This is a genomic window from Variovorax paradoxus (assembly GCA_016806145.1).
Lineage (GTDB): Bacteria > Pseudomonadota > Gammaproteobacteria > Burkholderiales > Burkholderiaceae_C > Variovorax.
Genome location: CP063166.1, coordinates 1,986,689 through 2,043,813 on the forward strand (window position 1 = coordinate 1,986,689; position 57,125 = coordinate 2,043,813).

General features: G+C 70.0%; 48 protein-coding genes, 4 tRNA genes and 1 pseudogene (2 of these 53 running past the window's edge). 36 read left to right on the top strand and 17 right to left on the bottom strand.

Annotation, left to right across the window (positions count from 1 at the left end; all coding sequences use genetic code 11):
- From INQ48_09050 to INQ48_09135, 18 genes and pseudogenes are all read left to right on the top strand, one after another.
- Positions 1-767, top strand: the 3' portion of a protein-coding gene (locus INQ48_09050) for a cyclase family protein (protein ID QRF59352.1). 46 nt of this gene lie to the left of the window's left edge; the window shows 767 of its 813 coding nt (coding positions 47-813); its start codon lies beyond the left edge, outside the window; it ends in the stop codon at positions 765-767.
- 54 nt (positions 768-821) lie between these two features.
- Positions 822-1,553 (top strand): SDR family oxidoreductase, encoded by a 732-nt coding sequence (locus tag INQ48_09055; GenBank protein ID QRF59353.1) that lies wholly within the window; start codon positions 822-824, stop codon positions 1,551-1,553.
- A gap of 53 nt (positions 1,554-1,606) precedes the next feature.
- On the top strand, positions 1,607-2,845 hold the full coding sequence (locus INQ48_09060) for an ABC transporter substrate-binding protein (GenBank protein QRF59354.1): 1,239 nt from the start codon (positions 1,607-1,609) through the stop codon (positions 2,843-2,845).
- Positions 2,846-2,900: 55 nt separating this feature from the next.
- Positions 2,901-4,040: an ABC transporter substrate-binding protein gene (locus INQ48_09065; protein ID QRF59355.1), complete on the top strand. Its 1,140-nt coding sequence runs from the start codon at positions 2,901-2,903 to the stop codon at positions 4,038-4,040.
- Between the two features lie 22 nt (positions 4,041-4,062).
- Positions 4,063-5,394, top strand: coding sequence for a Rieske 2Fe-2S domain-containing protein (locus INQ48_09070; protein ID QRF59356.1), 1,332 nt, complete (start codon positions 4,063-4,065; stop codon positions 5,392-5,394).
- Entirely contained in the window at positions 5,391-5,855 is a 465-nt protein-coding gene (locus INQ48_09075; protein ID QRF59357.1) for an aromatic-ring-hydroxylating dioxygenase subunit beta, read from the top strand. Before INQ48_09070 ends, INQ48_09075 begins: the two co-directional genes overlap by 4 nt.
- 59 nt (positions 5,856-5,914) lie before the next feature.
- Positions 5,915-7,063 (top strand): ABC transporter substrate-binding protein, encoded by a 1,149-nt coding sequence (locus tag INQ48_09080; GenBank protein QRF60668.1) that lies wholly within the window; start codon positions 5,915-5,917, stop codon positions 7,061-7,063.
- Positions 7,064-7,138: 75 nt separating this feature from the next.
- Positions 7,139-8,194: a branched-chain amino acid ABC transporter permease gene (locus INQ48_09085; protein QRF59358.1), complete on the top strand. Its 1,056-nt coding sequence runs from the start codon at positions 7,139-7,141 to the stop codon at positions 8,192-8,194.
- Positions 8,191-9,974: pseudogene (locus INQ48_09090) on the top strand (branched-chain amino acid ABC transporter ATP-binding protein/permease). Before INQ48_09085 ends, INQ48_09090 begins: the two are co-directional and overlap by 4 nt.
- 14 nt (positions 9,975-9,988) lie before the next feature.
- Positions 9,989-10,711, top strand: a complete 723-nt coding sequence (locus INQ48_09095; protein QRF60669.1) for an ABC transporter ATP-binding protein — start codon at positions 9,989-9,991, stop codon at positions 10,709-10,711.
- Positions 10,701-12,281, top strand: a complete 1,581-nt coding sequence (locus tag INQ48_09100; GenBank protein ID QRF59359.1) for an ATP-dependent acyl-CoA ligase — start codon at positions 10,701-10,703, stop codon at positions 12,279-12,281. Before INQ48_09095 ends, INQ48_09100 begins: the two co-directional genes overlap by 11 nt.
- A gap of 62 nt (positions 12,282-12,343) precedes the next feature.
- Positions 12,344-13,123 (top strand): SDR family oxidoreductase, encoded by a 780-nt coding sequence (locus INQ48_09105; protein QRF59360.1) that lies wholly within the window; start codon positions 12,344-12,346, stop codon positions 13,121-13,123.
- A complete protein-coding gene (locus INQ48_09110) occupies positions 13,120-13,650 on the top strand; it encodes a MarR family transcriptional regulator (protein ID QRF59361.1) in 531 nt (176 codons plus the stop codon). The genes INQ48_09105 and INQ48_09110 overlap by 4 nt, the downstream gene beginning before the upstream one ends.
- Before the next feature lie 3 nt (positions 13,651-13,653).
- Entirely contained in the window at positions 13,654-14,097 is a 444-nt protein-coding gene (locus INQ48_09115; protein QRF59362.1) for an acyl-CoA thioesterase, read from the top strand.
- A 116-nt stretch (positions 14,098-14,213) separates the two neighbouring features.
- Positions 14,214-14,858, top strand: coding sequence for a response regulator transcription factor (locus INQ48_09120; GenBank protein ID QRF59363.1), 645 nt, complete (start codon positions 14,214-14,216; stop codon positions 14,856-14,858).
- Entirely contained in the window at positions 14,855-16,612 is a 1,758-nt protein-coding gene (locus tag INQ48_09125; GenBank protein QRF59364.1) for a hybrid sensor histidine kinase/response regulator, read from the top strand. The genes INQ48_09120 and INQ48_09125 overlap by 4 nt, the downstream gene beginning before the upstream one ends.
- A 66-nt stretch (positions 16,613-16,678) precedes the next feature.
- Positions 16,679-22,765, top strand: coding sequence for an FAD-dependent oxidoreductase (locus INQ48_09130; protein QRF59365.1), 6,087 nt, complete (start codon positions 16,679-16,681; stop codon positions 22,763-22,765).
- A gap of 128 nt (positions 22,766-22,893) precedes the next feature.
- On the top strand, positions 22,894-23,631 hold the full coding sequence (locus tag INQ48_09135) for a hypothetical protein (protein QRF59366.1): 738 nt from the start codon (positions 22,894-22,896) through the stop codon (positions 23,629-23,631).
- Between the two features lie 13 nt (positions 23,632-23,644).
- Here INQ48_09135 and INQ48_09140 read toward each other — a convergent pair whose 3' ends face one another.
- On the bottom strand, positions 23,645-24,040 hold the full coding sequence (locus INQ48_09140; GenBank protein ID QRF59367.1) for a hypothetical protein: 396 nt from the start codon (positions 24,038-24,040) through the stop codon (positions 23,645-23,647).
- Between the two features lie 705 nt (positions 24,041-24,745).
- Here INQ48_09140 and INQ48_09145 point away from each other — a divergent pair.
- From INQ48_09145 to INQ48_09160, 4 genes are all read left to right on the top strand, one after another.
- Positions 24,746-24,821: transfer RNA gene (locus INQ48_09145), tRNA-Asp, on the top strand.
- Positions 24,822-24,866: 45 nt separating this feature from the next.
- Complete coding sequence (locus INQ48_09150) at positions 24,867-25,064, top strand: short-chain dehydrogenase (GenBank protein ID QRF59368.1); 198 nt, start codon at positions 24,867-24,869, stop codon at positions 25,062-25,064.
- A gap of 23 nt (positions 25,065-25,087) precedes the next feature.
- Positions 25,088-25,161: transfer RNA gene (locus INQ48_09155), tRNA-His, on the top strand.
- A 47-nt stretch (positions 25,162-25,208) separates the two neighbouring features.
- Entirely contained in the window at positions 25,209-25,772 is a 564-nt protein-coding gene (locus INQ48_09160) for an HNH endonuclease (protein QRF59369.1), read from the top strand.
- 62 nt (positions 25,773-25,834) lie between these two features.
- On the opposite strand, the gene INQ48_09165 is transcribed toward INQ48_09160, so the two are convergent.
- The gene (locus INQ48_09165; protein ID QRF59370.1) at positions 25,835-26,011 is read right to left on the bottom strand and encodes a hypothetical protein; all 177 of its coding nucleotides are present in this window, start codon (positions 26,009-26,011) and stop codon (positions 25,835-25,837) included.
- Between the two features lie 264 nt (positions 26,012-26,275).
- Between INQ48_09165 and INQ48_09170 the strand changes: the two genes are divergently transcribed.
- Entirely contained in the window at positions 26,276-26,686 is a 411-nt protein-coding gene (locus tag INQ48_09170; protein QRF59371.1) for a hypothetical protein, read from the top strand.
- A 90-nt stretch (positions 26,687-26,776) separates the two neighbouring features.
- Positions 26,777-27,694 (top strand): hypothetical protein, encoded by a 918-nt coding sequence (locus tag INQ48_09175; protein QRF59372.1) that lies wholly within the window; start codon positions 26,777-26,779, stop codon positions 27,692-27,694.
- 127 nt (positions 27,695-27,821) lie between these two features.
- Here the strand turns inward: INQ48_09175 and INQ48_09180 are convergent.
- Positions 27,822-27,897, bottom strand: a tRNA-Lys gene (locus INQ48_09180).
- Positions 27,898-28,053: 156 nt separating this feature from the next.
- Between INQ48_09180 and INQ48_09185 the strand changes: the two genes are divergently transcribed.
- Positions 28,054-28,758 (top strand): SDR family oxidoreductase, encoded by a 705-nt coding sequence (locus INQ48_09185; GenBank protein ID QRF59373.1) that lies wholly within the window; start codon positions 28,054-28,056, stop codon positions 28,756-28,758.
- 59 nt (positions 28,759-28,817) lie between these two features.
- On the opposite strand, the gene INQ48_09190 is transcribed toward INQ48_09185, so the two are convergent.
- Positions 28,818-28,893: transfer RNA gene (locus INQ48_09190), tRNA-Ala, on the bottom strand.
- 96 nt (positions 28,894-28,989) lie between these two features.
- On the opposite strand from INQ48_09190, the gene INQ48_09195 reads away from it, so the two are divergent.
- On the top strand, positions 28,990-29,859 hold the full coding sequence (locus INQ48_09195; GenBank protein ID QRF59374.1) for an alpha/beta hydrolase: 870 nt from the start codon (positions 28,990-28,992) through the stop codon (positions 29,857-29,859).
- 4 nt (positions 29,860-29,863) lie between these two features.
- On the opposite strand, the gene INQ48_09200 is transcribed toward INQ48_09195, so the two are convergent.
- On the bottom strand, positions 29,864-30,841 hold the full coding sequence (locus INQ48_09200) for a GMP reductase (GenBank protein QRF59375.1): 978 nt from the start codon (positions 30,839-30,841) through the stop codon (positions 29,864-29,866).
- Between the two features lie 219 nt (positions 30,842-31,060).
- Between INQ48_09200 and INQ48_09205 the strand changes: the two genes are divergently transcribed.
- Positions 31,061-33,490, top strand: coding sequence for a UvrD-helicase domain-containing protein (locus INQ48_09205; GenBank protein ID QRF59376.1), 2,430 nt, complete (start codon positions 31,061-31,063; stop codon positions 33,488-33,490).
- Between the two features lie 18 nt (positions 33,491-33,508).
- On the opposite strand, the gene INQ48_09210 is transcribed toward INQ48_09205, so the two are convergent.
- From INQ48_09210 to INQ48_09220, 3 genes are read right to left on the bottom strand one after another with little or no spacing between them, the layout of a single operon-like run.
- Positions 33,509-34,339 (bottom strand): hypothetical protein, encoded by an 831-nt coding sequence (locus INQ48_09210; protein ID QRF59377.1) that lies wholly within the window; start codon positions 34,337-34,339, stop codon positions 33,509-33,511.
- A 10-nt stretch (positions 34,340-34,349) separates the two neighbouring features.
- Positions 34,350-35,405 (bottom strand): homoserine kinase, encoded by a 1,056-nt coding sequence (locus tag INQ48_09215; protein ID QRF59378.1) that lies wholly within the window; start codon positions 35,403-35,405, stop codon positions 34,350-34,352.
- Between the two features lie 55 nt (positions 35,406-35,460).
- The gene (locus INQ48_09220; GenBank protein QRF59379.1) at positions 35,461-35,832 is read right to left on the bottom strand and encodes a hypothetical protein; all 372 of its coding nucleotides are present in this window, start codon (positions 35,830-35,832) and stop codon (positions 35,461-35,463) included.
- Positions 35,833-35,939: 107 nt separating this feature from the next.
- Between INQ48_09220 and polA the strand changes: the two genes are divergently transcribed.
- The 4 genes from polA (at position 35,940) to INQ48_09240 (ending at position 42,143) form a co-directional block, all read left to right on the top strand.
- Positions 35,940-38,765, top strand: a complete 2,826-nt coding sequence (polA, locus tag INQ48_09225) for a DNA polymerase I (protein QRF59380.1) — start codon at positions 35,940-35,942, stop codon at positions 38,763-38,765.
- Positions 38,762-39,862: a DUF1566 domain-containing protein gene (locus INQ48_09230; protein QRF59381.1), complete on the top strand. Its 1,101-nt coding sequence runs from the start codon at positions 38,762-38,764 to the stop codon at positions 39,860-39,862. The genes polA and INQ48_09230 overlap by 4 nt, the downstream gene beginning before the upstream one ends.
- 117 nt (positions 39,863-39,979) lie before the next feature.
- Entirely contained in the window at positions 39,980-41,230 is a 1,251-nt protein-coding gene (locus INQ48_09235) for a M20/M25/M40 family metallo-hydrolase (GenBank protein ID QRF60670.1), read from the top strand.
- 7 nt (positions 41,231-41,237) lie between these two features.
- Positions 41,238-42,143, top strand: a complete 906-nt coding sequence (locus tag INQ48_09240; GenBank protein QRF59382.1) for a LysR family transcriptional regulator — start codon at positions 41,238-41,240, stop codon at positions 42,141-42,143.
- A 3-nt stretch (positions 42,144-42,146) separates the two neighbouring features.
- Here the strand turns inward: INQ48_09240 and INQ48_09245 are convergent, their stop codons facing one another.
- On the bottom strand, positions 42,147-43,358 hold the full coding sequence (locus tag INQ48_09245; protein QRF59383.1) for a D-amino acid dehydrogenase: 1,212 nt from the start codon (positions 43,356-43,358) through the stop codon (positions 42,147-42,149).
- 247 nt (positions 43,359-43,605) lie between these two features.
- Between INQ48_09245 and INQ48_09250 the strand changes: the two genes are divergently transcribed.
- The 5 genes from INQ48_09250 (at position 43,606) to INQ48_09270 (ending at position 47,763) form a co-directional block, all read left to right on the top strand.
- Entirely contained in the window at positions 43,606-44,493 is an 888-nt protein-coding gene (locus tag INQ48_09250) for a transporter substrate-binding domain-containing protein (GenBank protein ID QRF59384.1), read from the top strand.
- A gap of 26 nt (positions 44,494-44,519) precedes the next feature.
- Positions 44,520-45,263, top strand: coding sequence for an aspartate/glutamate racemase family protein (locus INQ48_09255; protein QRF59385.1), 744 nt, complete (start codon positions 44,520-44,522; stop codon positions 45,261-45,263).
- A 141-nt stretch (positions 45,264-45,404) separates the two neighbouring features.
- The gene (locus tag INQ48_09260) at positions 45,405-46,316 is read left to right on the top strand and encodes a dienelactone hydrolase family protein (protein ID QRF59386.1); all 912 of its coding nucleotides are present in this window, start codon (positions 45,405-45,407) and stop codon (positions 46,314-46,316) included.
- Positions 46,317-46,440: 124 nt separating this feature from the next.
- Positions 46,441-47,412: a ZIP family metal transporter gene (locus INQ48_09265; protein ID QRF59387.1), complete on the top strand. Its 972-nt coding sequence runs from the start codon at positions 46,441-46,443 to the stop codon at positions 47,410-47,412.
- Between the two features lie 117 nt (positions 47,413-47,529).
- Positions 47,530-47,763, top strand: a complete 234-nt coding sequence (locus INQ48_09270) for a hypothetical protein (GenBank protein ID QRF59388.1) — start codon at positions 47,530-47,532, stop codon at positions 47,761-47,763.
- 12 nt (positions 47,764-47,775) lie between these two features.
- Here INQ48_09270 and INQ48_09275 read toward each other — a convergent pair whose 3' ends face one another.
- The 8 genes from INQ48_09275 to INQ48_09310 all read right to left on the bottom strand — a co-directional run.
- A complete protein-coding gene (locus tag INQ48_09275) occupies positions 47,776-49,161 on the bottom strand; it encodes an amidase (GenBank protein ID QRF59389.1) in 1,386 nt (461 codons plus the stop codon).
- A 57-nt stretch (positions 49,162-49,218) separates the two neighbouring features.
- A complete protein-coding gene (locus tag INQ48_09280) occupies positions 49,219-50,853 on the bottom strand; it encodes an ABC transporter ATP-binding protein (protein QRF59390.1) in 1,635 nt (544 codons plus the stop codon).
- Positions 50,850-51,797: an ABC transporter permease gene (locus INQ48_09285; GenBank protein ID QRF59391.1), complete on the bottom strand. Its 948-nt coding sequence runs from the start codon at positions 51,795-51,797 to the stop codon at positions 50,850-50,852. Before INQ48_09285 ends, INQ48_09280 begins: the two co-directional genes overlap by 4 nt.
- 29 nt (positions 51,798-51,826) lie before the next feature.
- The gene (locus INQ48_09290; protein ID QRF59392.1) at positions 51,827-52,768 is read right to left on the bottom strand and encodes an ABC transporter permease; all 942 of its coding nucleotides are present in this window, start codon (positions 52,766-52,768) and stop codon (positions 51,827-51,829) included.
- 112 nt (positions 52,769-52,880) lie between these two features.
- Entirely contained in the window at positions 52,881-54,476 is a 1,596-nt protein-coding gene (locus INQ48_09295) for an ABC transporter substrate-binding protein (protein ID QRF59393.1), read from the bottom strand.
- A gap of 6 nt (positions 54,477-54,482) precedes the next feature.
- On the bottom strand, positions 54,483-55,022 hold the full coding sequence (locus INQ48_09300) for a MarR family transcriptional regulator (GenBank protein QRF59394.1): 540 nt from the start codon (positions 55,020-55,022) through the stop codon (positions 54,483-54,485).
- A gap of 222 nt (positions 55,023-55,244) precedes the next feature.
- Entirely contained in the window at positions 55,245-56,699 is a 1,455-nt protein-coding gene (locus INQ48_09305; protein QRF59395.1) for a D-aminoacylase, read from the bottom strand.
- Positions 56,700-56,733: 34 nt separating this feature from the next.
- A protein-coding gene (locus INQ48_09310; protein QRF59396.1) for a dipeptide ABC transporter ATP-binding protein crosses the window boundary here: on the bottom strand, positions 56,734-57,125 show its end. The gene runs 604 nt beyond the window's last position; only the last 392 of its 996 coding nucleotides appear in the window; the start codon falls outside the window, past its right edge; its stop codon occupies positions 56,734-56,736.

Consider the following 57,125-nt stretch of genomic DNA (forward strand, 5'->3'; position numbering starts at 1 on the left):
GCCTGGCCGGCGCCCTGGCCGGCGGCGGCATCCGCGTGATCGACCTCACCCAGACCCTGACGCCCGAGTTCCCGCAGATCGCGCTGCCGCCCGAGATGGGCCAGTGCTGGCCGTTCCGCATCGAGGAGGTCTCGAAGTACGACGAGCGCGGGCCGGGCTGGTACTGGAACAACTTCTCCTGCGGCGAACACACCGGCACCCACTTCGATGCGCCGATCCACTGGATCTCGGGCCGCGACCTGCCGAACAACTCGGTCGACACCATCCCCGTGCAGCACTTCGTGGCGCCGGCCTGCGTCATCGACTGCTCGCCGCAGGTCAAGGACGATCCCGACTACCTGCTCACGCCCGCGGACATCGAGGACTACGAGGCGAAGCACGGCCGCATCCCGGCCGGCGCCTGGGTGCTGATGCGCACCGACTGGTCGAAGCGCCACGACCCCGAGGCCTACCAGAACTTCGACGAGACCGGCCAGCACACCCCGGGCCCGAGCACCGAGGCCGTGCGCTTTCTGGTCGAGCAGCGCGACGTGCTGGGCTTCGGCTCCGAGGCCATCGGCACCGATGCCGGCCAGGGCTACCACCTGCGCCCGCCGTACCCCTGCCACTACTACATGCACGGCGCGGGTCGCTACGGCCTGCAGTGCCTGAGCAACCTCGACCTGCTGCCGCCCGCGGGCGCGATGCTGATCTGCCCGCCGCTGAAGATCGAGAAGGGCAGTGGCAGCCCGCTGCGCGTGCTCGCGCTGGTGGGAGCCTCGTCATGAGGGCCCATGTCTCCCTCCCCCGCTGGGGGAGGGAGCAAGAAAGGGAGCGAGCGCATGAGCGATGCACCGAAGACCGCCGTCGTCACCGGCGGCAGCGCCGGCATCGGCAAGGCCATCTGCCTCGACCTGCTCGCGCAGGGCTACGAGGTCGTCTCGCTCGCGCGCCGCAAGGCCGAGATCGACCATCCGAAGCTGCACAGCATCGAGGTCGACCTGGCCGACCGCGCGGCCACGGCCGAGGCCGCGAAGGAACTCGTGTCGCGCTTCGAGGTGACCACCGTGGTCCACAACGCCGGCGTGATCCGCGCCGCGCTGCTGCCCGAGGTGAAGCTCGCCGACCTCGACGCGCTGGTCGACCTGCACCTGGGCTGCGCGATCCAGCTCGTGCAGGCCGCGCTGCCCGCGATGCGCGCGCGCCGCTTCGGCCGCGTGGTGCTGCTGTCGTCGCGCGCCGCGCTGGGCCTGGCCACGCGCACCAGCTATTCGGCGACCAAGGCCGGCATGCTGGGCATGGCGCGCACCTGGGCGCTCGAGCTCGCGCCCGAGGGCATCACCGTCAACGTGGTCGCGCCCGGGCCGATACGCACCGACATGTTCTACGACGTGGTCGAGGCCGGCAGCGAGAAGGAACGCGCGCTGGCCGCCAGCGTGCCGGTGCGCCGCCTCGGCGAATCGGCCGACGTGGCGCGCGCCGTGCGCTTCTTCGCCGACCCCGCCAACAGCTTCGTCACCGGCCAGGTGCTCTACGTCTGCGGCGGCACCAGCGTCGGCAGCCTCGCGCTCTGAATCCCCACCACCGAGTTCCCGTCACCCACCCCCATCACTCCAGGAGAAGAAGCATGACAGTCATGACCCGAATCCGTGCCCTCGCGGGCCTCGCCGTGGCCGCGGGTGCGCTCGCGGTATCGAACGCCTGGGCGGCAGACCTCAAGGTCGGTTTCATCACCTCGCTGTCGGGGCCGGTGTCCTCGCTCGGCATTCCCTACGACAAGGGCATCAAGGCCGCGCAGGCCTACAAGGCCGAGGTCGGCGGGCGCAAGGTGCAGCTGATCGCGCTCGACGACGCCTCCGATCCCTCGACCGCCGCGCGCAACGCGCGCAAGCTGATCGAGGAGGACAAGGTCGACGTCATCATCGGCACCGCCGGCGCGCCGGGCTCGCTGGCCATCGCCGGCGTGGCGCGCGAGACCAGGACCCCGCTAATCTCCATCGCCAATGCCGACCTGCCGGGCGAGGAGGGCGCGTGGATGGTGACGCTGCCGCAGCCCGCGCCGCTGATGATGGGCGCGATGGTCGAGAAGATGAAGCAGGCGGGCGTGAAGAGCGTGGCCTACATCGGCTACTCCGACGCCTGGGGCGACCTGGTCTACGACGCGCTCAACAAGGCCGCGCCCGCGGCCGGCATCAAGGTGGTGAGCAACGAGCGCTATGCGCGCAGCGACTCCTCGGTCGCCGGCCAGGTGCTGAAGATCGTCGCGCTGCGCCCCGACGCCGTCATCACCGGCGCCTCCGGCACGCCCGGCGCGCTGCCCTACCTCGCGCTGACCGAGCGCGGCTACAAGGGAAAGATCTACGGCATGCACTCGCTGATCAACCCCGACTTCATCCGCGTCGGCGGCCCGTCGGTCGATGGCCTGCTCGCGCCCACGGGCCCGGTGGTGGTGGCCGAGCAGCTGCCCGACACCAACCCGATGAAGAAGATCGCGCTCGATTTCCGCGCCGCCTTCCAGAAGGCCAACGGCGCGCCGCCGACCGACACCTTCTCGGCCTACAGCTTCGATGCCTGGCTGATCTACCTCGACGCCGCGCAGCGCGTGTTGTCGGCCCCCGAGACGCCTTCGGCGTCGGCCCCCCAAGGGGGCGCTGCCGCCTCGGGAGCGGCCCAGCGGCGGCCCACCAAGGCCGAGCCCGGCACGCCGCAGTTCCGCCTCGCGCTGCGCGACGCCATCGTGAGCACCAAGGAGCTGGTGGGCACGCACTCGGTCTACAACTTCAAGCCCGACAACCGCTACGGCTCCGACGACCGCTCGCGCGTGGTGGTGCGGCTCGACAAGGGCCAGTGGAAGCTGGTGCCCTGAGCACGGCCCTTCGCGCGGCGCATCCCTTCCTTTCTCCCCAAGACACCACCCACCCATGAAACTCGCTCGCATCGCCGCGCTCGCGGCCGTCTCGCTCGCCGCGGCCCAGGCCTTCGCCGCCGACCTCAAGGTCGGCGTCATCAGCTCGCTCTCGGGCCCGGTCTCGGCGCTCGGCATTCCCTACGAGAAGGGCATCCGTGCCGCGCTCGCGCAGCAGCCGACTATCGCCGGCCACAAGGTCGAGCTGATCGTGCTCGACGACGCCTCCGATCCCACCACCGCCGGGCGCAACGCGCGCAAGCTGGTGACCGAGGACAAGGTCGACGTGCTGATCGGCACCTCGGGCGTGCCCGGCGCGATGGCGATCGCGGCGGTGGCGCGCGAGCTCGGCACGCCGCTGATCTCCCCCACGCCGGTGTCGCTGCCGGGGCCGGAGAACATCTGGACGGTGTCGGTCTCGCAGCCCTTCGAGCTGATGGTGGCGGCGGTGGTCAAGCGCATGCAGCAGGCCGGCGTGAAGTCGGTGGCCTTCATCGGCTTCTCCGACGCGCTCGGCGATCTCGCCTACGACTCGCTGATGAAGAGCGCGGCCGCGGCCGGCATCAAGGTGGTGGCGAACGAGCGCTATGCGCGCAGCGACTCCTCGGTGGCCGGGCAGGTGCTGAAGATCGTGGCGGCCAAGCCCGATGCGGTGTTCGCGGGCAACTCCGGCACGCCCGGCGCGCTGCCCTACCTGGCACTGGCCGAGCGCGGCTACAAGGGTCAGATCTACGGCACGCACGGCCTGATCAACGCCGACTTCGTGCGCGTGGGCGGCAAGTCCATCGAGGGCCTGCAGGTGCCCAGCGGCCCGGTGCTGGTGGCCGAGCAGCTCGATGCGGCCAACCCGATCCGCAGGGTGTCGATGGACTTCCGCGCGGCCTACCAGAAGGCGCACGGCGCGGCGCCGGTCGATGCCTTCTCGTCGTACACCTACGACGCCTACCTGCTGCTGGCCAACGCCGCGGCGCGCGCCAAGGGCGAGCCGGGCACGCCGGCCTACCGCACGTCGCTGCGCGATGCCATCGACAGCACCAAGGAGCTGGTCGGCACGCACGGCATCTACAACTTCAAGCCCGACAACCGCTACGGCTCGGACGAGCGCGCGGTGGTGATCGTGCGCATGGAAAAGGGCCAGTGGAAGCTGGTGCCCTGAGCGCCCGCACCTGACGCACGCCATGAGCCGCTACCGCGAACACCCCGAGGCGATCCGCGCGCTGGTCGAGGACCGGCGCGTGCACCGCGACGTCTACCTGAGCGAGGAGCTGTTTTCGCTCGAGCAGGAGCGCTTCTTCGCGCGAACCTGGCTGTTCGCGGGCCATGCGAGCGAGGTGCCCAAGGCCGGCGACTACCGCACGCTCGAACTCGCGGGCCGGCCGCTGGTGATGGTGCGGCAGGCCGATGGCGCGCTGCGGGTGTTCTACAACCGCTGCGCCCACAAGGGCAGCCAGCTCGTGAGCGACGAGCGCGGCAACGCCGGCAAGTTCTTTCGCTGCCCCTACCACGCCTGGACCTACAAGCTCGACGGCGCGCCGCTCGCGCTGCCGCTGAAGTCGGGCTACGAGAACACCGGCCTGGCGCAATGCGAGTCGGGGCGCGGGCTGTCGCCGGTGGCGGGCCTCGCGGTCTACCGCGACTTCGTGTTCGTGCGCCTGTCGCCGCAAGGCCCGAGCTTCGAGGACTATTTCGGCGGCGTGCTGCATGCCATCGACAACATGGTCGACCGCTCGCCCGAGGGCCGGCTCACGGTGGCCGGCGGCGTGCTGCGCAACATCGTCCACTGCAACTGGAAGATGTACCTCGAGAACATCAACGACACGGTGCATCCGATGTCGACGCACGAATCGGCCACCGCCGCTGCCGAGGGCCTGTGGGCCGGTATCACGGCGGCCGAGCCCGATGCGGCCAAGCCGATGGCGATGGAGCAGATCCTGCCCTTCGGCGCGGGCTACGACTTCTTCGACCGCATGGGCGGTCGCGTCTATCCCAACGGCCACAGCGTGCTGGGCATCCACTTCAGCATCCATTCGAACTACGCCCAGCTGCCGGGCTACGAGGCCGCGATGCGCGCCGCGCACGGCGAGGAGCGCGCCACCGAGATCCTGCAGCGCTCGCCGCAGAACTCGGTGCTGTTCCCGAGCCTCTCGGTCAAGGGCTCGCCGCAGGCGATCCGCGTGATCCGTCCGCTCGCGGCCGACCGCACGCTGATCGAGGCCTGGAGCTTCCGCGCCGAGGGCGCGCCCGAGTTGCTGCTGGAGCGCTCGATGAACTACAACCGGCTCGTGTTCTCGCCAATGTCGGTGGTGGCGCACGACGACGTGCACCTGTTCGAGAGCATGCAGAAGGGCCTGCGCGGCGAGGGCAACGAGTGGGTGAGCCTGCACCGCGACTTCGATCCGGCCGAACTCGGGCAGGGAACGACCGAGACCAACGGCACCAACGAGCTGCTGATGCGCAACCAGTTCCGCGCCTGGGCGAAGTTCATGGGCGAGCAGGGGGAGGGTGCATGAACGACGCGATCGACCTCGTGGTGCGGGAGGCCGCGCTGCTCGACGCGCGCCGCTTCGACGACTGGCTCGCGCTCTACGACACCGAATGCCTCTACTGGGTGCCGCTGCTCGGCGCGGCGCAGGCCGATTCGCGCAGCCACAACGCCATTGCTTGCGAGGACCGGCTGCTGCTGCAGCTGCGCGTCGACCGGCTGAAGAACCCGCGCGCGCATTCGCAGCATCCCGCGAGCCATTGCCAGCATGTGCTGCAGCGTTCGGTGCCGGAGGCCGACGACGGCGGCGAGGCCGTGCTGCGGACCCCTTTCATCTACATCGAGGCACGCGGCGAGTCGCAGGTGCTGCTCGCCGGCAGCTACCGCCATCGACTGGTTCGCATCGAAGACGGCTGGCGCATCCGCGAGAAGCGCGTCGACCTGCTCAACCCGGGCCAGGCATTGCCGGCCATCCAGCTTTTCATCTAGTTCCCTCCCTCGTTCCACTCCCCACCCTTTCCTCCAGGAGCTTCGACATGACCCGCTTGATGCAGTCCCTTCGCCACGCCGCCGTGCTCGCGCTGGCAGCCGGCCTCGGCGCCGCCGCCTTCGCGGCCGACCTCAAGGTCGGCCTGAGCGTGTCGCTGTCGGGCCCGAACTCCTCGCTGGGCGTGCCCTATGCCAAGGGCATGCAGGCCGCGCTGGCCTACAAGGGCGAGATCAACGGCCGCAAGGTGCAGCTGATCGTGCTCGACGACGGTTCCGACCCGACCACCGCGGGCCGCAATGCGCGCAAGCTGGTGGACGAGGAGAAGGTCGACGTGCTGATGGGCACCTCGGGCGTGCCGGCCGCGATCGCGATGGCGCAGGTCGGGCGCGATGCCAAGGTGCCGATGATCGGGCTCACGCCGATCCTGCTCGACCCGGCCGAGAACGGCTGGGTGATGACGGTGGCGCAGCCCACGCAGCTGATGATCGACGCGGTGGTCGAGCGCATGAAGAAGGACGGCGTGAAGTCGGTCGGCTACATCGGCTTCTCCGACGCCTGGGGCGACCTGGTCTACAACGCGCTGATGAAGGCCGCGCCGGCCGCCGGCATCCAGGTGCTGGGCAACGAGCGCTATGCGCGCGCCGACGCCTCGGTCACGGGCCAGGTGCTGAAGCTGCTCGCGATGAAGCCCGAGGCCGTGATGACCGGCGGCGCCGGCACGCCGGGCGCGCTGCCCTTTCTCGCGCTGCAGGAGCGCGGCTTCAAGGGCAAGGTGTACGGCCAGCACGGGTTGATCAACCCCGACTTCGTGCGGGTGGTCGGTGCCGCCGGCCAGGACGCGCTGATGCCCACCGGCCCGATCATCGTCGCCGAGCAGCTGCCGGCCGACCATCCCACGCGCAAGATCGGCCTGGAGTTCCGCAGCGTCTTCCAGAAGGTCAACAACGCGCCCACCAGCGACGCCTTCTCGGCCTATTCCTTCGACGGCTACCTGGTGTTCGCCGACGCGGCCGCGCGCGCGCTCACGAAGGCCGAGGCCGGCACGCCCGAGTTCCGCGTCGCGCTGCGCGACGCGATCTTCAGCACCAGGGAGGTCGTGGGCACGCACGGCGTCTACAACTTCAAGCCCGGCGATCTCTACGGCGTGGACCAGCGCGCGCGCGTGATCGTGAAGCTCGACAAGGGCCAGTGGAAGCTGGCGCCTTGAGCGCGGCGTCCTCCATCCTCCATCCACCCAAAGCAAGCGAGAAGCGAGAGCGATGACGAAGCGAAGGACTGTGCAATGACCTGGGACGTGGCCCTCATCCTGGGCATCGACGGGCTGGCCAACGGGGCCATCTACCTGCTGGCCGGGCTCGGCCTGGTGTTGATCTTCTCGGTGACCCGGGTGGTCTTCGTGCCCTTCGGCGACATCGCGGCCTTCGCCGCGCTGACGCTGGCGGCCTTCGAGACCGGCAAGCTGCCGCCGACCATCGGCCTGGTGGCCGTGCTCGCGGCGCTGGCCGTGCTGACCGAGGTCGGCAGCCTGGTGCGGCGCGGCGAGGCGCGGCGCATTCCGAAGGCCGTGCTGGCCTGGGGCGTGCTGCCGTTGGTGCCCTGCGCCATCGCCTGGGCCGCGGCGAGCGCCGGCGTGCCGGCGCCGGTGCAGCTCGCGGTGTCGGTGCTGCTGGTGGTGCCGGTGGCGCCGCTGCTGGCGCGCGTGGTGTTCCAGCCGATCGCCGATGCCTCGGTGCTGGTGCTGCTGATCGTCTCGCTCGCGCTGCACTTCCTGCTGTCGGGCCTGGGGCTGCTGTTCTTCGGGCCGGAAGGCTCGCGCACCAGCCCGCTGGCCTCGGGCACGCTCACGCTGGGCGACGGCTTCACCGTCAGCGGCCAGGTGATCCTGATGGTGAGCTCGGCGATCGTGCTCAGCGGCCTGTTCTTCCTGGTGTTCGAACGCACCGTGATGGGCAAGGCGCTGCGCGCCACGGCCGTCAACCGCGTCGGCGCGCGGCTGGTCGGCATCCGGCCCGCGCGCACCGCGCTGCTGGCCTACGGCTGCGCCTCGCTGCTGGCGGGGCTGATCGGCGTGCTGATCGCGCCGGTGACCACCATGTACTACGACTCGGGCTTCATCATCGGCCTCAAGGCCTTCGTGGCCGCCATCATCGGCGGGCTCGTGAGCTACCCGATGACCGCCATCGGCGCGCTGGCCGTCGGCGTGGTCGAGAGCTTCGCCTCGTTCTGGAGCGGCGCGCTCAAGGACGTGATCGTGTTCAGCCTGCTGATCCCGGTGCTGATGCTGCGCTCGTTCATGGCGCGGCACGTGGAAGAGGAAGAAGAGGAGGTGGACCAATGAGCCGCCGCCCACTGATCCTCTGCGCCGTGGTGATCGCCGCGCTGGCCGTGGTGCCGGCGCTGTTCGGCAGCTTCACGGTCTCGCTGCTCAACGACATCGGCATCGGCGCGCTGGTCGCGCTCGGGCTGGTGCTGCTCACGGGCGTGGGCGGCGCCACCTCCTTCGGGCAGGCGGCCTTCGTCGGCATCGCGGCCTACGCCACGGCCTGGCTCAGCACCACGCAGGGCTATTCGCCGTGGATCGGCCTCCTGTTCGCGCTGCTGCTGACCGGCCTCTCGGCGCTGGCCATCGGGCTGCTCACGCTGCGCCTGGGCGGGCATTTCCTGCCGCTGTCGACCATCGCCTGGGGGCTGTCGATCGCGATGCTGTTCGGCAACGTCGATGCGCTGGGTCGCCACACCGGGCTGTCGAACATCCCGCCGCTGTTCATCGGCGGCTGGTCGCTGGCCGATCCGCGCGCCATGTACTACCTGATCTGGGCGATCGTCGGGCTGGCATTCCTGTTCAGCCACAACCTGCTGCGCTCGCGCCCGGGCCGTGCGATCCGCAGCCTGCGCGGCGGCGCGACCCTGCTGGCGAGCGTGGGCGCCGATGCCTACCGCGTGCGGCTGTCGCTGTTCGTGACGGCGGCGCTGTTCGCCGGGCTCGCGGGCTGGCTCTATGCGCACATGAACCGCTTCGTGAGCCCCTCGCCCTTCGACGTGCGCGCGAGCATCGAGTACCTGCTGATGGCGGTGGCCGGCGGGCTCGGCAGCCTGGTCGGCGCGCTGGTGGGCGCGGGCCTGGTGCTGGTGCTCAAGAACGGGCTGCAGGACGTGCTACCGCTGATCACCCAGCGCGCCGGCCAGCTCGAGGCGGTGGCCTTCGCGGTGCTGTTCATCGCGCTGCTGCACTTCGCGCGCGGCGGGCTGATGGGCTTCGTGCGGCGGCTGCGCGGGCGCAAGGGCCGGGCGCGGCACGCGCACCCGCGGCGCCGCTGGCGGCCGTCGAGCCGCTGCCGCACCGTGCGCTGCCGGCGCGCGGCGCGCCGATCCTCTCGGTGCAGGGCGCGGTCAAGCGCTTCGGCGGGCTGGTGGCGGTCAACGACGTGAGCTTCGACGTGGCGGCCGGCGAGATCGTGGGCCTGATCGGGCCCAACGGCGCCGGCAAGTCGACCATGTTCAACCTGCTGACCTGCACCCTGCCGATGAGCTCGGGCAGCGTGCGCTTCCTGGGCCAGGACATCGCCGGCATGCCGCAGCGCGAGGTGGCGCGGCTCGGGCTGGCGCGCACCTTCCAGCACGTGAAGCTGCGCCCGCAGATGAGCCTGCTCGACAACGTGGCGCTGGGCGCGCATTCGCGCACGCGCTCGGGCGTGCTGCGCGCGGGGCTGCGGCTCGATCGCGCGGAGGAGCGGCAGATCCTGCAGGAGGCGCAGCGCCAGCTCGAGCGCATCGGCCTGGGCGATCGCGCGCACGAGCTCGCGGGCAGCCTGCCGCTGGGCACGCAGCGCATCCTCGAGATCGCGCGTGCGCTCGCGGCCGACCCGGTGCTGCTGGTGCTCGACGAGCCCGCGGCCGGCCTGCGCCGCAAGGAGAAGATGGCCCTGGGCGAGCTGCTGCGCAAGCTGCGCGACGAGGGCGTGACCATTCTGATCGTCGAACACGACATGGACTTCGTGATGAAACTCGTGGACCGCCTGGTGGTGATGAACTTCGGCGCCAAGCTGGTGGAGGGCGCGCCGGCCGCGGTGCGTGCCGACGAGCGGGTGCAGGCGGCCTATCTCGGGAGCGTGGCATGAGCACGACGACCCCGATGCTGGAGATCGGCGACCTGCACGTTTCCTATGGGCAGGTCGATGCGGTGCGCGGCGTGTCGCTTGCGATGCGCCCGGGGCAGATCGTCTCGGTGATCGGCCCCAATGGCGCCGGCAAGACCACGCTGCTCGCGGCCGCGATGGGCCTGCTGCCGTCGAAGGGCGTGCTGCGCTTCGAGGGCGAGGACCTGCATGGCCTCGACGTGGAGGCGCGCGTGGAGCGCGGCCTGTGCCTGGTGCCCGAGAAGCGCGAGCTGTTCGGCGAGCTCTCGGTGCTCGACAACCTGCAGCTCGGCGCCTTCTCGCGCCGGCTGCGCGGCAGCGTGCTCAAGAGCCGGCTGCAGGGCGTGTACGACCGCTTCCCGCGGCTGGCCGAGCGCCGCGCGCAGCGCGCCGACACGCTCTCGGGCGGCGAGCGCCAGATGCTGGCCGTCGGGCGCGCGCTGATGTCCTCGCCGCGCCTGTTGATGCTCGACGAGCCCAGCCTCGGGCTCGCGCCGCTGATCGTGCGCGACATTCTCGCGATCGTGCGCAAGCTGCGCGAGGACGGCGTGTCGATCCTGCTGGTGGAGCAGAACGCGCGCGCGGCGCTCGAATCCTCCGACCACGGCTACGTGCTCGAAACGGGCGAGATCGCGCTCGATGGCGCCTCGCAGGACCTGGCCTGCGATCCGCGCGTGCAGGCCACCTACCTCGGCGGGGGCACGCACGATGACGACTGAGCCGCACGCGCTGCCGCCCGCGCGCCGCACCTTGCCGGCGATGCTCGAGCGGCAGGCGGCGCTGTTCGGCGACAAGCCGCTGCTCGCGATCGCGGGGCGGCAATGGGTGCATGCCGATGCGCGCGCGGCCGCCGCATCGCGCGCCGGCGCGCTGGCAGCGGCGGGCGTGGCGCGCGGCGATCGCGTGGCGCTGATGAGCGGCAACCGCCTCGAGGTGCTCGAGACGCTCGGCGGCTGCGGCTGGCTGGGTGCTGCGATGGTGCCGATCAACACCGCTTCGATGGCGCCGCAGATTGAGTACTTCCTGGCCGACAGCGCGGCGCGGCTGCTGGTGATCGAGAGTGCCTTCCTCGACCGGCTGGCCGGCGTCGACCTCGCGCGCACCGCGCTGCGCACGGTGTGGGTGATCGGCGAGGGCGAGATCGCGCTCGAGGGCGTGGCGGTGAAGGCCTGGCCGGCCGATGGCGAGGCGATCGCCGCGGCCGAGGTGCAGCCGGGCGACACGCTCGCGATCCTCTACACCTCGGGCACCACCGGCCCGGCCAAGGGCGTGACCTGCCCGCATGCGCAGTACTACTGGTGGGGCGTGAACAGCGCAGCCGTGCTCGGCGTGGGCGCCGACGACGTGCTGTGCACCACCTTGCCGCTGTTCCACATCAATGCGCTCAACACCTTCGCGCAGGCCGCGATCACCGGCTGCCGGGTGGTGTTCGAGGCGCGCTTCTCGGCCTCGGGCTTCTGGGAGGCGATGCGCGCCCACGAGGCCACCGTGGTCTACCTGCTGGGCGCGATGGTGCCGATCTTGCTGGCCCAGCCCGAGGGACCGGGCGAGCGCGCGCACCGGGTGCGCGTGGGCCTGGGCCCGGGGGTGCCGGCGCATGCGATGCAGAGCTTCCTGGAGCGCACGGGCGTGCGGCTGCTCGAGGGCTACGGCTCGACCGAGACCAACTTCGTCATCAGCACCGCGCCGGATTCCCCGCGCGGCGGCGTGATGGGCTGGGTGCGCCCGGGCTTCGAGGCGCGCGTGGCCGACGCGCACGACGTGGAACTGCCCGACGGCGAGGCCGGCGAGCTGCTGCTGCGCGCGAGCGAGCCGCATGCCTTCGCGAGCGGCTACTTCAACCTGCCGGCCAAGACCGTCGAGGCCTGGCGCAACCTGTGGTTCCACACCGGCGACCGCGTGGTGCGCGATGCCGACGGCGCCTTCCGCTTCGTCGACCGGCTCAAGGACGCGATCCGCCGGCGCGGCGAGAACATCTCCTCCTTCGAGGTCGAGCAGGTGCTGCTGAGCCATCCGGGCGTGGCGGCGGTGGCGGTCTACCCGGTGCGCTCGGAGCTGGCCGAGGACGAGGTGATGGCGGCGCTGATCGCGCGACCCGGCACGGCGGTGGCGCCCGCCGAGCTCGCGACCTTCTGCGAGGCGCGGCTGCCGTACTTCGCGGTGCCGCGCTACATCGACATCCTCGAGGACCTGCCGCGCACCGAGAACGGCAAGGTCCAGAAGTACAAGCTGCGCGAGCGCGGCGTGACGCCCGGCACCTGGGACCGGCAGCCGGCGCGGCGCACCTAGGCCGGCGGCGGGTGTCCAGGGCCGCGAAACGCTAGAATGGTTTAGGACTAAATATTATTGCCATGCAAGCAAATTCTCTTTCCGGCCGCCATGCCCTGGTCACCGGTGCCGCGCGCGGCATCGGCGCCGAGATCGCGCGCACCCTCGCGGCCGAGGGCGCGGTGCTCACGCTGCTGGGGCGCGATCGCGAGGCGCTGCAGCGCGTGGCCGACACGCTGCCCGCTTCCGCCTCGCACCGCGTGGTGGCGGCCGACGTGGCCGACCCGGCGGCGGTGCAGCAGGCCTTCGCGCAGGCGCGCGCCGCGCTCGGGCCGCTCGCGATCCTGGTCAACAACGCCGGCGCGGCCGAGAGCGCGCCCTTCCTCAAGACCTCGGTCGAGCTCTGGCAGCGCATGCTGTCGGTCAACCTCACGGGCAGCTTCCTGTGCACCCAGGCGGCGCTGCCCGACATGCTCGAGGCCGGCTGGGGCCGCATCGTCAACATCGCGAGCACCGCGGGGCAGAAGGGCTATGCCTACGTCGCCGCCTACACCGCGGCCAAGCACGGCGTGATCGGGCTGACGCGCTCGCTGGCGCTCGAGGTGGCGCGCAAGGGCGTGACGGTGAACGCGGTCTGCCCGGGCTACACCGACACCGACATCCTGCGCAACAGCGTCGCCAACGTGGTCGGCAAGACCGGCCGCAGCGAGGCCGACGCGCTGGCGGAGTTCTCGAGCGTGAATCCGCAGCGCCGCATCGTGCAGCCCTCCGAGGTGGCCGACGCGGTGCGCTGGCTGTGCGGCGAGGGCGCCGCCTCGGTCAACGGGCAGTCGATCTCGGTCTCGGGTGGGGAGGTCACATGAAGCACAACGACGCCTCGCATGCCGCGCTGAGCGACGCCGAGGAACTGGGCCACGAGGCGCGCGCGCGCACCGAGGACCATGCGGCCCTCAAGCTGTGGCTGCGCATGCTGGCCAGCACCACCCAGATCGAGGCCGAGATCCGGCGCCGGCTGCGCGAGCGCTTCGGCATCTCGCTGGCGCGCTTCGACTACATGGCGCAGCTCTACCGCCACAGGGAAGGGCTGAAGATGCGCGTGCTCTCGCGCTACCTGATGGTGACCGGCGGCAACGTCACCGGCCTCACCGACGAGCTGGAGCGCGAGGGCGTGGTGGCGCGCGCCCCCAGCCCCGAGGACCGCCGGGCCTGGATCGTGAGCCTCACGCCCAAGGGCCGGGCCAGCTTCGAGGCGATGGCGAGCGAGCACGAACAGTGGATCCTCGAGATGTTCTCGGGCCTGGACATGAAGACCATCAAGCAGATGCATGCTCAGCTAGGCGAACTGCGCGTGCACGTGATGCGCAGCGAGCCCGCGGGCGAGGAGGGCTGAGCCATGGCCGAGACGCCCGCGCGCTTCGCCGAATTCAGCCGGCCGCGGCTGATCCGCTTCTCGGACTGCGACCCGGCCGGCATCGTCTTCTACCCGCAGTACTTCGTGATGCTCAACGGGCTGGTCGAGGACTGGGTCAACGAGGAACTCGGCATCGGCTACGACGCGCTGGTCACCGGCCGCCGCGTCGGGCTGCCGACCGTGAAGCTCGAGGCCGATTTCCGCGCCGTGAGCCGCATGGGCGACCGGGTGGCGCTGGGGCTCGCGGTCGAGCGGCTCGGTTCGCGCTCCCTGAGCTTGCGGCTGCGCTGCTTCGAGCCGGTGTCGGGCGAAGTGCGCATGCAGGTCAGCCAGGTGCTGGTGACCACTTCGCTGCAAACCCACAAGGCGATCGAGATTCCGGCCGACCTGCGCGCGGCGATCCTGAAGGGCGCGCTGCCTTCCTAAGCCCCGGGGAATGTCGATCCCTCCAAAGGAGGAGTTCCCCCGGCTTGTACTACCAGCGTACTGCTCCCACAATTCCGGGCCTGGGAAAATAAGGCGGAGTTGAATGGGAACGGTTGATGAGAATCCTGCTGGTTGACGATCACGGCCTCGTGCGCGAGGGCGTGGCACTTCTTTTGCGCTCGCTCGATCCCAAGATCGGCGTGCACCAGACCGCCGACATCCACGATGCCATCGCGGCGATGCGCACGCACGGCCCGTTCGACATCGTGCTGCTCGACCTCGAGATGCCCGGCATGCGCGAGCTCGATACGCTGCACCTGTTCCGCGGCCAGTTCCCCGAGCAGGCGGTGGTCGTGCTGTCGGCCAACGAAGACCCCAACACGGTACGCCGCGCGATCGACGACGGCGCCATGGGCTATGTCAAGAAGTCGCTCGATCCGGCGACCATGATGCAGGCGCTGCGCGTGGTGCTCGACGACGGCATCTACGTGCCGCCGGTGTGCCTCGAGCCGCCGCGCACCGACGAGCCCTCGCCGGCCGACCGGCTCGCGAGCCTGCGGCTGTCGCCGCGCCAGGAAGAGGTGCTGCTGCGCCTGGCCCACGGCAAGTCGAACAAGGCGATCGCGCGCGAGCTCAACATCTCCGACACCACCGTGAAGTCGCACCTGAAGGTGGTGTTCGAGATCCTCGACGTCCACAGCCGCACCCAGGCCATGTACGAGCTCTCCCGCCTCGGCTGGCGCGCGATGGAAGCCGGATGAGGAACCGGGCCGCGGCGCTGGTCGCCGAGCAGGTCGGGTTGCTCGCGACCCAGTCGCGCAACGCCGTCCTCGGCTTGCTGGTCGGCTGCTCCTTCGTTTCCGCGATCCTCGCGCGGCATGTGTCGTGGGTGCTGATCGGCGCCTGGCTCGCGCTGTTCATCGGCGCCAATGCCTACCGCATGCGGCTGGGCGCGCGCCTGCTCAGCGACCGCGAGCCGCGCGACGCCGCGGCGCTGAGCAAGTTCTTCTACATCGCGCTGGTCAACGGCATCTGGATCGGCCTGCTGCCCGTGATGTTCTTCGGCGTGCTGCCCGACGAGTCGCGGCTCGCGCTCACCATCATCGTGCTGCTCGCGGCGGCCGGCGGCGCCGCCACCTATGCCTCGTTCGCGCGCGGCTACCTGTGCTTCCTGCTGGTCGGGGTGCCGCTGGTGGCGCTGGGCTGGGGGCTGCATGGCGGCCCGCGCGCCTGGGCGGTGGTGCTGTCTCTGCTGATGTACGCGGTGGTGATGGCGCGCTTCTCGACCTATCTGGCGAGCGTGTTCGAGCGCTCGGTGCTGATCCGCTTCGAGGCCGACGCGCAGCGCGAGCAGGCCGAGCGGATGCGCGTGATCGCCGAGGAGGAGCGCGGCAAGGCCGAGGAGGCGCGCCACGCGGCGGAAGAAGCGAGCGTTTCGAAGTCGCGCTTCCTGGCCAATGCCAGCCACGACCTGCGCCAGCCGGCGCAGGCGCTCGCGCTCTACACGGCGGTGCTCACGCACAACGCCGAGACCGACGAGCAGCGCCAGATCGCGCGCAGCATCGCCGAGGCCAGCCGCGTGCTCGGCGACCTGCTCGACAACCTGCTCGACATGTCGCGCCTCGATGCCGGCGCGGTCCAGCCGCGCGCCCAGGCGGTCGACATCGGCCAGATGCTGGCGCGCCAGGGCACCGAGGCGCGCGCCATGCTGGCCGGGCGCAACGTGCGGGTGGAAGTGGAGGGCGGCGCCTTCGTGGCCCAGACCGACCCGGTGCTGCTCGAGCGCGCGCTGCGCAACATCGTCGGCAACGCGGTGAAGTTCACCACCTCGGGACTGATCGCGATCCGCGCCCACATCGTCGGCCCGGTGATCCGCTTCGAGGTGGAAGACACCGGCCAGGGCATCGCGACCGAGCACCAGACGCTGATCTTCGAGGAGTTCTTCCAGGTCGACAACAAGGAGCGCGACCGGGCCCGCGGCCTCGGCCTCGGGCTGTCGATCGTGCGCCGGCTGATCCACATGCTCGGCGGCGGGGTGAAGGTGGAGTCCGAGGCCGGCAAGGGCTCGAAGTTCACGCTGACCATTCCCGCGCTGTTCACGCGCGCGCCCGACGAATCCGACCTGCGGCCGCGTCCCTCGGTGCCGATGCCCGACCTGCGCGGCCGGCGCGTGCTGGTGATCGACGACGAGCAGATGGTGAGCAACAGCCTGAGCGCGCTGCTCCAGACCTGGGGTGCCGACGTCGACACCGCCGACGGCCTGCATGCCGCGCTCGCGCTCGGGCCGCCCGGCAACTGGCAGCTGTGCCTGTGCGACCTGCGCCTGCGCGGCGGCGAGGACGGCATCTCCACGGCGGCGCGGCTCAACCGCGACGCGCCCGACCTGCCGATCGTCTTCATCACGGGCGACACCGCCCCCGCGCGCATCGAGCAGGCGACCCGCACCGGCCGGCCGCTGATGCACAAGCCGGTGGACGAACTCCAGCTCGCAAGGCAGGTGCGCGCCTTGCTCTGAGTCCGGATCCGCCCCAGGTCCACCGTCGGCGGGCCACGATTTCCTCTCTCCCGTTCCCGCCGTCCCATGTCCTCGCCCACCGCGCAGCCGCTGTCCATTCCCTTCGACGAATGGAAGCCTCCCGAGCCGCTGCAGCTCGATGCCGTCGTGATCGGTTCGGGCTATGGCGGCAGCGTGGCCGCGCTGCGGCTCGCGCAGGCAGGGCGGCGCGTGGTGCTGCTCGAGCGCGGCTCGGAGTTCCTGCCGGGCGAGTTCGCCAACGACGTGGGCCAGCTGCCCAAGTACCTGCGCTTCCAAGGGCCGCAGGGGCCGATGGGCAGCCCCTGCGGGTTGTTCGAATGGCGCCTCGGGCCGGGCATGGCTTCGATGGTGGCCAACGGCTTCGGCGGCGGCAGCCTGATCAATGCCGGCGTGCTGGTGCAGCCCGACGACGACGTCTTCGCCCAGCCCGCGTGGCCGGCCCAGATCCGCCATGCGCTCGACGACGACAGGCCCGGCCTGCGCCTGCCGTCGGCCTTCGCGCGCGCCCGCGAGGAGCTGCAGGGCACGCGCTTCTCGATCCGCGCCGCGGACGGCACCGAGGCCGGCCCGCTGCCCAAGTCGCGCGCGCTCGCGAAGCTCGGCGAGGCGCTGCAGCGCGACGAGACATTGCGCAAGCACGCGCCGCGGGTGCAGGCGGCGGTGCTCACCATCGACCCGGCGCGCTGCAGCCACTGCGGCGACTGCTTCACCGGCTGCAACACGCCCGGCGCCAAGCACACCCTGCCCACCACCTACCTGAAGCAGGCGGGCGAGCGGGGCGTGCAGTTCGTGAGCCGCTGCACGGTCTACGCCCTCGAGCCGCAGCGCGAGACCGGCCGCTGGCGCTTCACCGCGGTGGAGACCGAACGCAGCCGCGACTTGCGCAACATGGGCGACCTGGTGACGCAGCACGGCCGCAGCTTCGAGGCGGCGCTGGTGGTGGTCGCGGCCGGCACCTTCGGCAGCACCGAGCTGCTGATGCGTTCGCAGAAGGTGCACGAGCATTTCACGCTGTCGCCCACGCTGGGCACGCGCGTGAGCGCGAACGGCGACAGCGTGAGCGTGATCGCCGACCTCGAGACGCCGGTGGACAACGTGGGCCGCGGCGCGCTTCCCGAGGCCAAGGCCGGCCAGCCCGTGGGACCGACGATCACGACCCTGCTCGACCTGCGCGGCAGCGGCGACGACCGGCCGCCGCTGCAGGACCGCGTGATGCTGCAGGACGGCGCCGTGCCCGGCCCGCTGTCGCGTCTGTACGAGGAGATGCTGGCCATCGCCTGGACCCTGCGCCACATCGGCGCGCGGGCGCCGTCGCCGCGCGCGCACGGCCGCGGCATCGACCCGCTGGCCGCTTCGCCCGAACTCGCCGCCCACAGCCAGCTGCTGCTGGCGATGGGCCACGACAACTCGCAGGGGCGGGCGGTCTGGGTGCCCGAGATGGACGGCATCGCCCCCTACTGGCCGCGGCCGCAGGAGGCGCCCACCTACGCCGCGCAGCAGCGCATCTTCGACGCGGGCACGAAGCGCGACGGCGTGCACATGCACCTGCCGACCTGGCAGGCGCTGCCGCCGGGCGCAGCCACCTTGCTGTCGGGACCGAAGCCCGACGCGCTCGCGATGACGGTGCATCCGCTCGGCGGCTGCCCGATGGGCGACAACCACGACGCGGGCGTGGTCGACCACCTGGGTCGGGTCTGGCGCGGCGACAACGAGCTCTGGCACGGCCTCTACGTGCTCGACGGCTCGATCGTCCCGACCTCGCTGGGCTGCAATCCGCTGTGGACCATCACCGCGCTGGCGGAACGCGCGATGGCGCACCTGGCGCCCGGGCTGCGCGTGGCCGGCCCGACCGCCACGCCGACGCCCGTGCCGCAGCGCGGCCTGCCGCGCTCCACCGCGGGCTGGTCGCGGCCCGGACCGATGCGGGTGGAAGCACGCGCGCGCGAGCGGCTGGAGTGCCGCGCGCTGCCGCTGCGGGGGCCGCTGCGCCGCATGCTGGGCACGCCGACCGCCGACTGCGACATGGTGGTCAGCATGCACACCTTCGACTGGCAGCAGCTGTGGAACGACGCGCGGCATCGCTTCACGGGCGTGCGCGGGCTGCTGCGCTTCGAACCCCTGGCCGAAGGCGCGGCGCCCGATGCCAGGCCCGCCGGCGAGCGCTTCGTCAACTACAGGATCCGCGGCGGCGAGGTCTCCATCCTCGCGGTGGAGCCCGGCGGGCCGCTCGCGACCCTGCGGCGCATCGCCAGCATGCCGCGCACCGTGCTGACATGGTTCACCCTGCGCGGCTACCTCGACTGGCAGCGCGGCGACACCGAGATCACCTTCGAGCGCAGCCGCAACATGTTCTGGGCCTGGTGGGCCGCCACCGAGATCCGGCACGTGGAGTACGACCTCAGGCTGACGCTGCGCCCGGGCGGCATGCCGACGCCCGATCCGGTGCGGCGGCTGCGGCTGCGCGGCACCAAGGAGGTCGTCTATGCCGCGAGCTGGGCGCAGCTCGCGGGGCACGGGCTGCGGCGGCTGCGGCAGTGGAACTGGCCCGCCGATCGTCCGGGCAAGGTCGTGCCGGCCGACCTGCGGCCCGACCTGTTCACCCAGCTCACCTGCCCGGTCATCACGCTCGATGCCGACGACCGGCCCGCGCCGTGGTGGTCGCCGTGGCGCAACCGTGCCGCGAAAGCGCGCTTCGCGTTCGACGTGGCGCGCGCGGTGCGCGACACCCCGATCGAACTGCTCGGCGGCGCCGACGCCAGCTCGGCGATGGGCACGCTGGTGGCCTATCCGGCGCTGCTGGCGCGCTTCGCGCTGCAGACACGCATGCTCGATTTCCGCCTGCCCGACTACGGCGGCAGCCCGCTGGTCGACATGGCCAGCCCCGAGGACCTCAAGCTGCGCGGCGAGGCCTGCGGCGGCACGCAGGGCGACGTCCATCCGCAGGCGCATTCGCTGTGGGTGCGGCGCGGCCGCTCGTCGAGCGACGACGGCACCGAGGCGGTGGAGAACGTGCAGCTGCGGCTGTGGCGCTACCGGCGGCCCGCTGCCGACGGGCTGCCCGAGGTCCTCGGCGGCCAGTGGTGCGGCGTGCCCGTGCGGCGCGTGCGCTCGGTGCTGCTGACCCATGCCTTCGGCATGTCGGGCCACACCTTCAGCTTCAAGGGCACGAGGCAGAACTTCGCCGAGCATCTGTACGGCCTGGGCTGGGAGGTCTGGGTGCTCGACACCCGCCTGAGCCCGCGCTCGCGGGCCTCGCAGGAGCCGGGCACCGCCGACCAGGTCGCGATGGTCGACATTCCGGAGGCGGTCGATTTCGTGCTCGACCTGCTGCGCGCCGAGCGCGACCGGGTCGTCGGACCCGAGGCCGGACTGCCGCTGCAGCTCTATGCCTTCGGCCAGTGCCTCGGCGCGGCGGCCTTCCAGATGGCGCTGCTGGCGGGGCGGCTGTCCTATCCGATCGAGAGCGCCGGCTACGTGTCGGCCACCGGTGTGCGGCCGCTGCTGCCGAAGCTCGCGGGCCTGGTGAGCGCGCAGACGCACCTGTTCACGGTCGGTTCGCGCTCTTCTCAGGGCAAGACCTGGCTGCCGGCCTTCATCCGCAACCTGGCCGGCCGCACCACGGTGCCGCTGGCGGTGCGCGGGCCGGTGGAGTCGCTGGTCGAGTCGCTGGTCGATCGCCTGTTCGCCGCGCTGCCGGTGCCGCCCGGCGAGCACTGCCCGGGCGAGGGCACGCTGGGCCGGCCGCACGACGACGACTGCGCGACCTGCCGGCGCGTGCGCTTCCTCGACGCCGAGCTGTTCAAGCACCGCAACCTCAACGCCCGAACCCACCGCGAACTGCCCAAGCTGTTCGGCAACGCCTCGGTGCGCGTGTTCGCGCACGCGGCGCGCTTCGTCGAGTACGAGCGACTGGTCAGCGAGGACGGCTTCAACGTCTACGCCAACGACAGCGCGATCGCGCGCCACATGGCGCTGCCGATCCGTTTCGTGCACGGCTGCGAGAACGAGCTGTTCGACAAGGAAGGGGCGCTGCGTTCGTCGCTGCAGTTCGCGCAGATCCATCCCGAGTGGGTGCCGCTGTTCGGCAAGGCGGCCGAGGGGCAGCCGCCGCACATGTGCGACCTGATCGCGGGCTATGGCCACCTCGATCCGCTGATCGGCCAGGCGGCGATGGATCGCGTCGACGGCGAGGCCAGCCCCTACGAGCGGCTGGCCGCCTTGCTGAACCAGGCCTGGGGGGCCGAGGAACATGGTCCGGCCCTCTCTCCATCGGAAGCTGGCGAGGCGCTCCCGCCGGCGAGCCCGCATCCGAACCACGAGGTGCGCTTTCCGCGCGCCGGCCCATGGGTCGGGCCGATGGAGCCGATGGAGGTCGACCCGCAACTGGCCCTGTACTGCGCCATGCCGCCGGGCCCGGCGCGCAGCGTGCGCGTGGCCTTCGTGGTCGACGACACCGCCGCCGACGCGCTGCTGAGCCGCGGACTGGCGGCCAGCGCCATCGTGCACCTGGGGCCGCGCGTCTACCGCGTGCCGCTGGAGATCGTCGACTTTCCCGCGCCGATGGTGGCGCGCGACGGCTTCCTGCTGCCGCCGCCGCGGCGGCCGTGGGTGCTCGGCAGCGCCCAGGGCCGCACCGACGGCAGCAGCGCGATCCGCGTGGCCTGCGGCAGCATTCCGCTGCCCGAGGGCGGGGCGTGGGAGCGCGCGCGCATCGAGTGCGTGTCGCATGCGCCCGCGCTCGACGCGCGGACCGCCAGCCGGCCGCTGCAGCGGCTGCCGGATGAGGTGGTGGAAGGGCCGCCGGTGGCGTTCTCGGCGGCCGTTGAGGCGGCGGAGCTGCTGGCGCTGCAGGGCTCGATCCGCTTCGCGGCCGAAGCGGCGCTGCGCGAGCGCGAGGTGGGGCGCGGGCCCTTTCCCGCCTCGCTGTCGCACCAGCGCCGCAATGCGCCGCTGGCCGAGCACCGCTGGATCCGGCTGCGGTCACGCATGCTGGCCGCGCGCGACGGCGCGCTGTGCGTCGCCCTCGGCAGCTGCAGCTATCCGGGCTTCTCCTTCGACAGCGAGCCGGCCTCGGCCTCGTTCGAGCGGCTGCTGAAGACGGTGCGCAGGCTCGGGGCGGACGGGCCCGAGATGCTGTTCATGCTCGGCGACCAGATCTATGCCGACGCGACCGGCGGCATCATCGATTCGACCAACCCCGTCGAGCGCTACACCGACCGCCACCAGCGGGCCTTCGCGCGGCCCGCGCTGCAGAAGCTGCTGGCGCGGGTGCCGTCGGTGTGCACGGTCGACGACCACGAGTTCACCGACAACTATCCGCTGGCCCGCCCGCTGTTCAAGCCGCATCTGGCGCGCCGAGGCTACAGCCGCCTGCGCGAGGCGCATGCGCTGCAGGCCGCGCAGAACGCGCTGACCGCCTACCAGCTCATGCATGGCAGCGAGAGCATGCGCCGCTTCGGCTTCGCGCGCTACGAGCGCGGCGGCGTGCGCTTCTTCGTGGCCGACACGCGGCGCTGGCGCAAGGCGGCGGCGCACAGCGAGCCGGGCAGGCCGGTCGCGGCGCGCACGCTGTCGGACGAGGCGCGCGCGGCCTTCCATGCCTGGGTGGAGGAGGGCCGCGATGGCGACGACTTCCATTGCCTGCTCACGGGCAGCGTGCTGCTGCCGGGCTTGGTGCCGGGCTGCGATCCCGCGAACCCCGGTCCGCCGGATTCGATGCAGGCCGCGCCCACCGAACGCGCCGAATTGCTGGGCCAACTGGCCGATGCGGTGCCGGGGCGCTTCGCCTGCATCTCGGGCGACTACCACCTGAGCTTCTCGGGCGCGGTCACGGTGGATGGCGTTCGCGTCGGCGCGGTGATGCTCGCGCCGGCCTTCTACGCGCCCCTGCCGTATGCCAACTGCTCGCCCGGCGATCTGTGGCTCGACGAGGCCTTGACGCTGCCCGGCGGCCGCACGCTGCGCCTCGAGGCGATCGACGGCGAACTGCCGCAGCGCGGATCGGGCTACGGGCTGCTGCGCTTCGAGCGGCGCGCCGAGGGCTGGTCGACCGCGCTGTCGACCGACCTGCTGGTGCTCGAGGAGGGCGCGACCAGGAAGCGCTTCGACTGGCCCAGCGTCGACCTGCGGTAGCGCCGCGCGGCGTTCTCCTCCAATTGGGGCATGCGCGCGGCACGACGATGAACTCCAATCCCCGCATGCCGTGACAGGGCCGCGTGGGCCCCGCGTGCGGCGCATTGCAGTCTTCAACGAAAGCGCTCATGCCGGGACGGTTGGTTTCGATCGATGTGCCCTCGATCTACAAGGTGGCGGGTCAGTGGCTCGCGCTGCCGCGGCCCATGGCCTGGTGCACGCCCGACACGCGGCGCGCGCTCGCCGGCATCCGCCAGGAGGTCGAGCGCCGCGGCGGGCGCCTGCTGTTGTCGGACCTGTTCCATGGCCGGAGTTCCGGCACCACCCGGTCGTCGTCCTTCGGCGCCTGCACGGGCGACGGCATGCACGAGGCCGGTCGCGCCTTCGACGTCGACCTCGGCGCGCTGCGCATGCCGCTGGCCGAGTTCTGGACGCTGGCGCGCGGCTTCGGCGTGGTGCCGATCCACCGCACGCCCGATCCGGCGCTCAGCGAGGCCTGGCACTTCGAATGCCGCGGCAGCCACCAGCGCGTGTACGAGCAGCATGCGTCGAGGCCCGCGGGCCTGTTCAGGACGCCGTACCTCGCGATGGCCGCCAGCGCCATCCTCGCGGCCGGCCTGCCGCACGACCTGTTCGTCCGCAACGCCGACGAGGCGCGCCTGCAGAGCGGCCTGATCCGCCTGGGGTACGACATCGGCGGCATCGATGGCCTGATCGGCTTCCGCTCGATGCGCGCGCTGCGCGCCCTGGCCCTCGACGGCCTGTCGCTCGAAGCGCAACTCAGTGGCGTCGAATGGTGGCTGCGGGGGATGTACCCGTCGGAGTACGGGGACGAGGTGGCGGTGGAGACGGCGCTTGCGGCCTAGGCTCGGGGCGCTGCTACTTGTCGCTCGCGACGGGCGCCGCGGCTTCCGCGATCTTCTTCTTGAGCCAGCCACCCAGTTCGCGCTTGCCCTTGGCATTGGCGGCGCGCCAGGCCTCGCGCGCCAGCGCGACGAAGCGTTCCTCGGCCTCGTCGGGCACCTCCGAGGGGCGGTCTTCCTCATCGAGCCAGCCGGCCTCGACCTCGCAGTGCCGCTCGATCTGCCGCGCGAGGTTGTCGCCGATCGGCCGCGCGCTCTTGATCTGGCTCCACATGCTCGGCGACACCTCGATCTTCCGGGCGAAGGCCTGGTCGAGTCCCTTGGCGGGCAGGCCGGCGGCCACGGACGCTTCGAGGAAGCGGCGGTGCAGCGCGAGCACATTGCGGCGGCGTGCGACGGTGAGATTGGGCACTGTTCAAAAACAACAACAAGACAAAAAAAGATTGTCCCGGTTGTTGACGCCCTCGTAAAGACTCTTTACAGTGCAAGGCAATCGCAGGCCCAGGCCGCGAGAGGCCAGATCCCTCCACCCCTTTTCAAAGCGCGACAGCTTCAACCAAGGTCCCATCGTGAACACCGCACGCCAACTCTCCAGCATTCGACCCGTCTCGGGCCGGGCGCTCGTGCGCGCGGGTTTCAGCAACGGATTCGACCTGCCATCGCCCGCTGCGAAGCTGGGTCGCTCGTACGCCATGCATTCGCCGAACCACGCGAAAGCGCGCGTTGATGCATTCGAGGATCGACTGCCACCGGGTGGAGGTTGCGCTTAGGCGCTTGCCCTCCCCAGCTCTCTCACCAGAGGCCCGGACACCGAAAGGTTCCGGGCCTTTTTGTTTTTCGCGGCCATCGCGCCGCGGCGGTGGCATCCACGGATGCCGCCGGTGTTCTTCCACAACGTGCCGCGAGGCGCAGCCGTCACTGGAGCGGCGCGCAGCTTCGCCATTTCGGGTGTGCCTTCACCACACCGCCAGGATCAACCGCGTGGACGGTCTGGCGGGATGTGCAGGAGCGTGGACCACTCCTGTGCGGCGATGTCGCACGGGGCCTCGAGCGAGAGCGCGGGGCCTGTCGCGTGAGGACACAACCGAAATGGAAAGCGCCTTTTTCCCACGATCACGTTCCGCTAACTCAGCGGCCAGAGTGCCTCCCTGTCCAGGAGGAAGCCAGGGGTTCGAGTCCCCTGCGGAACGCCAATGCTGTCACCACATCGCTCAACCCATACAACAAGGAGTCATCGCATGCGCAAGCGCAACAGCCCCATCCGCATGATCGCCGTGCATCCCGCACCGGCGCGCAAGCCGTTCGTGTCCGCGCTGGCGCGGCGCCTGGGCTTCGGCCGCAAGACCGACGTGCTGCGCGAGTCGGGCTCGCGGCGCGAGCTGCGGCTCGACCAACTCGACCTCGACCAGCGCGTGCGCGAAGTCGGGGAGTGGTAGCGGGTCTCTCTCTTTTTTCCATGGTGCGCGTAGCTCAATGGCAGAGCCGCGGGTTGTGATCCCGCTGACGACGGTTCGATTCCGTTCGTGTACCCCAGACTTTTCTTGACCGTCGTTCGACATCGCCGCGAAGGGAGGCGAGCCATGCATTCACACGTCCTGCAACTCGACATCCAGGGCACGCCGCAAGCCTGGGTCTCGCTGGAGCAGGCGGTGCTGCACTACGCCTGCGACGACGTGGCCTGGGAAGACGGCGGCGCGCCGCTGGCCACCCTGCGCGGCGGCTTCAACGTGGCGCGCGGTGTGCAGTCGCGCATCGAGGTCGCGCCGATCATCGCGCTGCGTGGTGCCTCGAAGATCAATCTCTTCGACGTCGTGCCCGGTCTCACCAAGCGCAAGCTGCTGCGCCGCGACCGCCACACCTGTGCCTACTGCGCGGGCGTGTTCCCGGAACAGGTGCTGCAGTGCGAGCACGTGCTGCCCGCATCGCGCGGCGGCGCCTGGAGCTGGACCAACCTCGTGACCGCCTGCGCCGCGTGCAATGGCCGCAAGGCCGCGCGCACGCCCGAGGAGGCCGGCATGCCGCTCCTGTACCTGCCGTACGTGCCGAGCCGCTTCGAGAGCTTCCTGCTCGAGGGCCGCCACATCCGCGCCGACGTGCACGAATGGCTGGCCAGCCGGCTGCCGAAGGGATCGCGGCTGCAATGAAGCGGCGCCAATGCAAAGGCCCGCTGTCCTCGCGGACAGCGGGCCTTTTTCATGCGCGCCGCTCAGCGGCCGAGTCCGAAGTAGCGGTAGGCGATCGCACCGGCCGCCGCGAGGCCGCCAACGATCGCGAAGAGGACCCTGGCGGTGCGCCCGTTGCGGCGCCTGGAGCGCTGCCAGTGCTCCGGCCCGATCAGGTCGATGGGCACGGTGGGTTTGCCGATGTCGGGAGCCTTTTCCATGGGGCGGGAATATAGCGTAGGCCCCGAAGGCCGCCCTCGCGGCGGCCCATCGGACGGCGTTTCGCCGGCGCGTGCGCGGACAAAAAAATGCCCGCCGAGGCGGGTGTGCAACGAGCTTTCTGGCTTCGATTTCTGGTCCCTGTGGTCATTGTTATCGGGCGCTGTGTGACAGCAACAGCAAGATGCCATGCGGTGCGCGAACCGCCACTGCAGGGGCAGGATCGGCGACGCAGCCGTCCTTCGAAAATGTGAAATAGTGCGGAAATGAACAAGGAAATCCTCCTCAAGGCGCTGAAGGCCGCGATGCAGAACTGGATCCGCAGCGCCTCGCCGGCGCAGCTGTGGCGGCTGCATCAGGTGGGTGGACTCGGGGCAATCGTCGAGGTCGACGGCGAGGATGTGCGCGTGCGCATCGCGCTCGATGGTCCGCGCAGCATGTTGTCGGAGATTGGCATGACGGGCGGGCGGCTGCCCATCACCGAAGCCTTCCGCGGCGCGGGCAGTCCGACATGGGGCACGCCACCGCCGCTGGGAAGCGTCGAGCGTGAGCGCTGGTTCCTCGAGAGCGAGGTGGCGCAGGCGCACGCGCGGCAGTACCTGGAGTCCGAGGTGGCCGACGGGCCGTTGCTCGCGGCCTATGCGTCCGACTGGCTGGAGCGGCGATCGGTGGCGTGAGGCTTCGCGTCGCGCTCCTCCCTTGGGAGGTGCTCATTCTCATGCGCTGTATGTATTCTTTCGTGACAGCTGCAACACCATGCGCGGCTGTTGTTGTCACACGAGGGAGAAGTCATGAGAAACGCAGATTTCAGCAGGATGCCGCGTGCACGCCTGCTTTCCATTGCAGCCGCGGCTGCGGCAATTTCGGCCTGTGGGGGCGGAGGAGGCGGCGGCGGCGGAGGCTTTCCGTTGCTGCCCGTGGCGCAGACACCGGCACCGGCACCGGCGCCCGCGCCCGAACCGGACCCACAGGCCCAGAGCTCCGCACCTTGCTTCAATGAAGCCGATTTCCGGGAAGGCACGCTGCTCGAGTTCGAGGCGATCGCACCTGGCAAGGATCCCGCGACCGATTCCTTCCGCCGGAAGAGCGTGACCGAAGGGCGCGAGGCGTTCGCGGGCGCGACGCCGGTGGCCTTCAATGTCGGCACCGAGGCCAATGCCTATCCGGGCTTCGAGCAGCGCATCGTCAAGAAGGAATACAAGGACTTGGTCGGCGGCCACCTCTTCCTCTACGGAAAGTCGACGTCGTACTACGGCAAGATCAACGACAAGTTCGCCGACGACATGAAGCTTCCCGCCATCGTGCCCCGGGAGTACACGAGCTATGCGTCGCAGGTGTTCGAACCCCCGTTCTCGTTCCCGATCGACATGAAGCCCGGGCAGGTGGTGAGCAAGGAGTCCTCGGTGACCAAGACCGAAACCTCCAATGGCAGCGTCGTCTCGACGCGCTCGCTGCCGGCGAAGGGCGAGCTCAGCTACGGCGGCCGCGAAAAACTCGAGACGCCGCTGGGCACGTTCAGCACCTGCAAGTTCACGCTGAAGCTGACCCTGGGTGCGCTGGTCGGTCCGTCGGCCACCAAGGAGTTCTGGCTGGCGGCCGAAGGACCTTATCGCGGCCAGTTGCTCAAGGGCGTCGATCCGAAGTCGCCGATGGTCGCGACGAAGATGAGCTACTCGCCCAAGTGACGCCGGTGGGTTGAGCCGCGATCGTGACGGGCCCGGTGGGCCTGTCATTCGCGCCGAGGCAATCGATACGGACGCGCAAAGAAAAACGGTCGAAACCCAGAAGGATTTCGACCGTTTTCAGTGTTGGTGGTGGGCCCTGAGTGACTCGAACACTCGACCTACGGATTAAGAGTCCGCTGCTCTACCAACTGAGCTAAGAGCCCTTGCGTTGAAAACATATTCGTTTTCAGGCAAGTCTGCGAGTATAGCGTAGAAATTTGGCTTTCTCAAAATTTTTGTGTGCGGCGTGTGTGGCGGATTAGCATTCGGCACCAACGAAGGGGCTGTGCCCCTCTCTTTTCCCATTCAGGAGAACTTCCATGAGCGATGCCAACACCGCGCCGCATGTCGTGATCACCGGCGCCGCGGGCGCACTCGGGCGCGCCGTTGCACAACACTTCCTCGCGCAGGGCGCGCGCGCCGCGCTGATCGACCACCACGCCGGGCGCCTGTCCGAGGTGTTCCCGGGCCTCGACAACTCGCAGCACCTGCTGCTGGCCGGCGATGTCACCTCGGCCGCCTCGATGGCCGGCCTGTCCGAACAGATCCTCAAGGCCTTCGGCCGCGTCGACGTGCTGGTGCACATCGCCGGCGGCTTCGAGATGGGCGAGGCGACGCACGCGCTCACGCGCGAGAGCTGGGACCGGATGATGAACCTCAACGCATGGTCCTTCGTGGCCGTGACGCAGGCATTGCTGCCCTCGATGATCGAGCGCCGCGCCGGCCGCATCGTCGCGGTGACGGCGAAGGTCGCGGCGCGCGGCCTGCCCGCGATGGCGTCGTACATCGCCTCGAAGAGCGCGCTGCAGCGGCTGGTGGAGGCGATGGCGGCCGAGGCGGCGCCGCATGGCGTCAACATCAACAGCGTGGCGCCCAGCGTGCTCGACACGCCCGCCAACCGGCAGGCGATGCCCGATGCGAATCCGGCCGAATGGGTGTCGACCGCGGTCGCCGCGCAGACCATCGGCTTTCTCGCGTCGCCCGGCGCGGCGGCGCTGCACGGCCAGCACCTGGCGCTCGACTGAGCTTCGGCGCTTCCAAAGCAAAAGGGCCTTGGCGGATGCCAAGGCCCTTTTTTGTCGGTTGGTGGAGAGGATGAGGATCGAACTCACGACCTCCGCATTGCGAACGCGGCGCTCTCCCAGCTGAGCTACCCCCCCAACGCAAGGCGAATTTTAGCCGGAACTCGCTGCAGCGTGCTCGCCTCGTGCCAAGATGCGCGCCTTCCAGAAACAGCACCGGACCCCGGCCATCCCATGACTCCCACGCGCGATCCCGCCTGGCTCGAAGGCATGTACAACAACCTCGCGCGCGTGAAGGAGCATCCGGCGTACTTTGCGCGCTGGGCGCGCGAATCCGCCGCGGCGCGCGATGCGCTGCCGAGCCGGATCGACCTGCGCTACGGCGACGGCGTCAACGAAACGCTCGACGTCTTCCCGGCGCCCGTGCCCGACGCGCCCGTGCTGGTCTTCATCCACGGCGGCTACTGGCGCGCGATGGACAAGAAGGACCATTCCTTCATCGCGCCCGCCTTCAACGACCGTGGCATCTGCGTGGTGCAGCCCAACTACGCGCTGTGCCCGGGCACGCCCGAGCAACCCGTGACGGTGCCGGGCATCCTGCTGCAGATGGTTCGTGCGCTCGCATGGACCTGGCGCAACGTGGCGGCGCATGGCGGCGATCCGGCGCGGATCACGGTGGCGGGGCATTCGGCCGGCGGCCACATGGCGGCGGCGCTGCTGGCCTGCGACTGGAAGGCGGTGGCGCCGGACCTGCCCGAACACCTGGTGCGCAATGCGCTGTCGATCTCGGGCCTGTACGACCTCGCGCCGCTGCAGCGCACGCCGTTCCTCGAACAGGTGCTGCGACTCAGCGACGACGACGTGCGCCGCGCGAGCCCCGCATACTGGCCGGCGCCAAAGCGCGGACTGCTCTACGCGGTGGCGGGCGGCAACGAGAGCGAGGAGTTCATCCGCCACAACGCGATGATCCGCGAGGCCTGGGGCTCGCGGGCGGTGCCGGTGTGCGAGGTGCTGCCCGGCCTCGACCACTTCGGCGTGGTCGACGCGCTGTCCGATTCCTCGCACCGATTGCACCGGCTCGCGGTGCAACTGCTGGAAGCCTGAAGCTTCACATCAGCAGGTGTTCGCCTGCGTTGTCGCCGCCGAGCGTCACGTAGTTGACCTTGCGGATGTCCATCAGCGTGCGGCCGCCCGCATAGCTGATCGAGCTCTGCACGTCCTGCTCCATCTCGACCAGCGTGTCGGCCAGCTTGCCCTTGATGGGTTCGAGGATGCGCTTGCCCTCGACGTGCTTGTACTCGCCCTTGTTGAAGTCGCTGGCCGAGCCGTAGTACTCCTTGAACAGCGCGCCGTCGACCTCGACCGTCTGGCCCGGCGACTCCTCGTGGCCCGCGAACAGCGAGCCGATCATCACCATCGAGGCGCCGAAGCGCACGCTCTTGGCGATGTCGCCGTGGTCGCGGATGCCGCCGTCGGCAATGATCGGCTTGGTCGCCACGCGCGAGCACCACTTGAGCGCGCTGAGCTGCCAGCCGCCGGTGCCGAAGCCGGTCTTGAGCTTGGTGATGCAGACCTTGCCCGGGCCGATGCCGACCTTGGTCGCGTCCGCGCCCCAGTTCTCGAGATCGATCACGGCCTCGGGCGTGCCGACGTTGCCGGCGATCACGAAGGTCGCGGGCAGCTTCTGCTTGAGGTAGCCGATCATGTTCTTCACGCTGTCGGCATGGCCGTGCGCGATGTCGATCGTCACGTACTCGGGCACCAGGCCCTGCGCGACGAGCTGGTCGACCGTGTCGTAGTCGGCCTTCTTCACGCCCAGCGAGATCGAGGCGAACACGCCATGGCCCTGCATGCGCTTGACGAGCGCGACGTTGTCGAGGTCGAAGCGGTGCATGACGTAGAAGTAGCCGTTCTGCGCCAGCCACAGGCAGATGGACTCGTCCACCACCGTCTTCATGTTGGCGGGCACCACCGGCAGGCGGAAGCTGCGGCCGCCGAGCGTGACGCTGGTGTCGCACTCGGAGCGGCTCTCCACGCGGCACTTGCGCGGCAGCAGCAGGATGTTGTCGTAATCGAAGATTTGCATGAAACCAAGCTCCTGGAGGAAGTCGTTGAAAACGAGTGAGCGCTTGGTCTGGCCGGCTTCGGCGGCGTCGCTGCGAAAGCCCCTGCGGGGGCGGGCGACGCGCACAAAAAACCGGGCACAAAAACTTGGGCCCGGTGATTGATTCTACGCAGCCTCCCGTGGGGAGGTCTTCCGGAACTTCATATAACCCGCATACGCCGTGGTTTCTACAATCGACGGATGTTTGAAGAATTCGCGGCCGATGACCGCACCCCGCCGCCGGTCGACCTGCCGCTGCTGCACAACCTCAACGCCGAGCAGCTCGCAGCCGTCACGCTGCCGGCCGGCAACGCGCTGATCCTCGCGGGCGCCGGCTCGGGCAAGACCCGCGTGCTGACCACCCGCATCGCCTGGCTGCTGCAGACGCGCCAGGTGTCCGCCGGCGGCATCCTCGCCGTGACCTTCACCAACAAGGCCGCCAAGGAGATGATGACGCGGCTCACGGCGATGCTGCCGGTCAACGTGCGCGGCATGTGGATCGGCACCTTCCATGGCCTGTGCAACCGCTTCCTGCGCGCGCACTGGAAGCTGGCCAACCTGCCGTCGACCTTCCAGATCCTCGACACGCAGGACCAGCTCTCGGCCATCAAGCGGCTGATGAAGCAGTTCAACGTCGACGACGAGCGCTTTCCCGCCAAGCAGACGCAGTGGTTCATCGCCGGCGCCAAGGAAGACGGCCTGCGTCCCGACGCGGTCGAGATCCGCAGCGAGGACGACCGAAAGAAGGTCGAGCTCTACCGCCTCTACGAGGAGCAGTGCCAGCGCGAGGGCGTGGTCGACTTCGGCGAGCTGATGCTGCGCAGCTACGAGCTGTTGCGCGACAACGAGCCGGTGCGCGAGCACTACCAGCGGCGCTTCCGCCACATCCTGATCGACGAGTTCCAGGACACCAACCGGCTGCAGTACGCCTGGATCAAGATGCTCGCCGGCAACACCGTCGCGGGCCAGTTCGTGCCGGGCGAGAACAGCGTGGTGGCCGTGGGCGACGACGACCAGAGCATCTACGCCTTCCGCGGCGCGCGCGTGGGCAACATGGCCGACTTCGTGCGCGAGTTCGACGTGCGCCACCAGATCAAGCTCGAGCAGAACTACCGCAGCTTCAGCAACATCCTGGACTCGGCCAACGAGCTCATCAGCCACAACAAGAAGCGCCTGGGCAAGAACCTGCGCACCGACCAGGGCCCGGGCGAGCCGGTGCGCGTCTACGAGTCCTCGAGCGATCTGGCCGAGGCGCAGTGGATGGTCGAGGAGATGCGCCAGCTGGTGCGCGACGGCATCGACCGCAAGGAGATGGCCGTGCTCTACCGCAGCAATGCGCAGAGCCGGGTGATCGAAACCGCGCTGTTCAATGCCTCGGTGCCGTACCGCGTGTACGGCGGCCTGCGCTTCTTCGAGCGCGCCGAAATCAAGCATGCGCTGGCCTACCTGCGCCTGCTCGAAAACAAGGACGACGACACCAGCTTCCTGCGCGTCGTCAACTTCCCGCCGCGCGGCATCGGCGCGCGCACGCTCGAGCAGCTGCAGGACGCCGCGCGCGCCGCGGGCCGCTCGCTGCACGACGCGGTGCACGCGGTCGGCGGCAAGGCCGGCTCCAACCTCACGGCCTTCGTCGCCAAGATCGACGTGCTGCGCGAACAGACGCAGGGCGCGAGCCTGCGCGAGATCATCGAGCTGGTGCTCGACCACAGCGGCCTGGTCGAGCACTACCGCGCCGACCGCGAAGGCGCCGACCGCATCGAGAATCTGGAAGAACTGGTGAATGCGGCCGAGAGCTTCGTCACGCAGGAAGGCTTCGGCCGCGATGCGGTGGCACTGCCGGTCGACGAGCTGCGCCAGTCGCCCGCGAGCCAGGGCATCGAGCCGGGCCGTCCGCTGCTCGACGAGCCGCTGGCGCCCGACGCCGAAACCGGCGAAACGCTGAGCCCGCTCGCGGCCTTCCTCACGCACGCGGCGCTCGAGTCGGGCGACAACCAGGCCCAGGCCGGGCAGGACGCGGTGCAGCTGATGACGGTCCACGCCGCCAAGGGCCTCGAGTTCGACTGCGTGTTCATCACCGGCATGGAAGAGGGCCTGTTCCCGCACGAGAACTCGATGAGCGACTACGAGAGCCTCGAGGAAGAGCGCCGCCTGATGTATGTCGCGATCACGCGCGCGCGCAAGCGGCTGTACCTGAGCCACTCGCAGACCCGCATGCTGCACGGCCAGACCCGCTACAACGTCAAGAGCCGCTTCTTCGACGAGCTGCCCGAGGGCGCGCTCAAGTGGCTCACGCCCAAGAACCAGGCCTTCGGCAACTCGGCCTTCGGCTATGGCAACGGCTACGGCAGCACGCGCGGCGCGGGTGGAGGAGGCGGTGGTGGCTACGGCGGCGGCAAGGCCTATGGCGGCGGTGCCGCCAAGGAAACCTTCGCGAGCCCGCCGGTGCCGCCGCAGAAGAGCGCGCCCTCGCACGGCCTGCGCTCGGGCATGCAGGTGTTCCACAACAAGTTCGGCGAGGGCACGGTGACCGCGCTCGAAGGCACCGGCGACGATGCACGCGCTCAGGTCAAGTTCACGCGCCACGGCGTGAAGTGGCTGGCGCTGTCGGTGGCCAAGCTCACGCCGGTGTGAGCCGCGGCGCGGCCCGGCTCAGTTCGGGTCGAAGCTGTCGCGAAAGGTGAACCAGGTCGAGGCCAGCGACATCGCCGCCAGCACCAGCGCCGTGCCCACGATCAGCACGGTGCCGATCGCGGTGGCGCCCGAGCCCGCGCCCACGGCGCCGACGCCCACCAGCACGGTGGCGATCAGGCCGACCGCGATGCCGGCCAAAAGGAACACGCCGAACCAGGCGATGCCGAACAGCGCATAGGCGCCGAAGTTTCGGAACAGCGCCACGATGCTGAAGAAGATGCTCTTCACCGGCTCCACGCGGTGCCAGTGCACCAGCGCGGGCGCATGCCACATCGCGAGCGACAGCGGCAGGTTCAGGCACAGGTGGACCATGCGCGCGACCTGGAACTCGCTGCTGGCCAGCACCTCGGGCGAGAGCGCCTCGTCGAGCAGGTAGGCGCGCGCGAGCTGGCCGCCGTCGACCAGCGCGGTGGCCAGCACCGCGAGCACGAAGTACACGGCCGAGATCAGGCCCAGCACCACCAGCGGACGCCATTCGGCGCGCAGCGCGGCGAAGACCTCGACGAACATCGCCGAGCCGGTGGGCCGGCGCGTGCCGGCCAGGCCGTCGTTGCCGGCCTGCTCGTCGGTGTAGGCCACCGAGGTGGCGACCATCAGCCCCAGCGTCATGAACGGCAGCAGCACCGGCGCCAGCACGCTGCCCAGCAGCGGCACCACCGACAAGGTCGAGATCAGCGCCATCAGCAGGAAGAACAGCGACACGAAGGCCAGCGGCTGCCGCCAGAAGGTCTTGAGTCCGAGGCGGACCCATTGGGCGCCGGTCTTGGCCGGCACGAGATGGAGTTTCATGGGGTACGGGTCAGGCGGCCACGGGCTCGAGGGCGCGGGCCATGACGTGCGGGTGCCGCACCCGCTCGCGCAGCACGCGCTCGAAGTGCGTCGGATCGTGGGGCTTGAGCATGCTGGCCTCGCGCGGCAGGTGGAAGTCCCAGAGGCGGGAGATCCAGAAGCGCAGCGCCGCGGCGCGCAGCATCGCGGGCAGCAGGGCGCGTTCCGAGGCGTTGAGCGCGCGCACGCTCTCGTAGGCGGCGAGCAGCGCCTCGGCGCGCTCCTCGTCGTGGCGGCCGGTCGGCAGGTCGATGGCCCAGTCGTTGAGGCACACGGCCAGGTCGAACAGCCAGGTGTCGGTGCCGGCGAAGTAGAAGTCGAACACGCCGGTCAGGCGCGGCGCCGCGCCTTCTTCATGGCCGGTCTCGAACATCGCGTTGTCGCGGAACAGGTCGGCATGCACCGGCCCGCGCGGCAGGGCGGCATAGGCCGAGGACTCGGCCACGTGGTTCTGGTAGGCGAGCTCGCCGCGCAGCAGGGCGGATTGGGCCTCGTCGATGTGGGGCAGCACCACCGGCACGGTGTCGTTCCACCACGGCAGGCCGCGCAGGTTGGGCTGGATGCGTGGAAAGTCGCGCCCCGCCAGGTGCATGCGCGCCAACAGCGCGCCGAGTTCGGCGCAGTGCGCGGCGCCCGGCGCGAGCTCGCTGCGGCCCGCGAGCTTGCGCACCACCGCGGCCGGCTTGCCCGCCACCTCGAGCAGCAGCTCGCAGGGCGCATTGGCCGGCACCGACAGCGGATGCGCGCCCTGGGCGTCGATCGGCTGCACGGCCGGGTCGGCCACCGGCTCGGGCACCGGCAGGCCGCGCGCGGCCAGGTGCTTCATCAGGCACAGGTAGTAGGGGAGCTGCTCGGCGCTCAGGCGCTCGAACAGCGTGAGAACGTACTCGCCCGACTCGGTGGTGGCGAAGTAGTTGGTGTTCTCGATGCCGCCCTCGATGCCGCGCAGCTCGCGCAGGGGGCCCAGGCCGAGGCGCTGCACGAGCGCGTCGGCCTCGCCGAATTCGACTTCGGTAAAGACTGCCATGGAAAGCGCCCTCAGCGCGGTTGGGATGCGGCTGCCGCTGCGATGCGTCGCACGGTCAGAACTTCATGACGTTCCAGACCCGGGGCGAGGTGCCCGCGGGGCCGTCGGCCGCGTTGGGACGCGCGCCGGACGGATCGTTCGGCAGCACCTGGTAGCCGGGCATGTTGGCCTTGGGCGTCACGTTGATGCTCTGCGTGCGGCCGCCGTAGCGGACCTCGTCGACCGAGGCGCCGTTGTCCTCGGTGTGCAGGTGCTCGATCTTCTGGTTGCGCCGACCGTCGGCCTGCTGCTCCTGATTCTGTAGCGAGGGATCCGCTGCAGCCGGTGCCGGCGCGGGCGCGTTCTGCGCTTGCACGGCGGCAAAGGGGGTGGCGAGGGCCAGCGCCAGCAGGAGGCGGCGGGCAACCAGGAGTGTGGAGTCGGGCATGCATGGATTGTAGGCGGCGCGCCGTGCCGGGGTTGTCGTCGCAGGGCCCGTGGCGGCGTGGTCCGCAAGGACATTCGGGGGCGCCTGGAGGCAGGCAAAATGCCCCGATGACCGACAAGAAAACGCTGCTGCTCGTCGATGGATCGAGCTACCTCTATCGCGCCTTCCACGCCATGCCCGACCTGCGGGCCGTGCCCGGCGATCCGAAGAGCCCGGCCACGGGCGCGATCCGGGGCATGATCAACATGATGACGGCGCTGCGGCGCGAGGTGCGCGCCGACTACGCGGCCTGCATCTTCGACGCCCCCGGCAAGACCTTCCGCGACGACTGGTATCCCGAGTACAAGGCCAACCGCTCGCCGATGCCCGACGACCTGCGCAGCCAGATCGATCCCATCCACGAGGTGGTCAAGCTGCTGGGCTGGCCGGTGCTCAGCGTGCCCGACGTGGAGGCCGACGACGTGATCGGCACGCTCGCCAAGCTGGCGGCCGCGCAGGGCATCGAGGTGATCGTCTCCAGCGGCGACAAGGACCTGAGCCAGCTGGTCGACGAGCACATCACCATCATCGACACGATGAACGGCAAGAAGCGCGACGTGGCCGGCGTCACGGCCGAGTTCGGCGTGCCGCCGAACCTGATGGTCGACTACCAGACGCTGGTGGGCGACTCGGTCGACAACGTGCCCGGCGTCGAGAAGGTCGGCCCCAAGACGGCTGCCAAGTGGCTGCTCGAATACGGCTCGCTCGACGCGCTGGTCGAGCGCGCGGCCGAGGTCAAGGGCGCGGCCGGCGAGAACCTGCGCAAGGCGCTCGACAAGCTGCCGCTGAGCCGCCGGCTCGTGACCATCCGCACCGACTGCGACCTGGCCGGCCACGTCGATGGCCTGCCCTCGCTCGAAGGCCTGCCGGTCGGCGCGCCGCAGACCGACGCGCTCAAGCCCTTCTACGAGCAGTTCGGCTTCAAGAGCCTGGTCAAGTCGCTCGAGGCGCAGGCGGTTCCGCCCGAGCTGATCGAGGAGAACCTCAAGAAGAAGGCCTCGAAGTCGGCCAAGGCCAACGACGACCAGAGCGGCCTGTTCGACGAGCCGTCGGAGGAGGGCGCCGCCATGGAGGCCGCCGCGCCCGCGAGCAACCTCCAGTACGACACGATCTTCACCTGGGAGCAGTTCGACGGCTGGCTCGCGCGCCTCGAGGCCGCCGAGCTCGCGGCGATCGACACCGAGACCACCTCGCTCGACGAGATGGTGGCGCAGATCGTCGGCATCAGCTTCAGCGTGAAGCCCGGCGAGGCGGCCTACATCCCGCTCACGCACAACTATCCCGACGCGCCCGCGCAGCTGCCGATCGACGAGGTGCTCGCCAAGCTCAAGCCCTGGCTCGAGAACGGCGCGAAGAAGAAGCTGGGCCAGCACATCAAGTACGACCGCCACGTGTTCGCCAACCACGGCATCGAGGTGCAGGGCTACGCGCACGACACCATGCTGCAGAGCTACGTGCTCGAGGTGCACCGGCCGCACGGATTGGCCAGCCTGGCCGAGCGCCACCTGGGCCGCAGCGGCATCTCGTACGAGGACCTCTGCGGCAAGGGCGCGCACCAGATCCCGTTCAGCCAGGTCGACATCGCCAAGGCCGCCGAGTATTCGTGCGAGGACAGCGACCAGACGCTCGACGTGCACGGCACGCTGTGGCCGCAGCTCGAAACGAACGAGCAGCTGCGCTTCATCTACCAGCTCGAGATGGATTCGAGCGAGGCGCTCTACCGCGTCGAGCGCAACGGCGTGCTGATCGACAGCGCCACGCTGGCCGCGCAGAGCCACGAGCTGGGCACGCGCATCATGGCGCTCGAGCAGGAGGCCTACGAGATCGCGGGCCAGCCGTTCAACCTCGGTTCGCCCAAGCAGATCGGCGAGATCTTCTTCACCAAGCTCGGCCTGCCGGTGGTCAAGAAGACGCCGAGCGGCGCGCCCAGCACCGACGAGGAAGTGCTCGAGAAGCTGGCGGAAGACTACCCGCTGCCCGCCAAGATCCTCGAGCACCGCGGCCTGTCGAAGCTCAAGGGCACCTACACCGACAAGCTCGGCCAGCTCGCCAATCCGCGCACCGGCCGCGTGCACACGCACTACGCGCAGGCCGTGGCCGTCACCGGGCGCCTGTCGAGCAACGATCCCAACCTGCAGAACATCCCGATCCGCACGCCCGAAGGCCGGCGCGTGCGCGAGGCCTTCGTGGCTCCGGCGGGCAGCGTGATCGCGAGCGCCGACTACTCGCAGATCGAGCTGCGCATCATGGCCCACATCAGCGGCGACGAATCGCTGCTGCGCGCCTTCACCGAAGGCATCGACGTGCACCGCGCCACCGCGGCCGAGGTCTTCGGCTCCACGCCCGACCAGGTGTCGAGCGAGCAGCGCCGCTATGCCAAGGTCATCAACTTCGGCCTGATCTACGGCATGAGCAGCTTCGGCCTGGCGAAGAACCTCGGCATCGAGACCAAGGCCGCGGCCTCCTACATCGAGCGCTACTTCGCGCGCTACCCGGGCGTGAAGGCCTACATGGACGAGACCAAGGCCTCGGCCAAGGAGCAGGGCTATGTCGAGACCGTGTTCGGCCGGCGCCTGTACCTGCCCGAGATCAACTCGCCCAATGGCCCGCGCCGCGGCGGCGCCGAGCGCGCGGCCATCAACGCGCCGATGCAGGGCACGGCGGCCGACCTCATCAAGCTCAGCATGGTCAAGGTGCAGGACGTGCTCGATGCCGAGAAGCGCGGCACGAAGATGATCATGCAGGTGCACGACGAACTGGTGTTCGAGGTGCCCGAGGCCGAGGTCGAATGGGTGCGCACCGAGATCCCGCGCATCATGGCCAGCGTGGCCGATCTCAAGGTGCCGCTGCTGGCCGAGATCGGCGTGGGGCCGAACTGGGACAAGGCGCATTGAGCCTGGTGCGGGCCTTCGTCGCGGCGGCCGTTCTCATCGCGTGCATCGCGTCGCCCGCGGCCGCGCAGCCCGTGCCGGCCAAGGTGCCGCCCACCGGCGTGCGCATCTGCCTGGGCTTGACGAAGGAGGGCTGGCCCACGCCCCAAGCCTGCGCCGATGCGGGGCCGCTGGCCCTGGTTCCCAAGCAGGACGGCCGGCAGGGCGCGGGTCCGCTGGCCTACGAGCCCGTGCCGGGCCAGCCGAGAACAGCCTGCGTGCGCGACCGCGTGTCGGGCCTGGTCTGGGAGGGCAAGCGCGACAACGGCCGGCCCGCCGATGCCGTGGCCTACGTGGCGCAGGTCAACGCGAGCCGGCTGTGCGGTTTCGCCGACTGGCGCCTGCCCAGCGTGGCCGAGCTGCACGGCCTGGTCGACCTGGGCAAGGAACGCGTGCCCGAGGTGCGCCCCGACCGGCCGCTGGCCGAGCAGTCGGTCATCGACGCGCGCTGGTTTCCGAACACCGTGCCGGCCCTCTACCTGACCGCCGACATGCGCGATCCCACGAGTCCGTGGTGCGTGAACTTCGCGAACGGCTTCGTCTACGACTGCGACCCCGACATGTCGCGCGAGCCGCCGCTCTTCGTGCGCCTGGTGCGCGGCCCCGAGGCGCCGAAGGCCGGACGCTGGCGTGAACTGCCCGACGAGCGCGGCGTGCCCGGCGGCGCGGTCGAGGATCGCCACACCGGCCTGGTGTGGCGCCGCTGCGAGGAGCCGCAGACCTGGAACGGCAAGCGCTGCACCTGGAGCGCGAAGCGCTACGACTACGTGCAGGCGCTGCAGCGCGCCGGCGAGCAGGCCGGCTGGCGCCTGCCCACCATCAAGGAAGTCAACAGCCTCGCGCGGCGAGAGGCCGATCGCTTCGAGCTGCCCCCGTCGGACTTTCCGGCACAGGGCAAGGAGGCGTTGCGCGCGGGCCAGTGGTCTTCCACCGTCTGCAACTCGAGCCCGGAGACGTCGACGGCCCGCGCCTCGATCAGCGCCTGGGTGCTGAGCCGCGAGGGCGCCATCTACTGCGAGGCACGCATCATGCATCTCGGCGTGCGGCTCGTGCGCGAATGAGAGGGTCGCGTCGCGACCGCGCCCGTGCTTGAATCCGGCGTTCGAACGCCATCATCGTCAGGAGACCAGAACATGCATTTCCACCCCTCCCGTTTCTTCGCGCGCGCACTGCTGCCGATGCTGCTGGCCGGTGCCGCCGCCACGGCCGCCGCGCCCGACGCTCGCATCGCCGAACTGGCCGCCGCACAGAAGCAGCCGCTGCTCGATTCGCTTTCGCAACTGGTGGCCATCGAGTCCGGCAGCCGCGACCTCGAGGGCCTGGAGAAGATCTCCGACCTGATCGCCGCCAAGCTCAAGGCGCTCGGCGGCGAGGTCGAGCTGATCGACCCGAGCGCCGAGGCCTACCGCATGGAGGACACGCCCGAGAAGATCGGCCGCGTGGTGCGCGCCACCTTCAAGGGCACGGGCACGAAGAAGATCATGCTGATCGCCCACATGGACACGGTCTACACCATCGGCATGCTCAACAAGCAGCCGTTCCGCGTCGAGGGCGACAAGGCCTACGGCCTGGGCATCGCCGACGACAAGCAGGGCGTGGCCGTCATCCTCCATGCGGTGGCGATGCTGCAGGCGCTCAAGTTCAAGGAGTTCGGCACGCTCACGGTGCTGATCAACGGCGACGAGGAGATCAGCTCGCCCGGCTCTCGCGCGCTGCTCACGCGCCTGGGCGGCGAGCACGACGCGGTGCTGTCTTTCGAGGGCGCCTCGGTCAAGGACGACAAGCTCTCGCTGGCCACTGCCGGCATCGCCTCGGTCACGCTCAACGTGAGCGGCAAGGCCTCGCACGCCGGTTCGGCGCCCGAGCTCGGCGTGAACGCGCTCTACGAGCTGTCGCACCAGATCCTGCAGATGCGCGACCTGTCCGACCCGGCCACCGGCCTCAAGATGAACTGGACCATCTCGAAGTCGGGCAGCAACCGCAACGTGATCCCGGCCTCGGCCACCGCGGGCGCCGACGTGCGCGTGCTCAAGGTCGCCGACTACGACCGCATCGAGCAGCAGGTCAACGAGCGCGTGAAGAAGCAGCTGATCCCCGAAGCCAAGGTCGAGCTCAAGTTCGAGCGCCGCCGTCCGCCGCTCGAGGCCACCGATGCCTCGCGCGCGCTCGCCCAGCATGCGCAGGCGATCTACAAGGACGAGCTCGGCCGCCCGCTGGGCGCCGACGACAAGGCCGCCGGCGGCGGCACCGACGCGGCCTTCGCCTCGCTCAAGACCAAGGCGCCGGTGATCGAGCGCTTCGGCCTGCAGGGCTTCGGCGCGCACTCGGCCGATGCCGAGTACGTGCTGATCGATTCCATCGAGCCGCGGCTGTACCTGGCCACGCGCATGGTGATGGACATCGCGCGCGGCAAGACCAGCGTGCGCTGACCCCGCCATGCGGCTGCGCCACATCGAGGTCTTCAACGCCATCATGCTCACGGGCAGCGTGAGCGCGGCGGCGCGGCTCATCAACATCACGCAGCCGGCCGTCAGCCGCACGCTGCAGCATGCCGAGCTGCAGCTGGGCTTTCCGTTGTTCCAGCGCGCCAAGGGGCGGCTCACGCCGACCACCGAGGCGCTCACGCTGTACCCGCACATCGAGCGGCTGTTCGCGCAGCTCGACGAGGTGCAGCGGCTCGCGGCCAACCTGCGCGCGGGCGCCGACACCGGCGAGCTGCGCATCCTCAGCGTGCTGGCGCTGAGCTACGAGATCCTGCCGCGCGCCCTCAAGGCCTTCCGCGAGAAGCATCCGGGCTACGCGATCAGCGTGGAGTCGCTGCATTCGCCGCAGATCATGTCGGCGCTGCTGCTGCAGGAGGCCGACGTCGGCTTCGCGTTCAGCCCGGCCGTGCATCCCTCGCTCACGCAGGACACGGTGGCCGACAGCCGCATGGTCTGCATCGCGCCCAAGGGCATGCTGCCGCGCATGCTGGTGCGCAACGGCTCGGTGGCGCTGCACGACCTGGCCGAGCGGCCGGTGATCGGCCTCGACAGCCGCGACCCCGTGGGCACTAGCCTGAGCCAGGCCTGCCGCCAGGCCGGCGTGGGCTTCCAGCAGGCGGTGGTCACGGTGCAGACCTACCACGCGGCGCTGGCGATGGCGCACCACGGCCTGGGCGTGGCGCTGGTCGACGGCTGCACCGCGCGCTCGGCCGACACCTCCAAGGTCGACGTGCTCACGCTCGAGCCACACATCCCGGTGCCGATCCGCGCGCTGCGCTTCACGGGCCGGCCCGATTCGGTGGCCGTGCGCGGCATCACGCGCTGCATGCAGCAGGCGATCGTGGAGGCGGGGGTTTAGCTCTCAGGCAGCCAGCGCGGCCGCGACGCGCCGCGCCGACCCGAAGGCCAGCGTGAAGCCCAACGCGCCGTGGCCGGTGTTGAACAGCATGTTCGAGGGCGCGCCATCGAGCCGCCCGACGATCGGCAGGCCCGTGGGCGTGGCCGGGCGCATGCCGGTCCAGGGATGCAGCTCGGCCAGCCGGCTCGCGCGCGGGAACACGGCGCGCGTGGCCTCGGCCAGGGTCTGGATGCGGGTGGCGGGAATGCGCGCGTCGTGCCCCACGAGCTCGGCCATGCCCGCCACGCGCAGGCGCGAGCCGATGCGCGCGAACACCACCTTGCGCGCGCTGTCGGTCACGTTCACGGTCGGCGCCGCGCCCGGTGTCGGATCGACGTCGAGCGTGATGCTGTAGCCCTTGAGCGGATAGACCGGAAGGTAGGCGCCGAGCGCGCGACCGAGCTTGTGCGAGGCGGTGCCGAGCGCCATCACGAAGGCATCGGCCTCGATGTCGCCCGCGGCCGTGCGCACCGCGGCGATGCGCCCGCCGCTCTTCGCGAAGCCCCGGGCCTCGGTGCCGAGCTCGAAGCGCACGCCGCGCGCGCGCAGCACCCGCATCAGCTCGGCGCAGACCTTGAGGCAGTCGGCCGCGCATTCGCTGGGCGTGTAGACCGCGCCCGCGATGCCGCGCGCATAGTCGGCGAGCGCGGGCTCGATCGCCACGCATTCGTCGGGGCGCACGATGCGCTGTTCGCTGCCCATGGTGCGTTGCAACTCGAGCTGGGCACGCGCGCCGGCCAGCGCGGCCTCGCTCGAATACAGCACGAGCTTGCCGGTGGCCGAGAAGTCGCAGTCGGGCGCGGCATCGGCCTGCATGGCCTCGAAGCCGGCGCGGCTTTCGGCGGCGAGTGCCAGCAGCTTCTCGGTGGTGTCGCGCGAGGTGCGTGCATTGCAGGCCGCGAGGAAGGCCAGGCCCCAGCGCCATTGCAGCGGATCGAGCTGCGGGCGCAGCTTGAGCGGCGAATTCGGCGCGAGCAGCAGCTTCGGCAACTGCCGCCAGATCGCGGGATCGGCCAGCGGCTGCACGTACGAGTAGCTGAGCTGCGCGCCGTTGCCGCCGCTCGCCCCCGCGCCGGGGGCGGCGCGATCGACGACGCTGACCTGGTGGCCCAGGCGTTCGAGTTGCCAGGCGGTGGCCAGGCCCACGATGCCGGCGCCGAGCACGCACACATGCATGAGAGGCAACTTTCGGGAACGGGAGAGGGAAGGGGAGGGAAGGGGTGAGCCTCGACTGTAGGCGCGCCGCCGCCGGCGCGGAAATGCAAAAAGAGGCGTGGCCCATAGCCAAAGGGCATGCCCCGCCGCACGGGTTTTCCCTGCCCATAACCTTTGGGTATGGCCCAGCCCGCTATTGGAATTGCCGTCCTGAGTCACTCTTTCTTACACTGGTCCTCCTGTTCAACCTCCCTCGAAGAAGGCTCGCATGAAACTCTCCGCATTGATGGCCGCCGCCGCCACGGTCCTGCTCGCTGCCACCGGCGCCCAGGCCGCCGACACGCTGGCCAAGATCGCCGAGTCCGGCAAGATCACGCTGGCCTACCGCGAGTCGTCGGTGCCGTTCAGCTACCTCGACGGCCCCAACAAGCCGATCGGCTTCGCGGTCGAGATGTCGAACGCGGTGGTCGAGGCGGTGAAGAAGAAGCTCAACAAGCCGAACCTGCAGGTGCAGCTGATGGCCGTGACCTCGCAGAACCGCATCCCGCTGATCACCAACGGCACCATCGACCTCGAGTGCGGCTCCACCACCAACAACACCGCGCGCGGCAAGGACGTGTCCTTCGCGGTCAACCACTTCTACACGGGCACGCGCCTGCTGGTGAAGAAGTCCTCGAAGATCAAGGACTACGCCGACCTCGCGAAGAAGACCGTGGCCAGCACCACCGGCACCACCAACGCGCTGGTCATGCGCAAGTACAACACCGAGAAGAACCTCGACATGAACATCGTGCTCGGCAAGGACCACGCCGACGCGTTCCTGCTGGTGGAGAGCGACCGCGCCGTCGCCTTCGCGATGGACGACATCCTGCTGTTCGGCCTGATCGCCAACTCGAAGAACCCGGCCGACTACGAGGTGGTGGGCGAGTCGCTGCAGGTCGAGCCCTACGCCTGCATGCTGCCCAAGGATGACCCGGCCTTCAAGAAGCTGGTCGACGACACCTTCATCGGCATGATGAAGAGCGGCGAGTTCGAGAAGCTCTACACCAAGTGGTTCATGTCGCCGATCCCGCCGAAGAACCTGCCGCTGAACCTGCCGATGAGCCCGCAGCTCAAGGACAACCTCAAGGAATTCAGCGACAAGCCGGCGACCTGAGCCGCTCGCCGATCGGACACGAGGACATGGTCTCCACGCAGGTCGTAGGCATCCTGGGCGGCATGGGCCCGGCCGCGGGCGCCGACTTCGTGCGCCTGTTCGTGCAGGCCTGCGCGCAGCAGATGCGTGCGCGCGGCGAACCGGTGCGCGACCAGTCCTTTCCCGAGCACTGGCTCGCGCAGGTGCCGGTGCCCGACCGCACCGGCGCGCTGCTGTCGACCACCGAGAGCGGCGCGCACCAGCCGCTCGAGCCGATGCTGCAGGCGCTGGGCCGGCTGGCGGCGCTCGGCAGCCGCACGGTGGCGATCGCCTGCAACACCGCCCATGCCTGGCATGCGCGGCTGCAGGAGCGCTTTCCGCAGGTCGAACTGCTGCACATGGCGCGCGAGACCGCGCAGCAGCTGGCGGCGCAGGGCGCGGGCGAGGTGGCGCTGATGGCCACCGAGGGCACCTACCGCATCGGCCTCTACGAGCAGGCGCTGGCCGAGGCCGGCCTGGGCTGCCACGTGCCCAGCGAGGACGAGCGCCGCACCATCGCGCGCGGCATCTTCGAGGGCGTGAAGGCCGGCGACATGGCGCTGGCCGAGCGCTGCTTCTCCGAGGTCGCGCTGCGGCTGGCCGAACGCCACGGGCCGGTCACCATCATCATGGGCTGTACCGAGGTGCCGCTGGGGCTTGCGGGCTCGAGCGCGGTGGCGGGGCTGCGGCTGGTCGATCCGGCGCAGGTGCTGGCGGCGGCGCTGGCGCGCAGGGCCTACGAACCGCGCTGAGCGGCGAAAGGGCGTCCGCGCGGGGTCATCAACCCCGCGAACAGGGAGGACGGGCCGTTATCGCCTACATTGCGGCGTGCGTTTTTTCGCATCTTCCCGCACTGCCCCTTGTCCGACGATCCCTCACCTGGAGCCCTCTTCATGCCCCAATTCGACGACCGCCGTTCCGACCTGCAATCCGACTTCGACTCGCTGCGCCCCGGCGACAGCACCGAGCAGGGCGCGACGCGGCGCACCGCGCTCAAGGCCGCCATCGGCGTGGGCTACGCCGCCGCCGTCATGCCGGTGATGGCGCAGACCGCCATCAGCACCCCGGCCGACGGCCTCAAGGCCGGCCCGATCAAGTACACGGTCAACGGCTTCGAGGTGCCGGCCTATGCCGCGGCGCCGGCCAACAAGACCGGCCTGCCGGTGATCCTGGTGGTGCAGGAGATCTTCGGCGTGCACGAATACATCGCCGACACCTGCCGCCGCTTCGCCAAGCTCGGCTACCTCGCCATCGCGCCCGAACTCTATGCGCGCCAGGGCGATCCGCGCGGCTACACCGACATTCCCAAGCTGCAGGCCGACATCGTGAGCAAGGTGCCCGACGCGCAGGTGCTGGCCGACCTCGACGGCGCGCTGCAGTACGCCGCGGCCAACGGCGGCGACACCTCCAAGGCCGGCATCACCGGCTTCTGCTGGGGCGGCCGCATCACCTGGCTCTACGCCGCCACCGGCAAGGTCAAGGCCGGCGTCGCCTGGTACGGTCGGCTGGTCGGCCAGGCCAGCGACCTGACGCCGAAGCACCCGGTCGACATCGCCGCCAGCCTGCAGGCGCCGGTGCTCGGCCTGTACGGCGGAAAAGATCAAGGTATCCCCCTTGACACCGTTGATAAGATGAAATCGGCCCTGGCAAATGGCTCTCCGGCTGCCAAGGCTTCGAGCTTCGTCGTGTATCCCGAAGCAGGCCATGCGTTCCATGCCGACTACCGTCCCAGCTACGTCAAGAGCGCGGCCGACGACGGATGGCAGCGAGCCACCGTCTGGTTCAAAGCCAACGGTGTCGCCTGAGCGATCAGCGCCCAGGACGACCCCAGAGCCAGCTCCCGCCGAAGGCCGTCCCCGCAAGGGGCGGCCTTTTTGCTTTTAATGAATGGAACTGGGCGCATCGGGCGTCCTTATTGCGTAAGCAGCTATGAACTTGATAGTGATCATCTTGGCGACCCTGGTCGCCGGCATCGGCAGCGTGTGGCTCGCGGCGCTGCTGCTGCGCGTGGGCGTGCGCAGCGGCTCGGGCGGCGTGAATCCGCAGCACCTGCTGAGCCTGGCGGCGGGCGCGCTGCTCGCCACTGCCTTCATGCACCTGTTGCCCGAGGCCTTCGAAAGCCGCATCGAGCCCGCGCTGCTGTTCGCGGTGCTGCTGTTCGGCGTGGTGTTCTTCTTCCTGCTCGACAAGGCCGAGCTGTGGCATCACGGGCATGAGCACCACCATGGCGGCGACACGCCCGAGCACCAGGCGCAGCTCGGCCCCATCTACGACAACCACGGCCATCACGACCACGCGCACGGCCACAACCATGCGCACCACGGTCACAACCACGGCCCGCGCGCCGGCGGCTGGGCCGTGCTCACCGGCGACAGCGTGCACTGCTTCGGCGACGGCATCCTGATCGCCTCGGCCTTCATCGCCGACCTGCGCCTGGGCCTGGTCGCCGCCCTCGCCGTGCTCGCGCACGAGGTGCCGCACCACATCGGCGACCTCGTGGTGCTGCGCCAGAGTTCGGCCAACCAGCGCGCCGCGCTCGTGAAGGTGTCGCTGGCCGGCACCATGACCATGCTCGGCGGCATCGCCGGCTGGTGGCTGGTCGACCAGCTGCATGGCTGGCTGCCGTACTTCCTCGTGCTCGCCGGCAGCAGCTTCGTCTACGTCGCGCTGGCCGACCTGATCCCGCAACTGCAGAAGCGCCTGCCGATGCGCCAGACCCTCGGGCAGATCGCCTGGCTGATCGCGGGCATCGCGCTGGTCACGGGCGTGAGCCGCCTCGCGCACAGCGGTGAGCATGGCCACGACCACGGGCACAACCACGCCGCGCATGCGCACGAGGAAGGGCATGACCACGACCATGCGCACGAAGGCGAGGCCAAGCCCGAGGCGAACAAGAACTGATCGTTTGAACAGGTGCGGGCGGGCGATACGTCCCGTCACCCGCACCGTCTTCCGGATGACGCGAAATCGGCGCAACATAGGGGCCTGCTTCGCCCAGCCATCCGTGAGGAAAAGACCATGACCACCCGAGCCGCCGTCACCAGCGCGCGCCCCGCGCCGATCCCCGAGGAAGTCGACGAGGACCTCGATGCCGACGGCCTGCCCGAGGACGACTTCGATGCCGTCGACGCGGAGGCCGCCGATTCCCTGTCCGAGGAAACCGGCATCGACCTCACCGATGCCAGCGAGCTCGATGCCGACAACGTGCCGGCCGACGAGGAGTTCGACCGGGTGATGAACGCGCCCGACTGAACCGGGCCGCGGTCAGGCCGGCTCCGGCCAGGCCGCCTGCTGCGGGCGCACCGACTCGTAGAAGCGCGCCATCTGCAGCACCCCCAGATCGTCGAAGCGCCGCCCCGCGATCTGCAGGCCGATCGGCAGGCCGCTCTTCGAATGACCGCAGTTGATCGACGCGGCCGGTTGTTCCGACTGGTTGAACACCGACGTGAAGTGCGAATCCTTGAGCAGGTTCTGCGAGCCGCTGTTGATGGCCTCGGCCGCGAACGGCAGCCCGGGCGACACCGGCGACAGCACGAAATCGAAGGGCTGCGTGGCCACCACGGTGGCCGCGCGCAGCGCCTGCAGGCGCGTGAAGGACACGAACACCTCCTCGGGCGTGAGCGAGGCCGCGAACTCGGCGGCATGGTGGATGTAGTCGGCCGCCAGCTTCGCGCGCTCGGGTGCCATCGCGGCCAGGTCGACGCGGCAGCGCATGGTGAAGAAATGCGCCATACCCAGGCGCAGCTCGGGCGTGGTCCAGTCGGACAGCGGCTCGACGATGGCACCGGCCTGCTCGAACAGCCGCGCGGCCGCCAGCACGGCCGCCTTCACTTCCGCATCGATCGGCCAGCCGCCCGTGGTTTCGGTCCACAGGCCGATGCGCAGGCCCTTCACGCTGCGCTCGAGCTGGTGCCACGCGATGTCGTTCGGCGGCAGGCTCATGTAGTCGCGCGCGTCGGGCTGCGACACCACCTGCATCAGCAGCGCGGCATCGGCCACGGTGCGCGTCATCGGACCGATCACGCGCGCGGCCGCGGGTGGATCGACCGGAATGCGGCCATGGCTGGGCTTGAGGCCGAACACGCCGCAGAAGCTCGCGGGAATGCGTACCGAGCCGCCAATGTCGGTGCCCAGGTGCAGCGGGCCGTAGCCGGCGGCCGCCGCGGCACCGGCGCCCGAACTCGAGCCGCCCGTGTTGTGCGCCAGGTTCCATGGATTGCGCGTGAGCGCATGGAAACTCGATGGCGCCGCGCCCAGGAAACCGAAGTCGGGCATCGTGGTCTTGGTGACGATGACCGCGCCCGCTTCGCGCACGCGCGCGGCTGCTGGGGCGTCGGAGGTCTCGGGCGCGAGCACGGTCGCGGCGCTGCCTACCGGTTTGGGCGTGCCGCGCGTGCCGATGTTCTCCTTCAGCGTGATCGGCACGCCGTCGAGCGCGCCCTGCGGCCGGCCCTGGGCCCAGCGCGCCTCGGAAGCGCGGGCCGCCGCGAGCGCGGCTTCGGCGTCGAGCGCGTAGGTGGCGCGGATGCTCGGCTCCCAGCGCTCGATGCGTGCGAGCACGGCCTGGGTCACTTCGACGGGCGACAGCACGCGGTCGCGGTAGTGCTCGAGCAACTGGACGGCGCTCATCTCGTGCAGCGGTGTGGTCATGTCTTCGGTCTCCTTGTGGATGGATGAATGGGGCGGGGTGGTCATGCGTGACGGCGCTCAGCCGCGCCCGAAGGCGTAGCCCTGGCCCGGCGCGGCGGCCAGCAGCGTGCGCGTGTAGGCTTCCTGCGGCGACAGCAGCACCTCATGCGCCGTGCCCTGTTCGACGATGCGGCCCTTGTGCATCACGATCAGGCGGTCGCAGATCTGGCTGGCCACGCGCAGGTCGTGGGTGATGAACAGGATGCCGATCGACAGCCGCTGCTGGATCTCGGCCAGCAGCTTGAGGATCTGGTCCTGCACCGACACGTCGAGCGCCGACACGGCCTCGTCGGCGATCAGCACGCGCGGCTCGCAGGCCAGCGCGCGCGCGATGCACAGGCGCTGGCGCTGGCCGCCCGAGAACTCGCTCGGATAGCGGTGCAGCACCTCGGGCCTGAGCCGCACCAGTGCCATCAGCGCCTCGGCGCGTTGCCAGGCCTGGTCATGCGGCACGCCGAAATTCACCGGCCCCTCGACGATCGACTGGCCCACGGTGCGGCGCGGGTTGAGCGAGCGGTTCGGATCCTGGAACACCACCTGCACCAGGCGGCGGAAGGCCGAGCGCTCCGCACGGCCGCCGTGCTGCGCGATGCCGGGCACGCGGATGTCGCCGTCGGTGGGTTCGATCAGCCGTGCGATGCAGCGCGCCACGGTCGACTTGCCCGAGCCCGATTCGCCCACGATGCCCACGGTCTCGCCGGCATGCAGCCGCAGCGACACGTCGGCCGCCGCATGCACCGCGCGGCGCTTGCCGGGCCACGAGCCGCTGCGGTAGACCTTGCCGACGCCACGCGCATCGAGCAGCGGCGCCTGCCGGTCGACCGGCGGGCGCTGCACCGGCGCGAGCTGCGGCACCGCCGCGAGCAGCATGCGCGTATAGGCCTCCTTCGGGCGCCGCAGCACCTCGTCCTTCGGCCCGCTCTCGACCTGCCGGCCGAGCTGCAGCACCACCACGCGGTCGGCGATGTCCGCCACCACGCCGAAGTCGTGCGTGATGAACAGCACCGCGGTGCCGTTCTCCTGCTGCATCTCGCGGATCAGCGCGAGGATCTCGGCCTGCGTGGTCACGTCGAGCGCGGTGGTGGGTTCGTCGCAGATCAGCAGCGCCGGGCGCAGGATCAGCGCGATGGCGATCACGATGCGCTGGCGCTGCCCGCCCGAGAGCTGGTGCGGATAGGCGTCGTAGATGCGCTGGGGCTCGGGCAGCCGCACGCGCTCGAAGATCTCGAGCACGCGCCGACGTCGCTCGCTGGCCTTCAGTGTCGTGTGCTCGGCCAGGATCTCGTCGACCTGCGCGCCGCAGCGCATCACCGGGTTGAGCGCGGTCATCGGCTCCTGGAACACCATCGCCATGCGGGCGCCGCGCAGCGCGCGCAGCCGCCTCGCGTCGGCCGCCAACACGTTCTCGCCCTGCACCTCGATGCAGCCGGCCGAGGGCCGCAGCGAGGCCGGCAGCAGGCCCATCGCGGCCTGCGCGATCACCGACTTGCCGGAGCCGGATTCGCCGAGCAGGCACACGACCTGGCCCGGCATCACGTCGAAGGAGATCCCGTGCACCGCATGCGCACGGTCGGCGCCGGCCGGCAGGTCGATGGCGAGGTCGCGCACCGAGAGGCAGGGCGCGATGGAAGAGGGAGTGACGCTGGATGTCATGCCCGGCCTCCGCGCTGGTTGAACTTGGGATCGAGCGCATCGCGCAGGCCGTCGCCGAGCATGTTCACGGTCAGCACCGTGAGCGCGAGGAAGGCGCCCGGCAGCAGCACGGTCGAGGGATGCGAGGTGAAGTGCGTGCGGCCCTCGGACATGATGTTGCCCCAGGTCGGCACATCGGATGGCAGGCCGATGCCGAGGAAGGACATCACGGCCTCCACCAGCATCGCGGCCGCGCAGATGAAGGTGCCCTGAACGATCAGCGGCGCCACCGTGTTCGGCAGGATGTGGCGCAGCATCAGCTTCCAGGTCGGCGTGTCGAGCGCGACCGCGGCCTCGACATAGGGCTCCTCGCGTACCGACAGCACCACCGAGCGCACCAGCCGCGCCACGCGCGGCGTCTCGGGCACCACGATAGCCAGGATCACGGTCAGCAGGCTGGGCCGCCACACGGCCACCAGCACGATCGCGAACAGGATGCCGGGGATGGCCATCATCCCGTCCATCACGCGCATGATGAAACCGTCGAGTCGGCGGAAGTAGCCCGCGACCATGCCCACCACCAGGCCGAACCCGACCGAGCCCAGCGCCACCGCCACGCCCACCGACAGCGAGATCCGCGCGCCGTAGGCCGTGCGGCTCCAGAGGTCGCGGCCCATGCTGTCGGTGCCCAGCGGGAAGAAGCGCACGAAGCTGTCGCCCGCGAGCGTCACGAACTCGGCGCGCGCGCCCGGCGGCAGGTGCGAGTTCGCGGGGTCCATCGCATTGGGATCGATGGTGTGCAGCCAGGGCGCGGCCACGGCCAGCAGCAGCATCGCGAGCAGCAGCGCGCCGCCGATGCGCACCGCGCCGTTGGCGAGCAGGCGGCGCGATGCGGAACGCGGGCGGGGCGGAGGCGCGGCGGTGTCGGGCCCGATGGCGTCGTCGGGCAGGGAGATCGAAGTCATGGCGAAGCTTTCGATGGGAGGTCGGGAGGTCAGTAGCGGATGCGCGGATCGAGCAGCAGGTAGCTCAGGTCCACCAGCAGGTTCACCACCACGTAGACCAGAGAGAAGAACAGCGTGATGCCCTGGATCAGCGGGTAGTCGCGCGAGAGCACGGCGTCGACCGTGAGCTGGCCCAGGCCGGGGATCGCGTAGATGGTCTCGGTGACTACCACGCCGCCGATCAGACCGGCCACGCTCAGGCCGATGACGGTGGCGATCGGCACCGCCGCGTTGGCGAGTGCGTGGCGCAGCAGCATGCTCCACTCGGCGATGCCCTTGGCGCGCGCGGTGCGCACGTAGTCCTCGGTCAGCGCTTCCGACACCGAGGCACGCGTGACCCGCGCGATCAGCGCCGCATACATCACGGCCAGCGTGATGCAGGGCAGCACCAGGTTGCGCAGCCAGGGGCCGACGCCGTCGGCGATGCGGCTGTAGCCCTGCGAGGGCAGCCAGCCGAGCTGCATCGAGAACAGCCAGATCATCGCGTAGCCGGCCACGAACACCGGCACCGAGAAGCCGAGCACCGATGCGCCCATGATGAAGCGATCGAGCCGGCCGCCGCGCCGCGATGCGGCCAGCACGCCGAGCGGCAGCGCGATCAGCACGGTGAGCACCACCGTCACGGCCGCGATCGACAGCGTGGGCTCGAGCCGCTGGCCGATCAGGTCGGTCACGCTCATGCGGTAGAAGAAGGAATGGCCGAGGTCGCCGCGCAGCACCTGGCCGAGCCAGCGGGCGAACTGCACCAGGATCGATTCGTCGAGCCCGAGCTGCATGCGGATGCGCGCGATGTCCTGCGCGCTGGCCGCGTCGCCCGCGATGGCGGCGGCCGGGTCGCCGGGCGTCATGCGCAGCAGCAGGAAGACGATGACGGCCACGATCAGGAGCACGGGCGCGGTGGCCAGTCCGCGGCGCAGCAGGAAGTTGAGCATGGAGAGATCCCATGAATGAGCGCCGGGCACCCGGCGCGGGCGTGACAGGGCCCGCCCGGCTGCCGCGGGGGCGCAGCCGGTCAGGAGCGACGAAGGGACGGGGGGGCGGCGCTTACTGCGGCGACTGCTTCTTCTGCACGTTCCAGTACAGCACCCCCGGCGAGGGCAGCAGGCCGGTGATCACACCGCGGCGCACGGCCGTGGGTGCCCTGACTTCGCCCAGCGGCGCGAGCACACCGTTGTCGAGCACCAGCTGCTGGATCCGCGTCGCGATCTCCTTGCGCTGCGCGAGGTCGGTGGTGGCGATGAACTTCGACTTCAGCGTCTCGAGCTCGGGCACGGTGGGCCAGCCGAAGTAGCCCTGGTCGCCGTTGCCGGTCAGCGGGCTGTAGCCGATCGGGCTGCTCGCATCCACGCCGCCCCAGAAGGTGATGAAGGCATTCCAGCCGCCGTTCTCGGGCAGGTCCTTCTTGGTGCGCCGGGTCACCAGCGTGGCCCAGTCGGTGGTCTGCACGTCGACGTTGAAGCCGACCTGCTTGAGCAACTGGCCGTACACCGCCGGCAGCTTGTTCAGCGCGGGCGAGTCGCCCGGCAGCAGGATGACCACGGGCTTGCCGTCGTAGCCCGATTCCTTGAGCAGCTTGCGCGCTTCCTCGAACTGCGGCTTGCCGGTGTAGAAGCCGGTCTTGTCGCTCGCATAGGTCGAGCCGCAGAGGTAGATCGAGATGCAGGGCTTGTAGAAGTCGCGGAAGGTGGCCTGGGCGCGCAGCAGCGCCTCCTGGTTGATGGCGAGCATCGCGGCGCGCAGCGCCTTCGGGTTGTCGAAGGGCGGCACCTTGTGGTTGTAGACCACGGTGTAGGGGCCCGCGGGCATCACGTCGACCAGCTCGATCTTCTCGTTGGTACGCATGCCGGCATAACCCGAGCTGGGCACGGTCTCGAGCATGTCGACCTCGCCGTTGAGCAGCGCGTTGGCCTGCGTCTGCGGGTCGCGCAGCAGCACCCACTCGACGCGGTCCACGTGCACCACCTTGCCGCCGGCCAGGCCCGAGGCCGGTTCCTTGCGCGGCACGTAGGCCGTGTTCTTTCGGTAGACGATGCGGTCGCCGGGGCGGAAGTCCTCCTTGGCGAGCGTGAAGGGACCCGAGCCGATCATCTCCTCGATCTGCCGGTCGGCCGGCGTGTCAGCCACGCGCTTGGGCATGATGAAGGGCACCAGCGGATTGGGCTTGCCGAGCGCGTCGAGCACCACGCCGAAGGGCTGCTTGAAGCTCATGCGAAAGCCGTTCGGGCCCTCGGCTGCGATGCTGTCCATGGCCTCGTACATCTTCTGGCCCAGCGTGTCGCGCTTGGCCCAGCGTGCGAGCGAGGCGATCACGTCCTGCGAGGTGACCGGCGCGCCGTCGTGGAACTTCAGGCCCGGGCGCAGCGTGAAGGTCCAGACCTTGTTGTCGGCGCTCGCGCTGTACTTGTCGACCATCTGCGGCTTGATCGCACCCTTCTCGTCCATCGCGAACAGGGTGTCGTAGATCATCAGGCCGTGGTTGCGCGTGATGTTCGCCGTGGTCCAGATCGGGTCGAGGATCTTGAGGTCGGACGAGGGCACGGTGCGAAGCACCGTCTCGGCGCCGGCGCCGGCGCCGAAGGTCAGGGCCAGTGCCGACAGGGCGGCTGCCGCGGCGTGGCGCGGCGAGAGATGGAGTGCCATGGAGCCTTACTTCTTTCGGGAGGGAGCGGAGGACGGAGGAACGGGGGCAGGCGGCGATTCCTTGCTCTCGCGCAGTTGCTGCAGCAGGAATTCGAAGATGTCGCGCGTGCGCTCCTCGGAGTCGATGAGCTTGCGCAGGATGCGGTGCAGGCTGTCGACCTCCGCGGCGCTCAGCGTGTCGAGGAAGCGCAACTCCATCTCGTGGCCGAGGGGCTCGGCGCGCAGCACCATGTCGAGGCCGCTCTCGCTCAGGCACAGGCAGATCTGCCGCGCGTCCTCGGTGCCGACGTGGCGCTCGACCAGTTGGCGCTGCACCAGCGAGCTCACCAGCTTGGAGACCAGCGTCTTTTCGATGCCGCAGGTCTGCACCAACTGGCCGATGGTGATGCCGGGCGCGCCGCCGATCATGCGCAGCAGGCGCACGTCGCGGATCGAGATGCCGAGCTCGATCTCGTAGACCCGCGAGCCGCGGTCGCGCGTGCGCTCCGAGGCGATGTCCATCAGGACGTTGAGGTAGTCGGTCTTGAGTTGCAGCGGGGCGTGCATGAGCTTGTAGGAGAAATCTTCAATAGTTGAAATATTCAACTATCTTGGCGACCTATGCAAGCTCCGGGCCAGGTGGCGAGGGAAATCCCCTAGGACGGGGACTTCCGAGGGAAATCCGTGGAAAAGAGAGGCGGCGGACCTTCGAGCCCGCGCCCGGGCATCACCGATCCGGTGCGCCGGACGCACCGGCACAGCGCCCGGTGCATCCGCGCGCGCATCCGGTCAGGCCGCGTCGCGCCGCACGATCACCTGCCCGTTGCGCGCACCGCTGTGCGCCCCATCGCGCCAGGTCAGCGCGCCATTCACGATCACCGCCTCGATGCCCTCGGCCGCCTGCGTCGGCTCCTGGTAGTTCGCGGTGTCGCGCACGGTCTTCGCATCGAACACCACCACGTCCGCGTGGTGGCCGGGCTTGAGCGTGCCGCGCTCGTGCAGGCCGAAGTTGCGCGCCGTGAGGCCGGTCATCTTCCACACGGCGGTCTCGAGCGGGAACAGGCCGACGTCGCGGCTGTAGTGGCCCAGCACGCGCGGGAAGGTGCCCCACAGCCGCGGATGCGGCTTCTCGCCGAGCGGAATGCCGTCGGAGCCGATCATGGTCTCGTCGAAGGCGAGGATGCGCTGCACGTCGTCCTCGTCCATCATGAAATAGATCGCGCTGCCGGGCTGCAGCCGCTTGGCCGCCTCCTCGCCCGACACGCCCCAGTCGGCCGCGATGTCCTTGAGGTCGCGGCCCGCGCATTCGGGATGCGGCACGCTCGAGGCGATCAGCACGCGGCCGTCCATCATGCCGCGGTCGGTGCGGATCATGGTCGAGCCGGCCGTGTAGGGATAGCAGTCGAGGCCGATGCACTGGTGCTTCATCGCCTCCTGGATGAAGGGCAGCGTGACCTTGGTCTTGCCGTGGTTCTGCACGTTCTGCACCTTGTGGTGCGACACCACCACCGGGATGTCGAGCGCGCGGCCGATGGCGAAGGTCTCCTCGAGCGATTCCATCACGCGGTCGGCCTCGTCGCGCATGTGCGTCACGTAGAGCGCCTTGCGCGACGTGAGCGGGCGACCGACCTCGATGATCTCCTCGGTCGTGGCCTTCACCGCGGGCGGGTAGAAGGTGCCGGTCGACAGGCCGATGGCGCCGGCCTGCATCGCTTCCTCGACCAGCGCCTGCATGGCAGCGATCTCGCTCGCGGTGGCGGGGCGGTCGAGGTCGGCCATGGTCACGGCGCGCAGCGTCGAATGGCCCACCATCGCCGCCACGTTGACCGAGGAGGGCGTGGCGCGCAGCGCGTCGAGGTAGGCCGCGAAGGTGGTGAAGCGGCCCTCGACCGGCGAGTCGAGCAGGCTCAGCGGCATCGGCAGGTCCATGTCCTCGCGCAGCGGCGCGGCGCTGATGCCGCAGTTGCCCGCGATCACCGTGGTCACGCCCTGCGACACCTTGAACGGCATCTGCGCCTGCGACAGCACCGCCTGGTCGTCGTGCGTGTGCGAGTCGATGAAGCCCGGCGCCACGATGCGGCCCGTGGCGTCGAGCACCTGGTCGGCCGTGTGGCCGTCGAGCTGGCCGATGGCGGCGATGCGTCCGCCCGAGATGGCCACGTCGGCCTCGAAGCGCGGCGCCTTGGTGCCGTCGATCACGGTGCCGCCGCGGATCAGCAGGTCGTGGTGGGTGGGGTTCGACATCGCGTTTTTTCCTTTGTCTGTTGTGAGTGCGTGTTCAGCGGAAATGGCAGGCCACCAGGTGGCCCTCGGCCTCGCGCGGCGTGAGCACGGGCTGCTGCTCCTTGCACACGGCCTGCGCCATCGGGCAGCGGGTGTGGAAGCGGCAGCCCGAGGGCGGATTCGCGGGGCTCGGCGGATCGCCCTGCAGCAGCATGCGTTTGGCGGGCGTGCGCGGGTTGGGCACGGGCACCGCCGACAGCAGGATCTCGGTGTACGGATGACGCGGCGCCGAGAACAGCGTGTCGCGGTCCGCGATCTCGACGATGTGGCCCAGGTACATCACGGCCACGCGGTGGCTGATGTGGCGCACCACCGCGAGGTCGTGCGCGACGAACAGGTAGGCGATGCCGAATTCGGCCTGCAGGTCCATCAGCAGGTTCACCACCT

What these genes read in the sequence shown, in the direction of transcription:
- INQ48_09055 (QRF59353.1), top strand. Translation starts at nt 822, where the DNA reads ATGAGCGATGCACCGAAGACCGCCGTCGTCACCGGCGGCAGCGCCGGC.
- INQ48_09060 (QRF59354.1), top strand. Translation starts at nt 1,607, where the DNA reads ATGACAGTCATGACCCGAATCCGTGCCCTCGCGGGCCTCGCCGTGGCC.
- INQ48_09065 (QRF59355.1), top strand. Translation starts at nt 2,901, where the DNA reads ATGAAACTCGCTCGCATCGCCGCGCTCGCGGCCGTCTCGCTCGCCGCG.
- INQ48_09070 (QRF59356.1), top strand. Translation starts at nt 4,063, where the DNA reads ATGAGCCGCTACCGCGAACACCCCGAGGCGATCCGCGCGCTGGTCGAG.
- INQ48_09075 (QRF59357.1), top strand. Translation starts at nt 5,391, where the DNA reads ATGAACGACGCGATCGACCTCGTGGTGCGGGAGGCCGCGCTGCTCGAC.
- INQ48_09080 (QRF60668.1), top strand. Translation starts at nt 5,915, where the DNA reads ATGCAGTCCCTTCGCCACGCCGCCGTGCTCGCGCTGGCAGCCGGCCTC.
- INQ48_09085 (QRF59358.1), top strand. Translation starts at nt 7,139, where the DNA reads ATGACCTGGGACGTGGCCCTCATCCTGGGCATCGACGGGCTGGCCAAC.
- INQ48_09095 (QRF60669.1), top strand. Translation starts at nt 9,989, where the DNA reads ATGCTGGAGATCGGCGACCTGCACGTTTCCTATGGGCAGGTCGATGCG.
- INQ48_09100 (QRF59359.1), top strand. Translation starts at nt 10,701, where the DNA reads ATGACGACTGAGCCGCACGCGCTGCCGCCCGCGCGCCGCACCTTGCCG.
- INQ48_09105 (QRF59360.1), top strand. Translation starts at nt 12,344, where the DNA reads ATGCAAGCAAATTCTCTTTCCGGCCGCCATGCCCTGGTCACCGGTGCC.
- INQ48_09110 (QRF59361.1), top strand. Translation starts at nt 13,120, where the DNA reads ATGAAGCACAACGACGCCTCGCATGCCGCGCTGAGCGACGCCGAGGAA.
- INQ48_09115 (QRF59362.1), top strand. Translation starts at nt 13,654, where the DNA reads ATGGCCGAGACGCCCGCGCGCTTCGCCGAATTCAGCCGGCCGCGGCTG.
- INQ48_09120 (QRF59363.1), top strand. Translation starts at nt 14,214, where the DNA reads ATGAGAATCCTGCTGGTTGACGATCACGGCCTCGTGCGCGAGGGCGTG.
- INQ48_09125 (QRF59364.1), top strand. Translation starts at nt 14,855, where the DNA reads ATGAGGAACCGGGCCGCGGCGCTGGTCGCCGAGCAGGTCGGGTTGCTC.
- INQ48_09130 (QRF59365.1), top strand. Translation starts at nt 16,679, where the DNA reads ATGTCCTCGCCCACCGCGCAGCCGCTGTCCATTCCCTTCGACGAATGG.
- INQ48_09135 (QRF59366.1), top strand. Translation starts at nt 22,894, where the DNA reads ATGCCGGGACGGTTGGTTTCGATCGATGTGCCCTCGATCTACAAGGTG.
- INQ48_09150 (QRF59368.1), top strand. Translation starts at nt 24,867, where the DNA reads ATGCGCAAGCGCAACAGCCCCATCCGCATGATCGCCGTGCATCCCGCA.
- INQ48_09160 (QRF59369.1), top strand. Translation starts at nt 25,209, where the DNA reads ATGCATTCACACGTCCTGCAACTCGACATCCAGGGCACGCCGCAAGCC.
- INQ48_09165 (QRF59370.1), bottom strand. Translation starts at nt 26,011, where the DNA reads ATGGAAAAGGCTCCCGACATCGGCAAACCCACCGTGCCCATCGACCTG.
- INQ48_09170 (QRF59371.1), top strand. Translation starts at nt 26,276, where the DNA reads ATGAACAAGGAAATCCTCCTCAAGGCGCTGAAGGCCGCGATGCAGAAC.
- INQ48_09185 (QRF59373.1), top strand. Translation starts at nt 28,054, where the DNA reads ATGAGCGATGCCAACACCGCGCCGCATGTCGTGATCACCGGCGCCGCG.
- INQ48_09195 (QRF59374.1), top strand. Translation starts at nt 28,990, where the DNA reads ATGACTCCCACGCGCGATCCCGCCTGGCTCGAAGGCATGTACAACAAC.
- INQ48_09200 (QRF59375.1), bottom strand. Translation starts at nt 30,841, where the DNA reads ATGCAAATCTTCGATTACGACAACATCCTGCTGCTGCCGCGCAAGTGC.
- INQ48_09205 (QRF59376.1), top strand. Translation starts at nt 31,061, where the DNA reads ATGTTTGAAGAATTCGCGGCCGATGACCGCACCCCGCCGCCGGTCGAC.
- INQ48_09210 (QRF59377.1), bottom strand. Translation starts at nt 34,339, where the DNA reads ATGAAACTCCATCTCGTGCCGGCCAAGACCGGCGCCCAATGGGTCCGC.
- INQ48_09215 (QRF59378.1), bottom strand. Translation starts at nt 35,405, where the DNA reads ATGGCAGTCTTTACCGAAGTCGAATTCGGCGAGGCCGACGCGCTCGTG.
- INQ48_09220 (QRF59379.1), bottom strand. Translation starts at nt 35,832, where the DNA reads ATGCCCGACTCCACACTCCTGGTTGCCCGCCGCCTCCTGCTGGCGCTG.
- polA (QRF59380.1), top strand. Translation starts at nt 35,940, where the DNA reads ATGACCGACAAGAAAACGCTGCTGCTCGTCGATGGATCGAGCTACCTC.
- INQ48_09235 (QRF60670.1), top strand. Translation starts at nt 39,980, where the DNA reads ATGCTGCTGGCCGGTGCCGCCGCCACGGCCGCCGCGCCCGACGCTCGC.
- INQ48_09240 (QRF59382.1), top strand. Translation starts at nt 41,238, where the DNA reads ATGCGGCTGCGCCACATCGAGGTCTTCAACGCCATCATGCTCACGGGC.
- INQ48_09245 (QRF59383.1), bottom strand. Translation starts at nt 43,358, where the DNA reads ATGCATGTGTGCGTGCTCGGCGCCGGCATCGTGGGCCTGGCCACCGCC.
- INQ48_09250 (QRF59384.1), top strand. Translation starts at nt 43,606, where the DNA reads ATGAAACTCTCCGCATTGATGGCCGCCGCCGCCACGGTCCTGCTCGCT.
- INQ48_09255 (QRF59385.1), top strand. Translation starts at nt 44,520, where the DNA reads ATGGTCTCCACGCAGGTCGTAGGCATCCTGGGCGGCATGGGCCCGGCC.
- INQ48_09260 (QRF59386.1), top strand. Translation starts at nt 45,405, where the DNA reads ATGCCCCAATTCGACGACCGCCGTTCCGACCTGCAATCCGACTTCGAC.
- INQ48_09265 (QRF59387.1), top strand. Translation starts at nt 46,441, where the DNA reads ATGAACTTGATAGTGATCATCTTGGCGACCCTGGTCGCCGGCATCGGC.
- INQ48_09270 (QRF59388.1), top strand. Translation starts at nt 47,530, where the DNA reads ATGACCACCCGAGCCGCCGTCACCAGCGCGCGCCCCGCGCCGATCCCC.
- INQ48_09275 (QRF59389.1), bottom strand. Translation starts at nt 49,161, where the DNA reads ATGACCACACCGCTGCACGAGATGAGCGCCGTCCAGTTGCTCGAGCAC.
- INQ48_09280 (QRF59390.1), bottom strand. Translation starts at nt 50,853, where the DNA reads ATGACATCCAGCGTCACTCCCTCTTCCATCGCGCCCTGCCTCTCGGTG.
- INQ48_09285 (QRF59391.1), bottom strand. Translation starts at nt 51,797, where the DNA reads ATGACTTCGATCTCCCTGCCCGACGACGCCATCGGGCCCGACACCGCC.
- INQ48_09290 (QRF59392.1), bottom strand. Translation starts at nt 52,768, where the DNA reads ATGCTCAACTTCCTGCTGCGCCGCGGACTGGCCACCGCGCCCGTGCTC.
- INQ48_09295 (QRF59393.1), bottom strand. Translation starts at nt 54,476, where the DNA reads ATGGCACTCCATCTCTCGCCGCGCCACGCCGCGGCAGCCGCCCTGTCG.
- INQ48_09300 (QRF59394.1), bottom strand. Translation starts at nt 55,022, where the DNA reads ATGCACGCCCCGCTGCAACTCAAGACCGACTACCTCAACGTCCTGATG.
- INQ48_09305 (QRF59395.1), bottom strand. Translation starts at nt 56,699, where the DNA reads ATGTCGAACCCCACCCACCACGACCTGCTGATCCGCGGCGGCACCGTG.